The 49334-nt window shown below is 62.1% G+C and carries 45 protein-coding genes (1 of these 45 cut by a window edge); 17 read left to right on the top strand and 28 right to left on the bottom strand.

Features of this window, described 5'->3' with window-relative positions:
* The first annotated feature begins 468 nt into the window (after positions 1–468).
* The gene (locus E0E00_RS02810) at positions 469–837 is read left to right on the top strand and encodes a VOC family protein (protein WP_130811654.1); all 369 of its coding nucleotides are present in this window, start codon (positions 469–471) and stop codon (positions 835–837) included.
* Between the two features lie 26 nt (positions 838–863).
* On the opposite strand, the gene E0E00_RS02805 is transcribed toward E0E00_RS02810, so the two are convergent.
* Positions 864–1457: a hypothetical protein gene (locus tag E0E00_RS02805; RefSeq protein ID WP_130811076.1), complete on the bottom strand. Its 594-nt coding sequence runs from the start codon at positions 1455–1457 to the stop codon at positions 864–866.
* 420 nt (positions 1458–1877) lie between these two features.
* Here E0E00_RS02805 and E0E00_RS02800 point away from each other — a divergent pair, with 420 nt between their 5' ends.
* A complete protein-coding gene (locus tag E0E00_RS02800; RefSeq protein ID WP_130811075.1) occupies positions 1878–3086 on the top strand; it encodes an MFS transporter in 1209 nt (402 codons plus the stop codon).
* A 129-nt stretch (positions 3087–3215) separates the two neighbouring features.
* On the opposite strand, the gene E0E00_RS02795 is transcribed toward E0E00_RS02800, so the two are convergent.
* On the bottom strand, positions 3216–4082 hold the full coding sequence (locus E0E00_RS02795; protein WP_130811074.1) for a DeoR/GlpR family DNA-binding transcription regulator: 867 nt from the start codon (positions 4080–4082) through the stop codon (positions 3216–3218).
* 282 nt (positions 4083–4364) lie between these two features.
* Between E0E00_RS02795 and E0E00_RS02790 the strand changes: the two genes are divergently transcribed.
* The 4 genes from E0E00_RS02790 to E0E00_RS02775 all read left to right on the top strand — a co-directional run bounded on the left by E0E00_RS02790 (position 4365) and on the right by E0E00_RS02775 (position 7330).
* Positions 4365–5069 carry a transaldolase gene (locus E0E00_RS02790; protein ID WP_130811073.1) on the top strand — a complete coding sequence of 235 codons (705 nt, stop codon included), beginning with the start codon at positions 4365–4367 and terminating at the stop codon, positions 5067–5069.
* A 9-nt stretch (positions 5070–5078) separates the two neighbouring features.
* Positions 5079–5534: a PTS sugar transporter subunit IIA gene (locus E0E00_RS02785; RefSeq protein ID WP_130811072.1), complete on the top strand. Its 456-nt coding sequence runs from the start codon at positions 5079–5081 to the stop codon at positions 5532–5534.
* Positions 5535–5607: 73 nt separating this feature from the next.
* Entirely contained in the window at positions 5608–5883 is a 276-nt protein-coding gene (locus E0E00_RS02780; protein WP_130811071.1) for a PTS sugar transporter subunit IIB, read from the top strand.
* A gap of 55 nt (positions 5884–5938) precedes the next feature.
* Entirely contained in the window at positions 5939–7330 is a 1392-nt protein-coding gene (locus E0E00_RS02775; RefSeq protein WP_130811070.1) for a PTS ascorbate transporter subunit IIC, read from the top strand.
* 139 nt (positions 7331–7469) lie between these two features.
* Here E0E00_RS02775 and E0E00_RS02770 read toward each other — a convergent pair whose 3' ends face one another.
* Positions 7470–8174: a DNA alkylation repair protein gene (locus E0E00_RS02770; RefSeq protein WP_130811069.1), complete on the bottom strand. Its 705-nt coding sequence runs from the start codon at positions 8172–8174 to the stop codon at positions 7470–7472.
* Between the two features lie 23 nt (positions 8175–8197).
* The gene (locus tag E0E00_RS02765; protein ID WP_130811068.1) at positions 8198–8443 is read right to left on the bottom strand and encodes a hypothetical protein; all 246 of its coding nucleotides are present in this window, start codon (positions 8441–8443) and stop codon (positions 8198–8200) included.
* A gap of 178 nt (positions 8444–8621) precedes the next feature.
* Here E0E00_RS02765 and E0E00_RS14890 point away from each other — a divergent pair, with 178 nt between their 5' ends.
* From E0E00_RS14890 to E0E00_RS02745, 4 genes are all read left to right on the top strand, one after another.
* Positions 8622–8762, top strand: coding sequence for a DUF6290 family protein (locus E0E00_RS14890; protein ID WP_242622105.1), 141 nt, complete (start codon positions 8622–8624; stop codon positions 8760–8762).
* A gap of 1186 nt (positions 8763–9948) precedes the next feature.
* A complete protein-coding gene (locus E0E00_RS02755; protein ID WP_130811067.1) occupies positions 9949–10179 on the top strand; it encodes a hypothetical protein in 231 nt (76 codons plus the stop codon).
* On the top strand, positions 10176–11024 hold the full coding sequence (locus E0E00_RS02750) for a hypothetical protein (protein WP_130811066.1): 849 nt from the start codon (positions 10176–10178) through the stop codon (positions 11022–11024). Before E0E00_RS02755 ends, E0E00_RS02750 begins: the two co-directional genes overlap by 4 nt.
* Before the next feature lie 281 nt (positions 11025–11305).
* The gene (locus E0E00_RS02745; protein ID WP_130811065.1) at positions 11306–12919 is read left to right on the top strand and encodes a peptide chain release factor 3; all 1614 of its coding nucleotides are present in this window, start codon (positions 11306–11308) and stop codon (positions 12917–12919) included.
* A gap of 94 nt (positions 12920–13013) precedes the next feature.
* On the opposite strand, the gene E0E00_RS02740 is transcribed toward E0E00_RS02745, so the two are convergent.
* From E0E00_RS02740 to E0E00_RS02710, 7 genes are all read right to left on the bottom strand, one after another.
* Positions 13014–13496, bottom strand: coding sequence for a hypothetical protein (locus E0E00_RS02740; protein ID WP_130811064.1), 483 nt, complete (start codon positions 13494–13496; stop codon positions 13014–13016).
* Positions 13497–13634: 138 nt separating this feature from the next.
* The gene (locus E0E00_RS02735; protein ID WP_207302622.1) at positions 13635–14528 is read right to left on the bottom strand and encodes a PTS system mannose/fructose/sorbose family transporter subunit IID; all 894 of its coding nucleotides are present in this window, start codon (positions 14526–14528) and stop codon (positions 13635–13637) included.
* A 2-nt stretch (positions 14529–14530) separates the two neighbouring features.
* A complete protein-coding gene (locus E0E00_RS02730) occupies positions 14531–15400 on the bottom strand; it encodes a PTS sugar transporter subunit IIC (protein ID WP_130811063.1) in 870 nt (289 codons plus the stop codon).
* A 32-nt stretch (positions 15401–15432) separates the two neighbouring features.
* Positions 15433–15930, bottom strand: a complete 498-nt coding sequence (locus E0E00_RS02725) for a PTS sugar transporter subunit IIB (RefSeq protein ID WP_130811062.1) — start codon at positions 15928–15930, stop codon at positions 15433–15435.
* Positions 15931–16014: 84 nt separating this feature from the next.
* Complete coding sequence (locus tag E0E00_RS02720; protein WP_130811061.1) at positions 16015–16443, bottom strand: PTS sugar transporter subunit IIA; 429 nt, start codon at positions 16441–16443, stop codon at positions 16015–16017.
* A gap of 221 nt (positions 16444–16664) precedes the next feature.
* Positions 16665–17297: a TetR/AcrR family transcriptional regulator gene (locus E0E00_RS02715; RefSeq protein ID WP_165443520.1), complete on the bottom strand. Its 633-nt coding sequence runs from the start codon at positions 17295–17297 to the stop codon at positions 16665–16667.
* Between the two features lie 155 nt (positions 17298–17452).
* The gene (locus E0E00_RS02710) at positions 17453–18229 is read right to left on the bottom strand and encodes a GntR family transcriptional regulator (RefSeq protein WP_130811059.1); all 777 of its coding nucleotides are present in this window, start codon (positions 18227–18229) and stop codon (positions 17453–17455) included.
* Between the two features lie 124 nt (positions 18230–18353).
* Between E0E00_RS02710 and E0E00_RS02705 the strand changes: the two genes are divergently transcribed.
* Positions 18354–19175: an HAD family hydrolase gene (locus E0E00_RS02705; RefSeq protein ID WP_165443519.1), complete on the top strand. Its 822-nt coding sequence runs from the start codon at positions 18354–18356 to the stop codon at positions 19173–19175.
* Positions 19176–19486: 311 nt separating this feature from the next.
* Here E0E00_RS02705 and E0E00_RS02700 read toward each other — a convergent pair whose 3' ends face one another.
* From E0E00_RS02700 to E0E00_RS02690, 3 genes are read right to left on the bottom strand one after another with little or no spacing between them, the layout of a single operon-like run.
* Positions 19487–20674: an ABC transporter permease gene (locus tag E0E00_RS02700; protein ID WP_130811057.1), complete on the bottom strand. Its 1188-nt coding sequence runs from the start codon at positions 20672–20674 to the stop codon at positions 19487–19489.
* The gene (locus E0E00_RS02695) at positions 20661–21830 is read right to left on the bottom strand and encodes an ABC transporter permease (protein ID WP_130811056.1); all 1170 of its coding nucleotides are present in this window, start codon (positions 21828–21830) and stop codon (positions 20661–20663) included. The genes E0E00_RS02700 and E0E00_RS02695 overlap by 14 nt, the downstream gene beginning before the upstream one ends.
* A gap of 9 nt (positions 21831–21839) precedes the next feature.
* On the bottom strand, positions 21840–22793 hold the full coding sequence (locus tag E0E00_RS02690; RefSeq protein ID WP_130811055.1) for an ABC transporter ATP-binding protein: 954 nt from the start codon (positions 22791–22793) through the stop codon (positions 21840–21842).
* An 88-nt stretch (positions 22794–22881) separates the two neighbouring features.
* Here E0E00_RS02690 and E0E00_RS02685 point away from each other — a divergent pair, with 88 nt between their 5' ends.
* Together E0E00_RS02685 and E0E00_RS02680 are read left to right on the top strand one after the other, a co-directional pair.
* Positions 22882–24036, top strand: a complete 1155-nt coding sequence (locus E0E00_RS02685) for a sensor histidine kinase (RefSeq protein WP_130811054.1) — start codon at positions 22882–22884, stop codon at positions 24034–24036.
* A 2-nt stretch (positions 24037–24038) separates the two neighbouring features.
* Positions 24039–24665, top strand: coding sequence for a response regulator transcription factor (locus tag E0E00_RS02680; RefSeq protein ID WP_130811053.1), 627 nt, complete (start codon positions 24039–24041; stop codon positions 24663–24665).
* A gap of 86 nt (positions 24666–24751) precedes the next feature.
* Here E0E00_RS02680 and E0E00_RS02675 read toward each other — a convergent pair whose 3' ends face one another.
* From E0E00_RS02675 to E0E00_RS02650, 6 genes are all read right to left on the bottom strand, one after another.
* Positions 24752–29389: an InlB B-repeat-containing protein gene (locus E0E00_RS02675; protein WP_242622104.1), complete on the bottom strand. Its 4638-nt coding sequence runs from the start codon at positions 29387–29389 to the stop codon at positions 24752–24754.
* 622 nt (positions 29390–30011) lie between these two features.
* On the bottom strand, positions 30012–30944 hold the full coding sequence (locus E0E00_RS02670) for a carbon-nitrogen hydrolase family protein (RefSeq protein WP_130811051.1): 933 nt from the start codon (positions 30942–30944) through the stop codon (positions 30012–30014).
* Positions 30945–31131: 187 nt separating this feature from the next.
* Positions 31132–31878, bottom strand: a complete 747-nt coding sequence (locus E0E00_RS02665) for an energy-coupling factor transporter transmembrane protein EcfT (RefSeq protein WP_130811050.1) — start codon at positions 31876–31878, stop codon at positions 31132–31134.
* Positions 31871–33694, bottom strand: a complete 1824-nt coding sequence (locus E0E00_RS02660) for an ABC transporter ATP-binding protein (protein WP_130811652.1) — start codon at positions 33692–33694, stop codon at positions 31871–31873. The genes E0E00_RS02665 and E0E00_RS02660 overlap by 8 nt, the downstream gene beginning before the upstream one ends.
* A 72-nt stretch (positions 33695–33766) precedes the next feature.
* A complete protein-coding gene (locus tag E0E00_RS02655) occupies positions 33767–34324 on the bottom strand; it encodes a tryptophan transporter (protein ID WP_130811049.1) in 558 nt (185 codons plus the stop codon).
* A 59-nt stretch (positions 34325–34383) separates the two neighbouring features.
* Positions 34384–34956 carry a hypothetical protein gene (locus E0E00_RS02650; RefSeq protein WP_130811048.1) on the bottom strand — a complete coding sequence of 191 codons (573 nt, stop codon included), beginning with the start codon at positions 34954–34956 and terminating at the stop codon, positions 34384–34386.
* A 992-nt stretch (positions 34957–35948) separates the two neighbouring features.
* Here E0E00_RS02650 and E0E00_RS02645 point away from each other — a divergent pair.
* From E0E00_RS02645 to E0E00_RS02635, 3 genes are all read left to right on the top strand, one after another.
* Positions 35949–36473, top strand: coding sequence for a nitroreductase (locus E0E00_RS02645; RefSeq protein WP_130811047.1), 525 nt, complete (start codon positions 35949–35951; stop codon positions 36471–36473).
* Between the two features lie 38 nt (positions 36474–36511).
* Positions 36512–37213 (top strand): MBL fold metallo-hydrolase, encoded by a 702-nt coding sequence (locus E0E00_RS02640; RefSeq protein WP_130811046.1) that lies wholly within the window; start codon positions 36512–36514, stop codon positions 37211–37213.
* Positions 37214–37353: 140 nt separating this feature from the next.
* Entirely contained in the window at positions 37354–38751 is a 1398-nt protein-coding gene (locus E0E00_RS02635; protein WP_130811045.1) for a DHA2 family efflux MFS transporter permease subunit, read from the top strand.
* 40 nt (positions 38752–38791) lie between these two features.
* Here the strand turns inward: E0E00_RS02635 and E0E00_RS02630 are convergent, their stop codons facing one another.
* The 8 genes from E0E00_RS02630 to ilvD form a co-directional block, all read right to left on the bottom strand.
* Positions 38792–39496 (bottom strand): alpha/beta hydrolase, encoded by a 705-nt coding sequence (locus E0E00_RS02630; RefSeq protein WP_130811044.1) that lies wholly within the window; start codon positions 39494–39496, stop codon positions 38792–38794.
* A gap of 23 nt (positions 39497–39519) precedes the next feature.
* Positions 39520–39843: an AzlD domain-containing protein gene (locus E0E00_RS02625; protein WP_130811043.1), complete on the bottom strand. Its 324-nt coding sequence runs from the start codon at positions 39841–39843 to the stop codon at positions 39520–39522.
* Positions 39840–40517: an AzlC family ABC transporter permease gene (locus tag E0E00_RS02620; protein WP_130811042.1), complete on the bottom strand. Its 678-nt coding sequence runs from the start codon at positions 40515–40517 to the stop codon at positions 39840–39842. The genes E0E00_RS02625 and E0E00_RS02620 overlap by 4 nt, the downstream gene beginning before the upstream one ends.
* Before the next feature lie 648 nt (positions 40518–41165).
* Positions 41166–41960, bottom strand: a complete 795-nt coding sequence (locus E0E00_RS02610) for an SDR family oxidoreductase (protein ID WP_130811040.1) — start codon at positions 41958–41960, stop codon at positions 41166–41168.
* Between the two features lie 101 nt (positions 41961–42061).
* The gene (gene ilvC, locus E0E00_RS02605; RefSeq protein WP_130811039.1) at positions 42062–43066 is read right to left on the bottom strand and encodes a ketol-acid reductoisomerase; all 1005 of its coding nucleotides are present in this window, start codon (positions 43064–43066) and stop codon (positions 42062–42064) included.
* Positions 43067–43155: 89 nt separating this feature from the next.
* Positions 43156–43641, bottom strand: a complete 486-nt coding sequence (ilvN, locus tag E0E00_RS02600) for an acetolactate synthase small subunit (protein WP_242622103.1) — start codon at positions 43639–43641, stop codon at positions 43156–43158.
* Complete coding sequence (ilvB, locus tag E0E00_RS02595) at positions 43638–45548, bottom strand: biosynthetic-type acetolactate synthase large subunit (protein ID WP_130811038.1); 1911 nt, start codon at positions 45546–45548, stop codon at positions 43638–43640. Before ilvB ends, ilvN begins: the two co-directional genes overlap by 4 nt.
* Complete coding sequence (gene ilvD, locus E0E00_RS02590; protein ID WP_130811037.1) at positions 45545–47209, bottom strand: dihydroxy-acid dehydratase; 1665 nt, start codon at positions 47207–47209, stop codon at positions 45545–45547. Before ilvD ends, ilvB begins: the two co-directional genes overlap by 4 nt.
* A 488-nt stretch (positions 47210–47697) precedes the next feature.
* Between ilvD and E0E00_RS02585 the strand changes: the two genes are divergently transcribed.
* On the top strand, positions 47698–49334 hold the 5' portion of the coding sequence (locus E0E00_RS02585) for a BMP family ABC transporter substrate-binding protein (protein ID WP_130811036.1). Its footprint extends 274 nt past the window's final position; 1637 of the gene's 1911 nt are visible here — the first part of the coding sequence; it begins with the start codon at positions 47698–47700; its stop codon lies beyond the right edge, outside the window.

The following is a 49334-nucleotide window of genomic DNA, read 5'->3' as shown; positions in this document are numbered from 1 at the left end:
GCGTGGGCGGGGTGCGTCGACTTCCCGGGCACCCCGCCCGTTCCTCATGGCCGCGCGCAGTCGGGATGCGAGGAATGGGCTCGCCGGCGCGAAGGGAGTGGGCGCCATGGTCTCGGATTCCAAAGTGCAGCACTTATTAGTGCGTCCTTACGGGGAGAGGCCCTCGGGCCTGTCCTGTCCCCGGCATTGGAACCCGGGCGCCGCCCGGGGCGTCAGATGGCTTTGCACTTGCCATCGACCTTGCTCATCGTGGCCTCAGCGGGACAGTGGAAGACCTGCCTACCCTGGGCATCTCGCTTCTTCGCCATGGTCTGTCTCCAGATGACATTCCGACATGGCCCAACACTTGGGATTTCTCGATAGATAGTACTGTATGGACAGGTAGTAGGTCTTAAGATTCAACTAGTAATGACATCCCTGCGCATAAGGAGCGCTCGGGCCATGTCAGACGCCAAGGGAGGAAAAAACATGCAGGCCAAGTTCATCCACCGATGCACGCACGTGCTGGACAGGGAGAAGACCATCGCATTCTACGAGAAGGCCCTAGGCTTTCACGTGGTGAGGGAGGCGGGCCCCGCGGACGGCTCCTGGACCAACACGTTCATGCAGAACGACGCGTCCCCCTTCCAGCTGGAGCTCACCTGGAACCGTGGGCGCACCGAGCCCTACGCCAACGGGGGCGATGACACCCACATAGCCTTCGAGGTGGACGACTACGACGCCTACCACCGCCTCCACGAGGAGATGGGCTGCATCGTGTTCGAGAACCACGCGATGGGCCTCTACTTCATCGCCGACCCCGAGGGCCAGTGGATTGAGGTTCTGCCGGCGAAGTAGTGCGGCTCGTCGAGAGGGCCAAGCGCCTAGTCCTGCGAGTTCGCCTCAGCGTACTCCGGAGTAAGGCCGGAGTGGGGTTCGTGCTCGAGCTCCACCCCGGCCGTACGGCCCTTCATGCCCACGCAGCTAAAGAGCCTCTCGAACGCAAGCCTGGATACGGGACCTGCCGCAAAGAGGTTCCAGAGAAGCGCCATGGGGAAGTTCTTGATGAGTGTTCCCACCCAGATGGCAGGCAGCTGCACCACGGGCATGCCGCCAAGGATCACGTTGAAGAGGATGGATGCAACAAGGCTCATCGTGGGGCACATGATGAGAACGGTGCAGCAGGAGCGAACGGCGCCCTGGACGAATGCGCTGTCACGTTGGGGGTCCACGAGCTTCTCGGCAAGCGCCGCTCCGCCACGCGTGCCCCATAGGTTCGAGAACAAAAAGACGAAGATCCACATGTAGGCTGCTTCGAACAGGGCGCCGAGGAACACGTCGTTCGTCATGTTGGAGAAGCCCCCGGGCATGGTTGGGATTCCCATCTTCCATGCCACGTTGTAGACCTCCATCCCGTAGGCCATGGTGACGGACATGAGAACCCCGAAGATGGCTCCCTGGATACGGTTCTTTGGCATTCCTGCTCCCCTCCGCTCAACCGCCTGTCGCGGTGCGGCATGCGGCAAAAAAGCGTGCGGCTGCCCGCGATGGGCAACCGCACGCTTTGCTGACTACACTTTCTCGCTGCTCCTGGTGGCGTTGCGTGGCATCTGGTCGCAGCAGCTTTGCGCTACACGCGAGAGGCACCTTAGCACCGCGTGGGGGATTGGGGACAAAATCAACACGGTTTGGGGCGGCTGGTTGCCGAGAGGATTGTCCGTGCGTTCACGCCCCCCGAGCGCATTTCTCGGCTATAATCCCTGCGTCAATGAGCTGCCCCACGGCGTAAGTCCAATTGATGGCTTCGCCGCCCAGCCATGACGCATCCCGCAATGACAATGACCCGCGGTGCCTTCCCTGCTGGACGGACGTCCCAACCTGTCTAGGAGGGATCTTTTTTGTCAGAGCAGAACAACGCGAGCGTCCAGGCTGGGGCCCAGCCCAAGCTCTGGACGCGGGACCGCGTGCTCATCATCCTGGTGAACCTGTGCGTGTTCACCAACCACATCATGAGCCTGTCCACCTTCCCGTTCTACATCCAGAGCCTTGGCGGCACCGAGGCCGTCGCGGGCATCTGCGCCGCGGTCTTCTCGTTTATCGCCGTGGTGATCCGCCACTTCGTGGGGTGGTGGCTTGACAACGGCGTACGCAAGGCCGCGCTGGTGCTGGGCCTTGTCCTCATGGGGCTCGCACCCCTTGGCTGCGTCATGGTGCCGACGCTCTCGGTGGCGATTGCCTTCCGTATGCTGCATGGCGTGGGCCTGTCGTTCTCCAACTCGACCACGGCGACCGTGGCCTCCGACGTCATCTGCCGGCTGCGCTTCGCCGAGGGCATGGGCTACTTTGGCATGGCCACGGCGCTTGCCTCGGCCATCGCGCCGGCGCTGGGCCTCTCGCTCATGGAGGGTCTTGGCTACAACGTGCTCTATGGCGTGGCGGTAGCCATTGCCGGCCTGGGCCTCGTGCTCTTCGCCTTTATCCGCGCGCCGAAGGTCGACGTGTCCAAGAAGAGGCTCGATCTGCGCACCATCATCAACCGGGACTCGCTGCCCGCCACGGTGACCATGCTCGCCTTCATGTTCGCGTTCGGCGCGCTCGAGAACTTCGTGGCGATCTTCGCTGCGGAGAACTCCCTGCCCTCGGGCTCGATCTACTTCCTCGTGATGTCGGCGATGCTCCTCCTCGTGCGCATTACGCTGGGCAAGCTCGTGGACGAGAGGGGCGAAGCCGCCTTCGTCTACACGTGCAACGCGGCCATGCTCGTGGCATTCCCGCTCCTGGCGTTTGTGCCCAGCACCGCGGCCTACATCCTCTCGGCGGCGCTCGCCGGCTACGCGTTCGGCGGCCTCGAGCCGTCGCTGCAGTCGATGGCCGTCCACACGTCAACCGACGAGACGTGCGGCTCGGCCAACTCCACGTTCCTCTGCGGCTACGACATCGGCTACGGCCTGGGTGGCGGCATTGCCGGGTCCCTCATCACGGGGATGGGCTACCCGGCCATGTGGGCCGTCGTCTCCCTGGCGTGCGTGGCGAGCGTGCTCGTTTACGTCCTGTGGGCGCGCCATTCCGACACGTCGTTCACAAAGATGCTGGCCAGCCGAAAGTAGGCGCGTGACAGACTTGGCCGGCGTGTTGGTGTCCTAGGCACAGGCGTGCCGAAATGTAGAGGAAGGCATGCAGGCCAAGTCCGTCCGCCGTTGCACGCACGCGCTGGACAGGGAGAGGGCCATCGCGTTCTACGAGAAGACCCCGGTGGGGTTCCATATGGTGTGGGAGGTGGTCCCGCGGACGGCTCCTGGGCCGTCAGACGCCGCCTTGCTTGCGATGACGAGCTGCGGGGCGTGTGCCGATTTCTTCAGTGCGCCCGAGAGGTACCCCTCTTCGTCGGAATCTGTGACGACGACGTCGTAGTCGTCCAGCGCCGAGAAGCGATAGAAGCTTGTGCGACCAAACTTGCTGGAGTCGAGCATCATGACGCTTTGGCGTGAGTTCGCGATGTACGTCTGCTTGATCGTCATGCTGAAGTCGTGCTCGACGGTGAAGCCGTGGTCCCTGTGGAAGCCGTCACAACTCAGGAAGGCCCTGTCGGCGTAGAGCTTTGACATCGAGTCCAGCGTCATGGCACCGGCAAGGTAGAGGTGCTCCTTGCGCACCTTCCCGCCCAAAAGCATGACTTCGGCGTTGGGGAGGTTGAAGCTCGCGAAATGGGCGATCGAGAGGTCGCCCGTGATTATCGTGATGCCCTTCTTGCCGACAAGGTGGCGTACGAACTGGTAGGCGGTGGTGCCGATGTCGGCAATTATCACATCGCCGTCTTCGACAAGCCCTGCCGCAGAACGCGCGATGCAATCCTTGGCTTCGACATTGAAGTTGATGCGCTCCTCTGGATAGCTCATGAGCATCGTGCGAGCCAGAGAGACGGCCCCGCCGCGGACCCTTCTGACCCTTCCGGCAGATTCCAGCGCGATGAGGTCGTGCCGGACGGTGACGTCAGAAACGCCAAACCTATTTCGAATGTCGCTTACGGCTATGCTTGGGTTTGAGTCAAGCCATTCGAGAATGAACGACTGCCTTTCCGCAGGGGAGGATTCCTCAGGGGGCACCTGTCATCAGTCCTTCCGTTTGCCGATGAATTGGCCCGAGGTCTCTCAGGTCAAACTCATCATATAGTTTCGATATCGAAAGTAGTGGGTTATCGCACCTCAAAGCATAGATAATACCGTTCGCGACGTATAACAAACCGTATACAGATTATATCACGTTGAATCAATCACATTCTTTTCATCTGTGTAGACTACACCCTTGTAATTGAAGTTCAGAACATAAACGAATAGATTACAAACAAAAGTCTGAACTTCATGCAGCTCGGGATGAGAGGCGGAAGCATGAGCATCAAGGTCTTTGCGGATGGAGCAGACATCAAGGGTATGCTCGAGATGTATCGAGAGGGCAACGTCCAGGGCTTCACGACGAATCCTTCTCTCATGAAGAAGGGTGGAGTGTCGGACTACCGCGCCTTTGCCAAGGAAGTGCTCGCCCAGATTACCGACCTTCCCGTCTCCTTCGAGGTCTTTGCCGATGACCCCGAAGGCATGGAGGCGGAAGCCCGCGAAATCGCAACGTGGGCGGACAACGTCTATGTGAAGATCCCCGCCCTCAACACCAAGGGTGAGTCCACCAAGGAGCTGGTGCGCAAGCTGTCGAATGACGGCATCAAGATCAACGTCACCACCCTCTTTACAAGCGAGCAGATCGCCGACTTCATCGATGCGGTGTCATCCGATGTTCCGTCGATCATCTCGATATTCGCCGGTAGGATTGCTGACACTGGCGTTGACCCCATGCCGACGGTCGCCGATGCCGTGAAGCTTGCCGCGCCCAAGCCCCTGTGCGAGATTCTGTGGGCCAGTACGCGTGAGCTGCTCAACATCTTCCAGGCAGAGTCCGTGGGGTGCCAGGTCATCACCGTGCAGAATTCCATCCTCGCAAAGCGCAGGGACGTGGGGAAGGACCTCTTCGAGTACTCGCTCGACACCGTGCGTGGCTTCAGCAAGGACGCCCAGTCTCTGGGCTTCCGCATCCTTCCGTAGGTGATTGGGATGTTGAAGGACCTACTCACCCCTGAGGTGATTCGCTGTCATGCCCACGCGGCTGACTGGCGAGACGCGGTGCTGCAGACCGGGGCCCTGCTCGAGGCGGCGGGAAAGTGCGATCGCAGCTACACGGAGTCGATGGTCTCCTCAATCGAAAGGCTCGGCCCGTACGTGGTGCTTGAGGAAGGCGTGGCAATGCCCCATGCCCAGTCCAACGGGAATGTCTCCGACCGGGGCATTTGCATCCTCACGCTCGATGAGCCCGTTCGGTTTGGGCACGAGGATTACGACCCGGTGAGCGTCCTCATTGGAATCTGCGCCCCAAACCCACGCGAGCATCTCGACTGCCTTGCCGAGCTTGCAAAGATCTTCGATGACGAGGAGGCCATTCCCAAGCTTGCGGCGTGCGAGACGCCAGGCGACGTGATTTCCACGTTGGAGCCCTTTTTCAGGGAGAGCTGAGGGACGGTTTGGGGAGAGCCGAGAGATGGACACGCGGCCCGTGCGAAAGTGGGCCCGAGGGAAAGGAAGAAGCATGCACATCATTACGGTCTGCGGTAACGGTATTGGCTCGAGCCTGATGCTCGCCGGCAAGGTACAGGAGATCTGCGATGAGGAGGGTATCTCGGCCGACGTTGAGTCGATGGATTTGAACGGTGCCACCTCGGCGAACCCCGACCTTTTCATCACCGTGAAGGAGCTTGCCCCCGAGCTGCACGGCAACATCGTGATTGTCCGCAGCTACGTGAACAAGAAGAAGATCCGCGAAGATGCCCTCGAGGCAATCAAGGAGGCTGTGGCCAAGGCCTAGTCGGGAAAGGCCCTCGGGACTTTGCGATTGTAAGTGACGGTCAAAGGAGATGCAGATGGACGCAGTTCTTGTCGTGTTGAAGTTCTTTGAGTCAATCCTCACCAAGCCCGCATGGATCATGGGCCTGTTCTCGCTCGTTGGCCTTTTGGCCCTCAAGCGTCCCGCTCACAAGGTCATGACGGGCACCATGAAACCGATTCTCGGCTACCTCATGCTTTCTGCCGGTGCCGGTCTCATCCAGACCAACCTTGCCCCACTCGGGACATTCATTGAGACGGGCTTCCATATCCAGGGCGTCGTCCCCAACAACGAAGTCATCGTCTCGATGGCGCAGACGGTCCTTGGCGTCCAGACGATGATGATTCTCATCCTAGGCTACGTGGTCAACATCATCGTCGCGCGCTTCACCAAGTTCAAGTACATCTTCCTTACCGGCCACCACAGCCTGTTCATGGCCTGCCTGCTCTCCGCCGTCCTTCAGGCATCCGGCTTCGCGGATGTGCCCCTTATCGTTACCGGCGGCCTGTTCCTCGGCCTTGTGAGCGCCATGCTTCCTGCCGTTGGCCAGCGCTTCACCGAGAGGGTCACCGATGGCGACGACATCGCCATGGGCCACTTCGGCTCTCTTGCGTACTACATCTCGGCCGCCGTGGGCAGCATCTTCAAGAGGGATGCCGAGGAGACCAGCACCGAGAAGATCGAGGTTCCCGAGAGCCTTGCCTTCCTGCGTGACACCACCATCTCAACTGCTCTGACCATGGCATTTTTCTACCTGCTTACCGCCATTGTCGCATGGGTTGCCAATCCCTCTGTGGTTGACGGGCTGGCTGCAGGCGACAACTTCGTTGTCTACGCCCTTAACTGCGCGCTCTCCTTCGCTGTCGGTGTCGCCATTGTCTACAATGGCGTCCGCATGATCCTTGCCGACCTCGTGCCTGCCTTCCAGGGCATCTCCAACAAGCTCATCCCCGGTGCCATCCCGGCGGTCGACTGCGCCGTGTTCTTCCCCTATGCCCCCACTGCCGTCATCCTGGGCTTTGTTGCCTCCTTCATCGGCGGCGTGGTTGGTATGTTCATCGTCGGCGCAACCATGGGCGTCTTCATCATCCCCGGCATGGTTCCCCACTTCTTCTGCGGCGCTACCGCCGGCATCTTTGGCAACGCGACCGGCGGTCGCAGGGGTGCTGCCCTTGGCGCGTTCGTCAACGGTCTTCTCATCACCTTCGCGCCAGCCCTTCTGCTCCCGGTTCTGAGTGTCTTCGGCTTCCAGAACACCACCTTTGGTGACTTCGACTTTGGCGTGATTGGCATCACCCTTGGCCGCGCCGCCGCAGCCTTTGGGCCCACCGGCGTCTATGCCATTCTCGCTGTGCTGGTCGTCGTGGCACTCATCCCCAACTTCATCAAGACCAAGAGCCCCGTCATCAACCACACTCCAGAGGAGTAGGCAAACGACCTGATGCATCGCCTTTGCATGGGGCGTGGGTCCACGAAACTGGATTCGCGCCCCCTTCTCTGTGCAGGACGCATTGCTGACACGTCGTTCACAAAGATGCTCCCAGCCTGCGGGTGACGTTGCTCCGCGCCTACCCACGCAGTTGGCGCAGCGTGCCCTTGGCCTTTTCGGGCACACGCAGGCTCTCGATGCCCTTGCGTATGGCCATGCGCCTGAGCTGCGGGCCTACCCCGGGCATGGCGATTGCCGTCAGGGCTTCGGCTTCGTGCGAGACGAGCGCTTCGGCCAGGTACCAGGCAATCATCATGCGCACGTAGTATTCGCCGTTGTCGGCGGCAATCGCCATGCGCAGTTGTGCGGGGTCAAAGCCCTCGCCCAGAAGGTCTCGCATGAGAACCGAGATGCCAAAGCGCCTGGTGTAGGTGTGCTCTGAGACCATCCAGTGCTGGGCGAGAGGGATGAGCGCGGCCGCGGGTTGGCTGGCCAAGGCCTTCTCATCATGGAGCGCTCGAGGGTTGAGCGCATCGCACACGCACCAGTTGTCTACATGGGGGAGAAGTGCGCCCAGGAGGCGTGTGGCCTGCGCAAGGCCGCGCGTCTCGTTGAGCACGAAGGCGTGGACCAGGTACTCCTCGTACCAGCGGTGGGGCAGCTCAGCGAGAAACGCGTCGCGGTCTTGCGAGTGCGAGACCTCGCGGGCAAGCCGGCGGAGCCTGGGAACGCGTACGCCGAGCATGGTGGCAGGGTCGGCGGTGGCTACGACCCGCGCGTTGAACGTGCGATACTTGCCATCCTTGTCGGCAAGCTCGCACAGTCTGCCCTCGATCCATTGCATATGCGTCCCTCCCGCTGGCTGCGCTACATTACGCAGCTGCCGCCGCGTTCTCCCCGGTCCGCATCGCCAAGTACGTAGGTCGTGCTCGCGCGGACCATGTTGAGTTCGGCCAGCTCGAGCTCGCCGTCGATGTAGGGCTGGTAGAACTTGTCGATACCGCAGGCGTCGAGCGAGCAATCTCCGCAGTCGTCGCCCCAGGCCAGTGCCTCGGACACGATCTGGATGCGCTCCTCGCGCGTGGTGTCTGCGATTCTCGTGCTTCTCGCCATGGGTTCCTCCTCTGTCTTTTGTCCCAGTATGGCACGCTGCACGAGGCTGGAGGCGAAGAAGGACGGCACGGATGAGCTTGTAGTTCACACAATCTTTTAAGCCAAGGCTAGCGAGGGAGTGGCGGACGGGTGCAAACGTATTACCTTGAATTACGATTTGTGGGAGGGGTGAATACGAATGGCGATGGAGGTCACCACGGTTCGCTTCGAGCTGGAAGAGAAGGCGTGGGTTCAGGGGTATGCCGATTCTGTCGGGGAAACGTTTTCCGATGTTGTTAGGGAGGCGGTGCTCGAGATGGTCGAGGCCGCAGCCGATTGACAAGCTTATGAGGACGCGCTCAATAACGACAACGGCGTTCTCTACTCCACGAATGAGGTCAAGCGCATGGCATTGGATGCAGAGTGAGTTACTGCAGGACGAACCTATTATCGATGCTGTTTGTGTCAGTCATAAATAGGGTGTCTATAAGAAACTTCCGAAGAGCCTGTGAGAGGAGTGATTCGGACTGCGGACGTCCCTATTCAACGGGCGCAGAGCCTGCCGTAGCCTGGCCTCTTATTGCCTTTCCTCAATAGGCACTCAGAGGGTCGAGGCCCTTGATGGTATCGCTTGCCCACCCTAGCCTGCATGAAAACGCGATATCGCACGGGTTTTTGGCGAACGTTGCATAAAATCGGGCTATCGTAAGGTCCCTCTGGCGTCCTGATATCAAAGTCGAAACTATATATGCATGAAATTAAATATTTCGATGAGAATATCCATATCCATGCAATTATAGTTTCATTTTTTATATCGTTGTGTCAAAATGGCCCTACGATAAGCCAATTTCATGCAGCGAAGTTCTAAAAACCGTGCGATATCGCATTTTCATGCAGGAGATTACCACTGAGAGGGTGCTGAGGAAGTTAGGCCGTCTCCGCTGACACTTAGTTAGCTCCAGCCGAAAAGTTTGGCGAGCACGGAAATCCAACTTGACCACCGCACTTCATGGGCCGCACGGTGGGCATCAGCCGACCCGCTGATTGTCGAATTGCGCACGTCTGTTTCCAAGGACCTCCTTCGCGTTGAAGAAGTAAATCCGCTGGTCATTGCCGGGGTCGCCGCCAAAAGAGAGGCGCGTGCGCGCTCGAAAGACGCGCGGATGCGCTCGCAAATCGAATCGCCTCCACTGAAGAGAAGGCTCGGCTCCATCGAGGTGTCGAATACAAACTCGCCGGCTTCGCTGCAGGCCTCGACTACGGCACCCTTCTCCACGATGATTATGTACTGCCTTTCGTTTACGGCGATGATGGAGCCTTCGAGATGATGCTGTCCTCGCCGCGGGTGTTAGACGACCGCCCCTGCGACGATGCCCTCTTGCGTCCCTTGGCAACAAGGGTGTTTGTATCAAGCGGGCCACGGCAGAGGTAGTCCCGCCAGCTATCGGCGAGAACATCGCCGATAGCGCCTATGCCAGCCCCCAAAAGCTCTATCGCTTACCCCTCTGCCATGAGGTGCGCATGTTATGATGCACGTGAGCATGCCCTATCACGACTCCATCACGTTTAGGGTGGACGACTACCAGATCGAGGAGCGCAACTCGGTGGGATTCCACGAGGCGGAGCGCTTGGCGGGAAAGGTCGGGGAGGCGCTCACACAGGTAGGGAAGGAGTGCGAGAAGGTCGTGGGCACTGCGAGTACTGCGGCGGCGCACTGGGCGCATAGGCACAAGGGAGAAGGGAAGTGGTGTGGATGAAGTCCATGAGGAAGTGGGTTGCGGCACTAAGCGCAATGTTTGCACTGTGCTTGGTGCTTTCGGGATGCAGTCTGGGTGGCGTATTGGGCGGCGGTGACCCTGCCAAGAACTTCATTGGGGATTGGAAGCTCGTTGGCATGGAAGATAGCGAACAGGTTTTGAGCAAGGATGACATCAAGTCCATGGAGGATCTTGGCCTCGGCGTTGGGCTTACGTTCAAGGAGGACAAGAGCTTTACGCTTAACATGTTCGGGGAGGAGACGTCCGGCACGTGGGAGGTGAAGAGCCCGACCGAGGCCTTGCTCACCGTTGAGGGGCAGACGGCAAGCGCCAAGCTTGATGGGAGCGAGCTCACGCTTGAGCAGGACGATACCAAGCTGATCTTTGAGATGGGCACGGCTGTAGTGTCCGCACCGGGCAGCGGTGATAGTGGCACGGGCAAGTCTGATACCAGCACCAGCCCCACGTCTACCTCAGGTGGTGACAGCGGAAAGACCGAGGTTGCGGTTGGTACCACGCTTGCAGATGACAGCATCTGCACCATCGAGATTGTGAACAAGACGACCGACTTCGCTGACGACCCCGGCTACACGCTCAAGATTACGAACAAGACGGACAAGGCTATCACAGTGAGCGGGAAGTACGGGACGTTCTCGGTTGACGGCAAGATGGTCGACCCGTTGCTTTACGAGACCATCCAGCCTGGAAAGTACGCCGAGACCTTCCTATGGTTCAGTACGAGTGACGTCGCGAACTTGGACGCACTGGTGAACGTCGAGGGTACCATTCAGATCTATGACAGCAAGACATACGACACCCTCGCGGAGTACCCGTTTGCGATGTAAGTTTCGTTAGATGGTGTGCCATGGCGGCGTCGGAAGGCTTCCACTCCCGGCGCCGCGTTTTTAGGCGCGGCGTCGTGCCCTTCTCCTGGGGCTGTCGGGCGATTTCCGACACGTAATAGTGTCTGCGACGAGAAAAAGTATTTGAAGACGTCTCTACAATGAGAGGCGAGTGCCGTACCCCCTTCTCTCATCATTTTGTGCAATAGGCCGCGCATGCCCCTCCGTTAGCTACAATACGCGAGGCCAGTTGCATAGTTGCATAGAAACAAGATGGGAAGCACATGCCTAGCATTGCGGAACAGGTGGCCTCGCGGCGCACCTTTGCCATAATCTCGCATCCGGACGCCGGCAAGACAACGCTTACCGAGAAACTCCTGCTCTACACCGGCAGCATCCAGACGGCCGGCTCGGTCAAGGGCAAGGCCAGCGCGCGTCACGCAGTCTCGGACTGGATGGACATCGAGAAGGAGCGCGGCATCTCCGTTACCTCCTCCGTCCTGCAGTTCACCTATGACGGTACCTGCGTGAACATCCTCGACACCCCCGGGCACCAGGACTTCTCCGAAGACACCTACCGCACGCTCATAGCTGCCGACGCCGCTGTCATGGTCATTGACGGTGCGAAGGGCGTCGAGGCTCAGACCATTAAGCTCTTCAAGGTCTGCACGCTGCGCCACATCCCCATCTTCACCTTCGTGAACAAGCTCGACCACGACACGCGCGACCCCTTCGGCCTCATGGAGGAGATCGAGGACGTCTTGGGCATTGGCACCTACCCCATGACCTGGCCCATCGGCTCCGGTCGCACCTTCAAGGGCGTCTTCGACCGCAGCTCTCGCCGCGTCATCGCCTTCGAGGGCGATGGCCACGCGAACGCCACCAAGAAGGTGGGCGAGATTGAGGCAGAGCTGGGCGACCCCGCACTCGACTCTCTTATCGGCGAGGAGAACCACAAGAACCTGATGGGCGACATCGAGCTTCTCGACGGTGCCGACAACGAGTTTGACCTCGATGCCGTGCGGCACGGTCGCCTGACGCCGGTGTTCTTTGGGTCGGCCCTCACCAACTTTGGCGTGGAGCCGTTCCTCAAGGACTTCCTGCGCCTGACCCCGCCCCCGCTTGCCTATACCGACACGCTGGGCGAGCAGCCCGTGGACCCCTCGCGCGACGAGTTCTCAGGCTTTGTCTTCAAGATTCAGGCCAACATGGACCGCAGGCACCGCGACCGCATCGCGTTCGTGCGCATCTGCTCGGGCAGGTTCGAGCGCGGCATGGACGCCTGCCACGTGCAGGGCGGCCGCACCATCAAGCTTGCAACCGGCACGGCGATGATGGCCGATGACCGCGCCACCGTGGACGAGGCGTACGCCGGCGACATCGTGGGCCTCTTCGACCCGGGCCTCTTCTCGATTGGCGACACCATCTGCGCACCGGGCATGCGCGTGCAGTACCCGCCCATCCCCACCTTTGCGCCCGAGCACTTCGCCCGGATCACTCAGGTGGACACCCTCAAGCGCAAGCAGTTCGTGAAGGGCATGGAGGAACTGGCGCAGGAGGGCGCAATCCAGGTCTTCCGCGAGCTGGGCACGGGCCTCGAGAGCGTGATTGTGGGTGCCGTTGGCGTGCTGCAGTTCGAGGTGCTTGAGCAGCGGCTTCAGAGCGAGTACCACGTTGGGGTGAGCAGGACCCCTCTGCCCTACTCGATCATCCGCTGGATTCAGAACACACCGGACGAGTTGGACGTGCGCACGCTCAAGCTCACGCGCGAGACCTGCCGCGTGGAGGATATGCGCGGCGGCTGCCTGCTGCTGTTTACGAGCGATTGGAATCTCGACTGGGCCATCGAGCACAACCCCAATCTGCGCCTCTCGGAGTTTGGCAACGTCACGTTCTAGCGCTCTGGCCCGCACAATCTCCTTGAGCCGCACAAACGATTATGCGGTCCGTATGGCTGCACGAGACCGTCTCGCGCTTGTCCGCAATACGCTTCTACTGCCGTTTCCGGCCATAGAGAATCTTGAAGATTTCCTTCGCCTGGGCGAGGTCTGCCATTGAGGGGGCGTGGCCTTTGGTCGAGTGGCCTTTGAGGGTACTGGCGCCGCCTGCGCCCTCTCCTGTATCGGTTGTGGCGGCAACGGGCTTGCCTGTTGCCTCGTCGATGGGTCTTCCGGTCTTGAGGTCAATGCCCGCTGCGCAAAGGATATGCTCTACGTTGCGCTTGGCGTTCCTAATTCCTACATAGAAGACAGCCGCTAGGGCACCTGCCGCCACGGCGAGCGCGATTCCCACGCCGCCGGCCCACGCAGGACCGCTGTAGGTGAAGCGCCACAAACCAAGTATCACCCCAAGGGCGAGAAGGCCGTAGTCCGCCCGAGCCCAGACCTCAAGTCGCTGGATGGCGTCCGTTTGTGCCCGAGCCTCGGAAATGAGGGTGGCACGTCTCTCGGGGGAGCACCCTTTGAAGCAATCCATGCGCTCCATACCCCCTGCCTCTCAGGTGCGGAGAACCTCGCGTGGCAACGTCAAAGGAGACTGTGGCAAACGAGGGATCGACCAAAAATGGGCAGCGCGGACGCCCTAGGGGAATCCGCGCCGCCGCCATGCGACGTTCTAGTAGGACAGACCAGGGTTGAAGAACCCAATCAGCACACCAACGAAGGCAATGATCACCATGATGAGCATGACCATGGTCGCAGAAACCTTCTTCTTGGTCATCAGCCACCAGCACAGGTACACGAACACGAAGTTGAGGAGTTTGGGATAGATGCCTGAACCAAAGACATTAAGTGTCACAGAGCCGCCTTGCAGCGCCTCTGCCGTCACGGTCTGGCTGCTGGACCAGAGCACCTGGGACAGAGGGCCAAGGCCAGGCAGGACCAGTGCGGTGTCGATGGAGATCCAGGTGGCTGCCACGGCGCCAATGACAATGGTACCCACCATCACGATGGAGTTGCGAAGCGCCTCGGACTGTGGCCCGACGAGCGCCTCGACCGCAGACCCGCCGAGCTCGTAGCCGCGCTTGTAGGCATACTTCATGCCGAAGTACATGAGTGCGTTCCAAGCAACGATGTAGAAGACGGGCCCAAGGGCCGATCCTCCCTGCGCCAGGCCGAGCGCGATGCCCAGAAGGATGGGGATGAAGGTCCCCACGACGATGGAGTCGCCAAGACCGGCGAGCGGCCCCATGAGACCGGCACGGATGCCGTTGATGGTCTCGTCGTCAACGGGCTCGCCGTTGGCACGTGCCTCCTCGAGGCCAGCGGTGAGGCCGACGACCATGGTGCCAATCTGGGGCTCGGTGTTGAAGAACGTGGTGTAGGTACGAAGTGCCTTGACCTTCTCGTCATCTGTGTCATAGAGCTCGTCCACGACGGGCAGCATGGAGAACAGGTAGCCAAAGGTCTGCATGTGCTCTTGGGAGAAGCAGGTGAGGTTGCCGTAGATCCAGTTGCGGAAAGACCTCCTAAGGGTCTTCTCGGAAATCTTCTTAGTCATCTCGGCCATGGTTAGATGTCCTCCTCTTCCTCGTCATCGTCGTCACCGGAGGCAAGGGCGACATGGCCGCTCTTGAGCTGGGTGCGAAGCTGCTGAATCTCGAAGTTGATCATCGCGAAGAACACCGCGATGATTGCGGATGCGATGAGGTTGCAGTGCAGGACGGCGGCAAGGGTGAAGCCAAAGGCAAAGGTGAGCCAGTCAAGCGGCTTGTTGATGACCTGCTTGCACAGGATGCCAATGCCCACCGCGGGAAGCAGCGAACCAACCGTGAACAGCGTCTTCATCGCAATGCCATCCATGGGCAGGTAGTCCTTCATGACCTGCACCATGTCCGCGCCGGCCATGCAGATGATAAACGTGGGGAGGAAGGAGAACAGGATGTGAGACACCCAGGGGTAGGCGCAGTCAACAAGCGGGATGGTGCGCCTGATCTTGCCCCAGTCGTTGGACTCCATTGCCTTCCAACCAATGCCCTGCCACACGAGGTTGAGCGTTGCGGTGCCATAGAACAGGACGGTACCGAGGGTGCCGACCATAGCGCCAAATGCTGCGGCAAGCGACGCTGCCTCGGCGCTGGCGGGGTCAAGCCCTTGTGCACGAATGGCGAGAATGGAAAGGGGAATTCCGATATAGGTGACTGCGCGTACGTCTGCCGAGACCGTTCCGCCAGGGGTGACCAGTGCGATGTAGACGACCTGGATGGCAGCACCCACGATGATGCCGGTCGTGATGTCGCCCAGAATCAAACCCACGACGAGTCCGCCCACGAGCGGCCGTCCGAGGGTGTAGTTGCCTATCGTCGTTCCGCCCATGCCCGGCAGTGACGCGAGGCATGCGAAGATGCCGAGAAGCGCCGCTTGAAACGCGTTGATTGCCATGACGATTCCTTTCTCCTGTTCAGGCCGCTGCCTTACTTGAGGTCAAACTGGTCACGGAACTTGGACCAAGGGCCGATGGAGTTGTCCTTCAGGAGGGCGAAGACGACGTCATAGCCCTTTTTCGAGATGTCCTCGAGGGCCTGGGCCTCCTCAGGGGTGATGGACTGGTTGTTGCCGAGCTTCACCGCGTTGGGACGGTCGTTGCAGGGGCCAACGATGACCGTTTTCACGTTTGAGGGGACAAACCCGAGGTCACAGAGGAGCCATTTCATATCGAGCGGATTCTTGGTGATGAGGAAGTATCGGCTCTCGCTTGCGAGTACGGTGTCGGCCTTCTCCTGGAAGTGCTCCTTTGTCCAGATGAAGACCTTCTTGTCTGGGGCCGCCCCCTTGTAGGCTGCCTTGAGTACCTTGTTCGACGCCGCGGCGTCGTTGACGGCGATGATGCCGTCGCAGGGATATTCGAGTGCCCACCGGGTTACCGTCTGGCCGTGAATCATCCTGTCATCGATGCGAACAAACGAAATCATGCCTTCTCCTCTCGCGCGTTTTGACCGATTGCTGGTGCAAGCAGGCTGCGCGGCCTGCCTCGTGCCATCAGAAGGGCGAGGAGCCTAGAGGTCTTCCTCGTCGTCATCGGACCCAAGGTCAAGCTCCAGCTCCCGGATGCTTGCCTGGCCCTCATCGACGACCTGCTTCAGAAGCTCGTCTGTGGGGACGTCGTCTCCCATGACGGCGGTGATGGCCATGGGGAGGTTCATCCCTCCAAACGCGTGGGTGATGGGGAGAAGCCCCTTCTCGGTTATCACGTTCATGGTGTTGGTGAGAGGGGAACCCCCAATCACGTCGCCGAACACGACGAGCTCGTCTTTGGTGGTAACGGGCGCTAGCACACCCTTGAGGCCTGCCACGAACGCGTCGGCGCCCATGCCATCCGGCATGTTGCACACAAGGACGTTGTCGTGGTGGCCAACCAGCATGTCGAGCACACTGCTGATACCGGGGGCGAGCGTTCCGTGACTCACGAGCAGTAAGTACCTCATCAGGATCCCCTTCCCGCGTGGAGTATGTCCTTCGTGCGACACGATGCAACGCACGAAGTAGCTTCGTTATATCAAACGGTTACAGTACAATGTACTGTAACCGTTTTGGAGCGCGTGAAAGGCATGTTTTCATCCGCGAGTGGCATCCCAATCGCATGTCCCATGGCTATGACGCCATACGGTGAGAATGAGTGAGAAAGGCTGCCAACGGGATGGCACCACTAGTACTTTATCCCATGCTCTCGGCACATCCGCTCGAAGGCATCACGATGCTCATCGGCTATGGCAGGCAGGAGGATCCCACAGAGCGCATCTGCCATCTTTACCGGACGGGCGTTCTTCGTGTGGTCGGCGCGTGCGTCGAGCACCCAGCTTGACTCCACCGTCGTGATGGTCGAGGCCATGACGCCGAGGCTCCAGTCGGAGAGCTTGGGGCTGATGTAGCCATCCTTGCGGAGGCGCTGGAGTCCCCAGGTGAAGAACCCCAAGAGGTCTTTTGACAGGTCGCTTCCCGTTAGGCTCTCCGACGCCTTGCGCCCAACCCTTACGGATACGCCAGGCTTGAAGAAGAAGGAATAGGCCTCGGCCATGCGTTCTCCTTCGACGAAGAGGACGACAAAGCGCTCAAGTAGCTCGTCGCCCTTAAGTGAAGTGTCGAGGAGCGCCCAGTATTCCTCCAAGGGTGCGGAGATGATGCTCTCCAGAAGGTCACGCTTTCTGGGAAAGTGATAGGTGAGGTTGCCAATCGTGGTGCCTGCGGCGGAGGCTATCTCCCTGAGCGAGACATTTTCATACCCCCTGCTGTTAAAGAGGGAGATGGCGGCCTTCTCGATTTTCCCCTTTGTGCCCTCCATGCCGCTCCAGCGTCTCCTCGGCCATCCTCGCGTTTTATGGATGAAGGATACCCCAAGTCGGACGATGCACGAAGCGTCCATCGAATGGTTTCCTCTGTACGGCGTCGAGTCCAAACGAGCGGCGCGCAAGAAAAGTGCCGAGATGGCCCGCTCTTTTAGCAGAGCGCCTTGCGGAAGCTCGCCGATGTCCCGTCGTAGTGCACCACCAGCTTGTAGCGATCTGCTCTCGAAGTGATGTAGGCAAGCTCATAAGGGACACCTGCCGAGGTGTAGTTCACCCGCACGAGCCTCAGGGCAGGGGCACCACTGCGCGTCTTGAGAAGGCGTGCCTCTGTGGCGTCCAGCTGAATTGCCTCGTAGGCACCATCCATCGAGGCTGGGGTCAGCCCGCTCTTCTCGGCAAGCGCCCTTTGTATGGATGCTTCCGCGTCTGAGGATGACAGGCTAGGGCATAGCCCGCAGGGGATGAAAACGCGATGGTAGGTCATAGGCTGGCCATCTGCCAGGCGGAGACGACGAACTTCCCAAAGGTCCGTGCCAACCTCAACGTTGAGGGCGGCGGACTGATTGGGGTTGGCGGGCGTGCAGGCAAACCTTAGGACGCGTGACGAGGGCTCCCGCCCCGCCGCGCGCATCTCGGCAGTGAAGCTGTAGCCATAGCCGCTCGATTCGGCGGCATCCAAAACAACGGTTCCTCGCCCGCGCGTTCGAGAGACGAGGCCGTCCTTCTCGAGTGAGGCGAGGGCCAGGCGCACGGTGGAGCGAGAGATCTTCAGGGACTCGACGAGCGTGCGCTCCGAGGGGAGACGGTCTCCGGGGAGTAGGGCTCCTGCGGCAATGAGCTGGCGGATGCCCTGACCGAGCTGTTCCCAGAGCGGTTTGGGAAGGCGCGGGTCGACCCTCGTGTGCACGAGAAGGTCAAGAGAATTCATAAGGGCCCCCTGGTTCGTATATTGGTTTTATTGGTATGGTACTAACATACCTTTTTTGCTTGCAAGGCGAGATTGGCCCCCGAGCTCCGCTAGCATGCTGGGTGAAGAGAAGGGGAGGCCCAGCATGTTACACATGAAGTTCGATGCGCTGTTCACGGATATCGACGGCACCATCCTCAAGGGCGATCACTCAATGAGCCCGGCTGTGCGTGATGCGCTCAATGCGTGCGCGGCAGATGGCATGACCGTCGTGCTTGCCTCGTCGAGAAGCCCGCAGGGCATAGAGCCCATAGTTTGCGAGAACGACCTTGTGCGCGGCTGCATTGCGGCCTTTGGCGGCGCACTTCTTTTGGACGAGCAGGGAGAGGTGCTTGCCGAGCATGGCTTTGGCAGGGAGGTGGCGTGCGAGGCTGCCGACTTCGTGAAGGACTCGTTTGGATCTGCGGTGACCTGCTGCGTGTTCACGGCGCGTCACTGGTTTGTGGACTCGAGGGAAGACCCCAGGATCGTGCGCGAGGAGGGCATCGTGAAGACGTGCTCCGAAGAGGGAGGGGCACGTGCAGTTGGACAGAACGAAGCCGTGGACAAGCTGCTCTTCATTTGCGACCCTGCGGTGACGCCTGCCGTGCGCGACGCGCTTTCGCAGAGGCTCCCTTCGATGCACGTGTCGACGTCCTCGGACATTCTCGTCGAGCTGAATGCGGGTGGCATCACAAAGGCGATGTCCATCCACGACCTCTGTGAGCTGCGGGGCATCGATCCCTCTCGCACGATTGCCTTTGGTGACGCCGCAAACGACGTGCCCATGCTTGAGGCGGCAGGCTTGGGCGTGGCGATGGGGAACGGTACGGCTGAGGCATGGGCGTGTGCCGGGCTTGTGTGCGAGACAAACGAGGAGGACGGTGTTGCTCGCACTATTGGGCGTCTGAGGGCAGGGGAGCTGTAGGGGATGGCGGTATGCCTGGCAACAAATGGCCATCGTGCGTACGCACGAAGCGGACTTGCTGCCAGGCGGGAGGCTTGGAGCGGCCGATTGGGCAGAAGATAGCCGTCGTGCGTACGCTCGATTGCGGTTTTCTGACAGCGGTTTCACGTTTGGCCAGTTGGCTGAGAAAGGCCTGTCAACAGGTGGGCTTCGTGCGTACGCACAACTCCCACCTGTTGCCACCCAAGGTCCCAAGAAGGGCCAAACTGGCAGCAAGTCACCCACGTGCGTACGCACACGTGCGTTGTGGCACCGCCGGCAACCTCGCCCCTCTACGCGGCCTGCGTACGGCCCCGGCTGCGTCCCACGGCCATCCCCACGAGAAGAACCGCAACCCCAAACAGTGCGCAGATCCCAATGTCTCCCAGCAGGGTCGTTACGCTCTCAAGCGAGACGGACCCCATGGCCGCCGCCCCCTCGAGCGCTCGCTCCGTCCAGTACGAGGGAACAAAGTGCGCTATGGCAATGATGGAGTCTGGAAGAATCGCCAGTCCCGTCCACGCACCGCCGAGAAATGACAGCAGCATGCCAAAAATGTTCGCAATCGCGTTGGAGGCGTTCTCGCTGCACCCCAGCTGGCCTACGAGAAAGCCTGCCGCCGCCGAGACCAGCGAGTAGACGAGCAGGGCAAAACCCATCAGCGCCATCTGCACAGGAGAGCTCTGAACCGCGTCTGCCCCCAGCACAACGATCTGCAGCCCAAAGTTCCACGCCCAGGCGACAAGGGCCACGGTCACGCATGCCGCAAGCAGGGAGAGGCTGCGATTGCGTGCGTGCTCCGGGGAGGCGAGCCGGCGTCGCAGCACGGGCTCCTGGTTGATTGACGCCATGAGAACGGCAATGCACACAGTCACGCTGGCAAAGAGGGGATAGGAGGCGAACTCGGCGGCAACGTGCAAGGACTCGGGCAGTGGAGTTGTGGCCTGCTGGACAATGCTTGTCTCGGCGGACTCTTCCCAAGCGGCATCGGTTGCGTCCACAATCTCTACAGCATTGCCGCCAAGTGTGGCCGCATTGCCGTAGAGCGCATTGGCGTAGCTTGTCACCTCGAGGTCGAGAAGCCTGCCACGGCCGGACTGGTAGGAGATGTACGTCTCGAGAGAGGGGGCGTCGGTGCCCCCGGCTGCCGCATCCAAGAGCCCATCTCCCCATCCCTGTGGAATAACAAGCAGGTAGGAGACTGTATCGCGAGCAACTGCGTCCTGGATGGCGCGCCTCTCGTCGGCAACCTCTACGACGTTGTTGCCGTTTGCCACACGTACCGCCAGCGCCTGCGAGAGCTCGGTGTTGTCGCGGTCAATCACGGCGACGCTTACGGATGTGGGACGAAACTCCTCTGCGGTAGACGTGCCGCTCATAAGGCCAATGACAACGCCCAAGGCAGACATCATGACCAGGTAGATAGCGATATAGGCCTTGTGCGCAGACAGGATCTTGAGATAGGTCTTAAAGGTGCTCATGGGAAAGCCTCCTCATGCCCAGGGATGCCAGGGCGAGAAAGACCGCCGCCATGGCTACGAGCGTCACGCAGCTTGTGGCAAAGGCGTCAAGCGTGTCGTAGTAGAGGAGCGAGTAGAAGCAGTTCGTCATCTGCCAGAGTGGGTTTGCGTGCGCAAGCGCGGGCGCCGTGGCCTCAATCTGGTCGGCAATCCTCTGGGATGCCGTTCCGTACAGCCCCGTGAAGAGCGAGAGCAGGCACGTGATGCCAGAGGCCATGCCGGTCTCCATGCGAGGAATGGTGCCGAGAAGCGCCCCGGCCGCACAGCCCGTAAGCGTCGAGACGAAGATGGCAAGCACTACCAGCGCGCCATTGCCCCCAAAGTCAACCTTGGCCACAAAGCGCATGAACGCAAGCGCGGCGAGCATGCACGCAAACTGGCAGAGCCACGTGCCGAGGAGCGTGCCTACGAGCATGCGCCAGCGCGGTGTGGCCGCAAGGGACTGACGCGCACCAAGCGCCCCTGCCGTGGGCAGAAGCCCCCTTACGGAGACCATCGCTGCCGTTGCGCCCAGGCCCGCGGCCATCGCGAGAAGTGCGTAGTAGTAGCGCGCATCTGGGTTGGGCGTGGTCTTGGTTGCCTGCAGGTGCACGGTGCTCACGGCACCCTTGCCAAACGCTGCCTGGGCGGCACCCGAGAGCACGAGGTCTGGCCTCTGGGCAGCCACGTTTTCGATAGACGCACGTATCCTCATGTACGAGTCGAGCACCTCGGTGAGGACGGAGGCCGGCAGGGTGCCGTTCTCGGCGATGCTCTCCGGGCTTACGTGCAGCTGGGGTGTGCCGTCCGCGTCCACGGCGAGATAGGCGTCGATATCGCCTGCGTTGGCGGCGTCCTCTGCCTTCCCGGCGCTGTCGTAGTACACAAGGTCCACGATGTGGTCTTCCGAGCTTGCATCCGAGATGGCGCCAAGCGTCTCGTCGAGTCCCGTTGCGGCCTGGTAGTTGGCGTCGCGCATTACGCCGAGCGTAGAGCCCACCATGGAGTATGCATCGTTAAGTCCCGAGAACATTCCCATGAAGATGCAGGTCAAGATGATGGGAAACGCGAGCGCCCATACGAGCAGCGCCCGGTCGCGCACAAGGGAGATGACACAGGTCCTAAAGCTTGTGAGCATGGTTGCCCCCTATGCCTCGTCGCGGAGCTGGCGTCCCGTTATCTCGAGGAACACGTCGTTCAAGGTGGGCGGTTCCGAGAGCACGCGCCCAAAGGAAACGCCTGCGGAGCCGAGCACGCCCAGGATGTCCGCAAGGTTGTGGGCGCCCGTGGAGCACTGTGCGTGCAGCATGCCATCCGCAAGCTCCACCGAGCGCACGTGGGGAAGGGCGCGCACGCGCTCGAGCGTGGGCTCGTCCAGGGCACCCACCTCGATGGAGACCTTCTCGCCTGTGCCCACCATGCCCTTGAGTTCGTCGGTGGTACCGCTTGCCATGCTGCGCCCGTGGTCCATAATCGTGATGCGGCTGCACAGCCGCTCGACTTCCTCCATGTAGTGCGAGGTATAGATTACCGTGGCCCCCTCGGCGTTCAGGCGCTCGATGCCGTCGAGAATGGCGTTTCTGCTCTGCGGGTCCACGGCGACGGTCGGCTCGTCCATGATGATGAGCTTGGGCTGGTGGGCTATGCCGCAGGCGATGTTCAAGCGGCGAAGGAGCCCGCCCGAGAGCTTCTTGGGGCGAAAGCCCTCGAACTTCTCGAGCCCCACAAACGCAATGGCACGGTCGACCAGCTTGCGACGGCGCGTGCGGTCGGGCACATAGAGCGCGCAGAAGCTGTCCACGTTCTCGCGCACCGTGAGCTCGTCGAAGACGGCAACCTCCTGCGGCACAGTGCCAATGAGGCGCTTGAGCTCGTAGCTTGTGGGTCGCATGGGCTGGCCAAAGAGCTCTATCTCACCGTGGTCATGGGTGAGGAGCTGCAGGATGCAGTTGATGGTGGTGGTCTTGCCCGAGCCATTGGGGCCCAGGAGGCCAAACACCTCGCCCTGGGCGATGTCCAGCGAGAGATGGTCCACGGCAACGAGGTCGCCGTAGCGCTTGACCAGGTTAGTAATGCGAACGACAGGGACTTGGGGTTCCATGGCCGGTCTCCTTTCCTGTGCTGCATCAAGTCTCGCGTTTTGGCGCGCGTGGCGGAAGTGACCGGTGTCACCTGTTTTCGAGACACCCATGACGTTTGTCATGGGTTGGCGCGCGGCGTTCACGCTTGTCCACCCTTATACTTGCCTCATGGAGAGACTCGCCGACAAGTGCCTTGTGTTTCTCGCCTGCCTGGCGTTGGTTGTGCTGGCCGGCGAGGCGTCTGCCGCGATTGTGGTCGCGGTGGCCGTGGCGGTATGCGCAAGTGCGGCATTCGAGCTTTCGTACACGTGTGCTTCGGCCGTTGCGGCCGGGCTCTGCTGCGCTGCGTGCGTGGCCGCAGCGCTCGTCCCCGGCGCTTGGGTGACGTTGCCGCTTGTGGCCTATGACCTGCCCCGCATTCGCTGGCGTTGGACGTGGGTGGTTGGGCTGTGCGTTGCCGCATGCCCGTGGGTGGCGGGTGCGCTTCCGGTATCGCGCGCTACCGTCCTTCTCGCCTTTGTGGGGTGCTCCATGGCGCTGTCGTGGCGCTGCGGGCGCGAGGTGGGGCTCTCCCAAGGGCTGCACCGGCTTGAGGATGACCTCTCTGACAAGGTGCTTTCCCTGAGCAAGAAGAACCGCGAGCTTGAGGACGCGCGCGAGCACGAGACACACGCAGCGGCGCTTGCCGAGCGCACGCGCATCGCACGAGAGATCCACGACTCCGTGGGGCACCTGCTCACGCGGCTGGTGCTCGAGGTCGAGGCGCTCAAGGTGGTGCACCGCGACGATTCGCAGGCTACCGAGGAACTTGGCGAGCTTGCCTCGGGCCTGGGGGAGGCCATGAGCTCCATGCGGCAGAGCATGCACGCGCTGGACGACTCGTCTGTCGACCTTGGGGTGGAACTCAACCGACTTGCCCGGGAAAGCGGCATTGCAGACGTTACGGTGAGTTGCGATACCGATGCGCTGCCGCCCGCCGAGGTGAGCCGATGCCTTGTTGCCGTCACGCGCGAGGCGCTCACAAACGCCGCTCGCCATGCGCATGCCACCCATGCCTCGGTCAAGGCGACCGGCATGCCGGGCATCTGGCAGCTCAAGGTGGTGAACGACGGCAGCGTGCCGAGGGAAGCCTCTGGGCTCGAGGAATGCGGCATGGGCATTCGCGGCATGCGCGAGCGAGTTGAGGGACGGGGTGGTACGCTGACGGTCGCGACGGACGGGCAGCGCTTCTCGGTGTTTGCGTCCATCCCCAGGGGGAGGTAACCGTGAGGATCATCGTGGTGGATGATGACAAGTTTGTGGTGAGGTCTCTCGCGACGATTCTTGGTGCCGAGAAGGACATCGACGTGGTGGGCTGCGGCACCAACGGGGATGAGGCGGTCTCGCTCTTCTCGGCATGCTCGCCCGACGTGGTGCTCATGGACATTCAGATGCCTGGCGGAGACGGCCTGGGTGCCGCCGAGAAGATTCTGGTTGCGGACCCTGCTGCGCGCGTGGTCTTTCTCACCACGTTCTCCGATGATGACTACATCGTGCGTGCCCTGCGCCTTGGGGCGCGAGGCTATCTCATCAAGCAGGACGTGGCGACTATCGCACCCGCACTGCGCTCGGTTATGGCCGGGCAGAGCGTGCTTGAGGGCGAGGTGCTGGCCCGTGCGGCAGCGCTCTCGGCCGATGGTACGGGGCCACGGCGAAAAGAGCGCGACATGCACGGTCTCACCGAGCGTGAGCGCGAGGTAGTCCGCGCAATTGCAGACGGGATGAGCAACGCCGAGGTTGCCTCGACGCTCTACATGAGCGAGGGCACCGTGCGCAACCACATCTCGGCGATTCTCGCCAAGCTTGGCTTGCACAATCGCACGCAGATTGCCGTGTACTACTACCGCGGGTAGGGGTGTGACAGCGGGGCGATAAAGAGAAACTCCCAGGGCAACCAACGTGTCCTGGGAGTTGTGGTTTGGTGCTCTGTGCCCGTGCGTTATTCGGACTTGCGCCTAGCGCGTGCGCCAACGGCAATGGCTACGGCACCTAGGCCTGCAACCACCAGGATGGCAAAGGTGGAAAGTGAGGCATCACCCGTGTTGGGGACCCTCGCCGGCGTGACGGCGGGGCCGCCGCCGGGTGCGGAGGGCGTGGCGGGCCCGGGCGTGTCGGGACCGGGTGTGGAGGGCCCGGGCGTGTCGGGACCGGGTGCGGAGGGCCCGGTCGCCCCGGCGGGCCGCACCGTCAGCTGGATGGTCTCGTCGTCAGTTGCCACCGCGTCCCTGCCATCGGGCCATTGCGTCGCGTTCCAGACGAAGGAGAACGCCTTGTGCGTGCCAGCCGCAGATTCGGCGGTGGCGCTGAAGGAGCCCCTGACCGTGCCGACGATGGTGAGGTTCGAGCCTACCGTTGCGTCACTATCAATCTTGATGCCGGGAACCGTGAGCCTCATCCAGCCGTCGGTTGTGCCGGCACCGTCCACGACCCTCTCGAGGTCCGTGTAGGTCCTGATGGAGTCGGGGTCGCTTAGGGCAAAGGTGACGGTTACGGTCCTGCCGCTTACCTGCACGTCGCTCACCTTGAAGCCATCTCCAAAGTCTGTGGCCGTGACCTTACTCGCATCGAGGTCGGCCGGCAGCGTCATGTCATCGGGGACGGTGAACGTGGCTACGAACGAGAACTTCAGGTTATCGAGCGCGATGTCATCGTGGCCTGTGTTGGGATACGCGGCCTCGATCTTGTTCATCTGGTCCTGGATGGAAGCAGCAAGGATGGCGCCCGTGAGGTCGAACGTGGAGCCCTGGGGGAGCTCAATGACCGCGTCGTGCTCGGTGTTGGCACCCACCAGCATGTCACCCGGAAGGTTGGACTCCATGGGCGAGACCGCCGCAACCGTGAACAGGATGCCGTCATCCACGGAGTTGGCCGTGGCGTCCATGCCATCGGGCTTCTGCACGCCCTCCCACGTGAAGGAGAAGGCCTTCGTAGTGCCCGTCGCGGTCTTCGTTGCATGGGCCTTGAAGTTGCCATTCACGGTACCGGAGACGGTGGCCGTATCCCCTGCGGGGAAGTCGTCGTTGATCTTCACGCCGGGAAGGGTGACCTTCATCGTGTCGCCCAGGTTGTCGATGACGGCCTCCTGAAGATCTTTGTACGTCTCGATGCCATCCTTGAGCGTCATCTTGACGGTGACGGCCTTTCCACTGACAGAAAGGTCAGTCACGGAGAAGGTGTCGGAGAACCCTTCGAGCCTGACGGAATCCTTGGTCAGGTTCTCGGGGAGGGTCATGCCATTGGGGATGGTGAACGTGGCCGTAAAGGAGGAGGACATGTCCGTGAGCTTGATGTCGGCATAGTCCGTCGTTCCAGGGAACTGCGATTCGATGCCCCTCATCTGAGCCTTCACCACAGACGCCTCGATGGCGCCTGTGAAATCGATCGTCTGTCCCGGAAGAACCGGATAGACGGCGTCGTGCTCGGTGTCGTTTCCAACCAGGATGTCAGCGGGAAGTGTCTGGTCTGCGGGCTTCACGACAAGTAGAGTCTGACGGATGTCCGTGCCGCGCGGATCTGCATTGGCGGCAATCTGCTCGCCATTCCAGGTGAAGTCGAACTTCTTGACCTTGCCCGTCACGGTGTTCTCCGCAAAGGAGGAGAACGTGCCGCTCACGACGCCCGTGGCCGTGAGCTCCTGGCCATTGGTTACACTGCTGGCGTCGAGCGTGAGGCCGTCGACGGTGACCGTGATGGGCTTGGGGAGCGCGGCGGTGGGCGCGTCATCCCCGCCGGTGGAGACCACGGCATCCTTGAGCTGCCTGTAGTTCTCGTACGTGCCCTTCAGGCCGAACGTCACGGTAACCTTCTGGCCATCGACGGTCGCACCCTTCAGCTCAAAGCAACTGCCAAGTCCTGTTGCCGTGACCGTGGGGCTGGACGGCACGACGACGCCGTCAGGCAGCGTGATGGTCGCCGTGAAGGTGGAGGAGGCGTCAGAGAGCGTGATCTTGGTGAGGTCGTCCAGGCCACCGGCGATGGAGCTTTCGAGCGCATCCATCTGGCTGACGATGCCCGACGCATCGACGGCGCCCGTCATGCTGAAGGTCTCACCCGTGGTGACCTCCCTGATGGACGTGGTGTCGCTCTGGGAGCCGCTCCACATGTCGCTTGGAATCTGGCTCGTGGCCTCGACTATCTCGACGTTGGGGTCAACAGCCCACTTGAGGTAGTACGTCACGTCCTGGGTCAGTGTGCCGCTGCCATCGATGGTCGCCTTGTCGGTGCCAGCGGCGTCGTTGAACCAGTAGTAATAGCTATAGGTCCCCAAGGGGAATCCCCAGAGAGTGTCTTCAACGGCCTCATTTCCAAGCACGTGATACCTATAGGTCGCAATGCCCGTGTAGGCGGTATCAGAGTTGGTCTTGACCGGGCTGGCGATGCCCTTGGTGGAAGCGGAGACAGATCCATCACCCAAAGACTTGAGCAGCGCATCGAGCGTCATCTTGTCAGAGAGCTTGGGCTGCTTCTTGACAACGGCGACCTCGCCGCCGTTCTCGTCGGTCTGGATATCGAACACGTCGGGGTTCTGCTTGAACACGCTGTCAGACGAGAAGGTACCGCCGTTTGCGGAGAACTTCACCGTTACGGTCTGGTCCTCCCATTCGGCGTACAGGTCAACGACGGCGGTACCGGCAGGGATGGTGAGGGTGCTGCCTACGGCAACCTTGTCGCCAGCGCCATTGGGCTGTGTGGTCCAGCCCTTGAAGGTCTTGCCCTCGCGGGCGAATGACGGGTTGGCCTTCATGATGTCGTCGGCCGAAAGTACGGTGATCGTACGATCAGGGTTGCTGGACGTGGAGAGGTACGTCACGTCGGTGTCGGCCTCGTTATGGTACTTGACGGCGTACGACGTCGCGTCGCTTTCCCACTTCGCGTAAACCGTCATATCGGCAGTGATCGTATTGTCTCCGGAGAACTGCTGCTCGGCACCTGTCGCATCCTTGTAGAACCAGCCGAGGAACTTGTAGCCTGCGGCAAGGGGGTCATCGGGAAGCGCAGTGGAGCCGCCCGCCACGGACTTGGCATCCTCAAGCGCATAGCCGCGCATGGCAAGCGACGTCTGGTCGGCAGTCGAGCCATCCGCATAGGATGCGGAAACCTGCTCCGTCGCGTCATCGGCGTTGAGCTTGAACGTCACCTTGGCAGCGGGCACCCAGACGTGCTTCTCGCCGTCGCTCGATGCCTTGGAAACGGAGTAGTCGTATGCCTGACCGTTCTTGTTGAGAGGGCTCAACGACGTGGCCGAGGAATCGGCCAGCGTGAACAGGGAAAGCTGCTCATCGCCGTTAGCAGCGCCGTTGGTGGGGATGGTGCTGCCAAGGCTGCTATTGTAGTTGGGTGCGTACTTCACGAGGTAGGAGCCGCCCGTCACGATGAAGTTCTTCTTCGTCTGGCCGGCGCCATTGTCGGCATTGCCTGCCGCAGGGGTTTCGACCAGGCAGTCTTCCCTGAACTCGATAGAGCCGTTGGTCTGTGCGCCAAAGAGGGCGCCGCTGTTCCTTCCATCACCCTTGATGGTGGAGTTGGTGAGGATGACCTTGCCCGTGTTCACGTTGAGGCCACCTGTGCCGCCGTTGGTGAACTCGAGCGTGGAGTCGGTGACGTTGATCGTTCCGCCCGCCGCACCAATCGAGATGCCGGCGGTGGAACCGGCGTTTGCCGTGATGTGAGAGTTCACGATGTTCGCGGACGACTGAATCGTCATGCCTGTCGCGCCGTACCACGACGGATTGATTGTGAGGTCGGAGCCTTCCATGTTCAGGTTGTTCACGTAGAACGTCTGCCCGAAGCCCTTGACGGTCAGCGATGCGTTCTTGAGGGTGACATCGTGCCCGTCAAACCAAGTGCGGGTCTGGGAGGCCACGTTGACCGTGCAGTTCTCGAACGTCATGCCCGAGGCGTAGAAGTTGGTGTTGCACTTGTCGTCTGCCGTGATGGTGAGCTTGTCCCTGCCGGAGGAGCCCCTCACGGTGCCGGCGAGGAAGATGCCCCTGGTGCCGTTCGAGCCTGCGTTGTCCTTGAACACGTAGGTGCCGTCGGTGATGGTCGAGCCGCTCTGGGAGGTGAGAGCCGTCTTGAAGCCCGTCATTGTGAGCGTGCCTGCTCCCGTGAGGGTGGATCCGCTCTTGAGCACGATGCCATCGATGCTGTTGCCGCTACCGCTGATCGTCGCGCCATCAGATGCGATGGAAAGCGTCACGCCCGAGGGGATGCTCGCCGTCGCGGAAAGGGCGACATTGCCCCTCACGTAAATGGTGGTGACCGACGCGTTGGCCGCCTGGATCTCAAGCGCCTTCGCAAGCGTCTTGACAGCGCCGCCGTCGAACGACGAGCCGTCATTGGCATCGTTGCCGTTGGTGCCGTCAACATAGACGGCGGTCAGCGCCGCGGGCGCGCGACGAGGGGACGGCTGAGAAGTGCTGTCCTGCGGCGTTGCTGCTGCGCCGGCACTTGTGGGGGCAACGGTTGCAGGCTCTGCCTGGTCAGGGTTGGTGCTATCTGCAGCGTTGTTGGTGTCATCGCTTGGGGCATCCGAGCTTGGGACAGACTCCTCCTGTGGGGCAGTCTGTGCTTCCACGGAACCCTCCTCCTGCATATCCGCTGCGAACGCGGCCGTTGAGGGAAGGGGCGACATGGACATGACGAGCGCAGCTGTGAGAAAGACTCTCACCGTACGGGCACCGAGGCCAAAGCCCCGGCGTCGCTCTTCCGATCTCCTCCTCATGTAGGCTCCTCTCACACTTTAAAAGATGAGACAAATTACTGATAAATAACTTTATGACTTTTATTATCTACCGGCATTATAAAATGCACAACGCAGGCATGCGTGGCCACGTGAGACAAAGGGACAGTCCCTTGTCTCACAAACCTGAAGAAAATTCACGGCCGCCATCACTGTTAGCTATGGCCATGTTTTTTGGCGGATGGGGCCTCTTAGGGCGGTCCGCTGGCGAGAAACCCAAGTCGTGCGTACGCACAAACCCCGCCTGCTGCCAGGCCCTTCTCGCCCAACTGGGCAAATGCTGCAATCATGTCAGAAATCCAGCGTTGTGGGTACGCACGACTACGCGTTTTTGCCAAGGCAGGGCTCCAAGGGGCGCCGGGTGGCAGAGAACTATGTTCGTGGGTACGCACGACGGGGCTTTTCTGCCAGCGAGCCCAGTGGGTACGGCATCCTAGGCTCGCTGGGTGGCCGCCCGCTAGATGTCGTTCACCTCAAGGCGCACCGCATCGGACCGGGCATAGTGGCCAATGGGATCAAACTCCCACTTGGAGGCCGGTACCTGTTGCATGTCGAGCGTGGCGTAGAGGATGCCGTCGGTGTTCCACAGCGGCTCGGCACCGGATACCGGATGGCCAAACGGGTCGACCACGCTCGATCCGCCACGATATATCACCTCGGGAAGGCGTGCGACCTCGTCTGTGGCGAGAAGGTCTTCTGGGTAGTCATCGCGCAGCAGGTAGGGAGCGCAGTTCACCACAAAGCAGCGACCCTCGATAGCGATGTGCTCGACCGTTGCCTGCCACTCGGAGTTGCCGTTGGTGTTGGGCGCAAGGTAGATGGCCACGCCCTTCTCGTACAGGGCAGCACGCGCCAGCGGCATGTAGTTCTCCCAGCAGATGAGCGTGCCCATGGGGCCCCACGGAGTCTGGCTCACGGGGAAGAAGCGGTCCTGCGCGTCACCCCACACCAGGCGTTCGGCACCGGTGGGCTTGAGCTTGCGATGCCAGGCGTCAAGGTGACCGTCGGGAGCATAGACCAGGTTGGTGTTGTAGAGGGTGCCGGATGTGGCATCGCGCTCGGAGACGCCCACGCTCACCCAAGTGCCCGTCTCGCGCGCTGCTGCAGCAATGGCCTCGGTCTCGGGGCCACCCACCACAACCGAGCCGTCGTAATAGCGCTTCCAGAGCTCCTTGCTGCCGGCCTTGCGCGCGCCAACCACAAAGCCAAAGGTCAGGCCATGTGGATAGCCGGGGATGAGAAGCTCCGGTAAGGCCACGAGGTCGCTCGGCCGCTCCTCGGCTACGCGACGTATTGCGTCAATGGCCCCTGCCAGGCACGCGTCTCGGTCGAAGGGTCGCGGGCGCGACTGCACCACGGCAATCTTGCACGTATCTCGGATGTCTCGCATCGGTGTCTCCATTACGGGGGAGGGGTATCTTCCAAGCAGTATTGTAGTGCCGCTTGACCGGGCGTGCAGGGGAGGGCATGGCGACTGCCATGATGGCACTCCGCGAGGAACAGGTGCCAAGGGGATGCGGAGACCGACCTTCTGCCGAGGGGCCCGAGGCGCCGAGAAGGCCCGCCGACCTGTGCCCTTACAGCAGCGCACCCGCCACCACGAGCGCCACGCATGCTGCAAGTACGGCTATGTCGCGGCCAACCATGGGATAGCGCTTGAAGCTGCTCTCGCGTGTGCGCAGGTAGAAGCCGCGCTGCTCGGCGGCAAGTGCGGTGGCGTCGGTCTTTCCCACCGAGCTCACCAGCAGTGGCACGCACAGTGGCAGCATGAGCTGCAGCTTGCGGATGGGATTCTTGGTGTCGTACTCAACGCCGCGCGCCGTCTGCGCCTCCATGATCGCGTTCATCTCCTGGCTAAAGACAGGCACGAAGCGTAGCGCGGTCGTGAACGTGAACGCGTAGCGATAGGGGATATGCAGCACTTCTACGCAGGCGTTTGCGAGGTCGTTGAGCTTGGTTACGCTCAGCACGAGGATGAGCGGCAGCGCCACGCCCAGAAGGCGCAGGCATGCCTTGCTGCCGGTGACCAGGCCGTCTGCGGTCATCCAGGCAAACACGGGACTGCCGCCGCGCACGAAGGCGGTCTGCAGCAAAAGCATGACCACGGCCAGCGGCACCAGCAGCTTCAAGAGCGAGACCAGCTTGGATGTGGTGTGCGCGTAGGCACCCAGCGCAAAGGTGAGGGCGAGAAGCCCCAAGAGCATGGGGTAGGCATCTGCCAAAAAGATTGCAATGATGATTGCTGCGGCGATGCCCAGCTTGGTCACGGGGTTCAACCGATGCAGCAGGGTGTCGCCCGGCACGTAGTCGATCACGTTAACCACGGCGGACCATCTCCTCGGTGAGGTCGACGATGCCAGAGACCTGGCTGATTCCGGCAAACTCGGGCGAAAGCTGGCGTGCAAGCAGCTCCGACAGCTCGATGACCTGCGGTGCCCTCACACTTGCCTCACGCATGAGCCTCTCGTTGGAGAACATCTCGAGCGTGCCCCCGCGACCAAGGATCCTGCCGTTTGCCATGACCACGATTCTCTCGGCAAAGTCCGAGACGACCTCCATGTCGTGGCAGACCATGACCACGGCGCTCCCGCGCTCTGCCATGTCGCTTACGGTGTCCATCACGGTCATGCACTCGCGGTAGTCAAGGCCGCTTGTGGGTTCGTCGAGAAGCACGACCTCCGGCTCCATCACCACCACGGAGGCGAGGGCCACCATCTGCCGCTGGCCGCGCGAAAGCGAGAAGGGCGCCTCGTCTGCGGGCAGGCCAAAGTGCTCGATCACCGCTCCGGCACGCCTGTGCGCGTCATTCTCGCCTATGCCCTGCAGCAGGAGGCCAAAGGACACCTCGTCGAGTACGGTGTCCTTGCAGAGCTGATAGTCCGGGTTTTGGAAGAGCGTGGCGCAGTGCGCTGCAATGGCGCTGGTGGGAACCTCGTGCGTGTCGAGTCCGGCCAGCCGCACGGTGCCGGACGCCGGGCGCAGAAGGCCGTTGAGGAGCTTGGTGAGCGTGGTCTTGCCGGCGCCGTTCTGGCCTACGATGCCCACGACCTCGCCTGGGAAGATTCGCATGTCGAGGTGGTCGACGGAGGCCGTGCCACCAGGGTAGGCAAAGCTCACGTCTTCGAGGCTCACCACGGGCTTGGCACCCTCGGCGTGCGGGCGTGGGGTCACCATGTGCTTGGAGCCGGCGTGGAAGCTCGCCTCGTGTGCGCTCTCCTCGGCGCTTGCCATATGGCAGCTTGCCTTAGACGTGGGCTGCACCAGGCCCGTGATGAGCCCCTCCGCCTCGCAAACCGTGAGGCACGGCGTGGTGCCCGCCACCAGGCCATCCTTTGCAAGGGAGTTGTACACGCGGACTACGCGAGGACTGTCGACGCCAATGCGCCGCAGCTCATCGCCGTGCGAGAAGACCTCGCGCGGTGTGCCGTCAAGTACGAGCGAGCCCTTGCTCATCACCAGGATGCGATCGCAGTACTCCGAGAGCAGCGCCACCTTCTGCTCGACGACCACAACGGTGACGCCCTCCTCGCGCACCTTGCGGAGCGTGTCAAAGACGAGGGTCGAAGAGGCGGGGTCAAGCGCGGCCGTGGGCTCGTCGAGTACCAGCACGCGCGGGCGCATGGCGAGGATGGCAGCGATGGCGACCTTCTGCTTCTGGCCGCCCGAGAGCGTGGCTATCTCGCGTTCACGCAGGTCGGAGATGCCCACGGTCTCGAGCGTCCGGGCAATGCGCCCCTCGATTCGGTCATGGGGTACACCGAAGTTCTCCAGGCCAAAGAGCATCTCGTCCTCGACCACCGAAGCCACCATCTGGGTGTCGATGTCCTGCAGGACGCTGCCCACCACCTGCGAGATATCCGTGAGCGTGACGTCGCAGGTGTCGCGGCCGTCCACGAGCGTGGCGCCGTAGAGGGTGCCGTGGTAGTGGTGGGGGATGGCACCCGACATCACAGACGCAAGCGTTGACTTGCCTGCGCCCGAGGGGCCGATGACTCCCACAAACTCTCCCTCGCCGATGCTGAGCGACACATCACGGAGCGCGGAGCCATCACTGTCCTCGGCGTCCCCATCGGCGCGGGCGCTATAGGAGAACGCGACGTGGGTCATCTTGATGATGGGCTTTGCTTCCTGCACTGTCATACCTTTCTGAGACAAGGGGACAGTCCCCTTGTCTCATGCGAGGGGACTGTCAGCTGTCTCATGGTAGCCGAACTACCTCTTGAGGACCTTCTTCAGGGGGAAGTAAAGCGCCTGCACCACGATGGCGTTGAAGATGGCGGTGCCCAGGACGATGGGAATCTTCACGACCATGGTGCCCAGCGCTGCGCCCATGACGAGCGTGCCAGCGACGGCGAAGAGCGCACCGGAAACGAGCGTGGTCGCAAAGGCGGCAACAAGCGGGGTAACGTTGCGTCCGCCAACCTCGAGGGGACGACGGATGAGCGCGGCCATCACCAGCGCGGCGATGAGCTCGGTTGCAAAGTTGAGGCCGGGGATGGAGGTGGTGAGCTGGATGACGGCAGCAGATACCAGGCCAAAGATGGCTGCCTGGCCAAATCTGGCGTTTGAGAGCAAGATTGCCAGTGCATAGGAGGCAATGATGAACTGCGGCTTGATGCCTACAATGGCAAGGGCGTTGCCGACGGTCATGTTGAGGATGAAGCCGGCGGCGAGAAGGACGGCAAGGAGGACGAGGGAAGAGACATCGGCCTTGCCGGAGCGCTCGGCGGTGTTAACGGTGCGTGCCTGGGATGCGTTCTGTTCGGACATGGCGGGGCTCCTTTCGGTAGGTGGCTGCTGGCAGGGGTTAGCGGTGTGGTCACGAGCTGTTAGTTGTTGACCTTGAGGGCCTTGCACACGGGGACGTAGAGCGCCTGGACGAGAATGGCATTAAAGACGCCGGTCGCAAGGACCACAGGGAGCATGGCAGCGGCGAGCTCCTGTGCGGCGCCGACCATTGCGATGCGGATAATCATGAAGATGACGCCGGAGACCACGGTGGTCACGAAGGTGCCGATTGCGGGGACGAACCTCTTGGCGTTGCCACGCATACCGGCGTTCACGATGACGGCCATGAGCATGGCTGCCACGCCCTCGGCGGCGAAGTCGACGAAAGGCGAGGTGGTGGTGATCTGGATCACGGCAGCGGAGATGAGGCCGATGACCAGAGCCTGCGGGACGTTGGGGCGCACGACCAGGATGGTGAGGCAGAAGGCCGAGATGATGAACTCGGGGCTGATCATGCCTCCGGAGATGCCGGAGATAGCCTTGCCCACCGTGAAGTTGAGGATGAATCCTGCCGCGAGAAGCACGGCGAGAAGGACAAGAGCGCGGACGTCGAGCTTGCCGTGGTCCTCGGAGGTGATGGTGCGGGCCTGCTGGGTGCTGGTGTTCTCGGACATGCTTGGTTCCCTTCTGATCGGTGGTGCTGTGACTGGCTTTGGATGGCTCATGGGATGTGCCTGCACAAGAAAGAGGGCTCCCGGTCAAACCGGGAGCCCTCCTAAGTCGCGAATATATGGCGCGAGAGACTCACGATCGACCGACCGCTTGCGAAGCGCGCCACCACCAGTTCATGGACATGCGTACGTTGACTGTGGCGATGCGGTTCATCTCTGGCGCTCCTCTCAGATGCCCTGTCGCACTGCGACTTGTGCTTGTGTTGTGGAGGACTATACGCCCTCGCGTGCCAGATGTGCAACCCACATTGTGTAAACGCTTCGTTACGCGAGAGGCTGCGATGGGGTGCAGGGTTTTGGTGCCCGAGCAACTTGCCGTGCCACCTGCTTGCCGGGGAACGAGGCCCCTCCGGCTTTGCGTGACTCGCGCCTTCTCTTCTTGCTCGACAGGTGGTTTCGTGGGATGTCTCCGTCGACCCCGCTGGTACGATTTGACGGTTGGTGGCAGTTTGTGGCAAATTCTTGATATGAAGTTACAAAAGTGGCAAATCGCTGACCTGCGATTCATCAAGTATCGAATCTCTTGATACTTGGGCCATCTCCGAAAAACTGCCACCAACCGTCAAAACATGCCATCCGGCGGTCCCATGCATGGCAGAGTCCCTCATTTGGCGCGCCAGAGCGCCGCAGTGCCCCATCGAATGGCACAGATTTACGGTTGGTGGCAGTTTTGGGTGGCGCTCCCAAGTAGCAATCCCTTTAAGATTTGATGATTCGCAGGTCAGCGAATTGATATCGGGTTAACCTCATATCAAGAATTTTTTACAAACTGCCACTAACCGTCATTTTGTGTTTGGGGGCCTTGCGAGATGGCGCTGTGCCCCCCGGCAGGCTGTCCTGATTCCTAAAACGTTGGTTTGGGAAGAAAATGGGGAGCAAGGCCCACGCGTCACGCGCGTGGACCTTGCAACTGAGCCGTCGGCATTGGAGGAGCCATGAACGAAGTCGAGAAGTGCATCCGCGAACGTCGAAGCACGCCAAAGTTCAAGCAGGTTCCGGTGGCACGCGAGCTTGTCGAGCGCGTCATCGAGGCGGGGCTTTGGGCTCCTTCTGGCATGGGCAAGCAGTCGCCAATCATCGTGGCCGTGACCAACCGCGCCCTTCGTGACGAGCTTGCCGAGGAGAACCGTCGCATCATGGGTGCGCGCGAGGGCATGGACCCCTTCTACGGCGCACCTGTCGTCCTTGTGGTTCTCGCCGAGGCCTCGGTGCCCACGCGCGTGTACGACGGCTCGGCTACCATCGAGAACATGCTGCTCACAGCACAGTCGCTTGGGTTGGGTGGCCATTGGATCCACCGTGCCAAGGAGGAGTTTGAGGAGCCGCGCTACAAGGAGCTGCTCGCGCGCCTTGGCGTGGAGGGTGACTATGAGGGAATTGGCCATGTGGTGATTGGCTACCCCGACGCCGAGAAGGCCCAGCCCGCGCGCAAGGGTGGCCGCGTCTTCTGGGCCGAGTAGCTACACCGCTTCGGCGCATACGCATCGAAAGGGGAACCATGCGCGTCACGCACATCTACCACAGCGGCTTTGCCGTCGAGCTTTCTGCCTGCACGCTACTTTTTGACTGGTATACGGGCGAGCTTCCGGGCATCCCGCGCGACAAGCCGCTCGTTGTGTTTGTCTCGCACGAGCACTCTGACCACTACGGGCGCTGCATCTGGCCGCTGCGCGAGCAGTTTCCCGACGTGCGCTACGTGCTGGACAAGGACGTGGCGACAGATGCTCCGGTAGATGCCAACGTGACCACCGTCGAGCCGCACGAGGCCTACGACCTGCCGCTGGCCGGCATCGCCCCCGCGCTGCTGTCCGTCGAGACCCTCGAGTCCAACGACGAGGGCGTGGCGTTTCTCGTCCACGCGTGTGGTATCTCGATTTACTTCTCCGGCGACCTCAACTCGTGGCAGTGGGAACGCCCAGGCGAGCAGAACGAGGCGTCGGACCAGTTCTTCCGCGGCGAGCTTGCGCGCATTGCACCGGGTCCCGTTGACCTTGCGTTTGTCCCGCTAGACCCGCGCCTCAAGGACCCCGCTGCAGGTGTTGAGGACTTTATGGAAGCTGTGGGCACCCGCGCGCTCTTCCCCATGCACTACGGGGATAGGGGTGCCGAGGCTCGCTCCTTCATGTCGGACTCGCGACTTGCGCCCTATGCAGGCATCACGCACTTTGAGGACGTCTGTGAGCTGCCAGACCCGGCTTGAGGAAGCCAAGGTTGCTCCTCGCCACAAGTCCGTGCCGTCTGAAACTGAAAGCGCTCTCCACCTGATTTGGCTATAGTGCCTCTGTCCCGCACGGAACCAGAGACATCTCCGTCGGGACCAGCCAATCCAGGGAGTTGCTCATGAACGGAAGCACTGCCAGCCAAGGCTTCGAGCACGTGCTCGATGCCCGTCTCGTCATGTCTGTTGTCGCCGCAGGCATCATGTCTTTTTCCGGCGTCACCGTTGAGACCGCCATGAACGTCACGTTCCCCTCGCTCATGTCCGAGTTCAACATCACCACCTCGACAGTCCAGTGGATGACCACGTCCTACCTCCTGGTCCTTGCCACCGTCGTGCCAACGTCGTCCTATCTCAACAAGCGCTTCCGAACCAAGAGCGTCTTTATTGCGGCGATGGCCTTCTACATCGCGGGCATCATGTGCGGATTTACCGCCCGGTCATTTCCCATGCTCTTGTGCGGGCGCACCCTCGAGGGCGTGGGCACAGGCATCGCGCTGCCACTCATGTTCAATGTCATCACCGAGCAGGCCCCCAAGAAGAACATGGGCGTCATGATGGGTATCGGCACGCTGGTCACGGCCATGGCGCCGGCGGTCGGCCCCTCCGTGGGTGGCTGGCTTGCCGAGAATTTCGGCTGGCGCATGATTTTTGCAGCGCTCCTTCCCGTGCTGGGCGTGTTCTCCATACGCCAGAGCCACGAGGTTTCGCGTGACCCCTTTGATATCCCGGGTTGGCTTGCCATCGCCGCAGCCTTCGCCTCGCTCGTCTTTGCCGTTGACTTGGGGTCGAGCATGGGCTGGACAAACCCTGCAGAGCTGTGCCTGCTTGTGGCCTTCACGGTGCTTCTCGTCGTCTTTGTGCGGCGAGAAGGGCGAGCAGGGCACCCGCTCATCTCGCTCGCGGTCTTCTCGCATAGGCGCTTTGTGATGGGCGTGGTTGCGCTGGTGTGCCTGCAGTTTGTGGTGCTGGGACTATCGTTTCTCATCCCCAACTACTCGCAGCTCGTGATGGGTACCGGCGAGACCGAGGCCGGTTCGATCCTGCTTCCCGGTTGCGTGGTGGGTGCCTGCATGGCACCGCTCTCGGGCCAGATTCTCGACCGCTTTGGGCCGAGAAGGCCCATCCTTGTGGGCGCCTCCTGCGCACTTCTCGGCACGGCGCTCTTCGCCGCGCTTTCCGAGAGCCTGGCAACGGCGGTTGCCATCGCCATCTACGTGTGCTTTGCCTTTGGACAGAGCCTCATGGTGGGCAACACCATGACCGAGTCGCTCTCGTTTTTGCCGGCGGCCATCAAGGCCGATGGCAATGCCGTGATCAATACGCTACAGCAGCTGGCTGGTGCCATTGGTACCAGCGTGGTGACGGCGGTGGTCAATGCGGTGCAGGTAGGGGCCACAGACATGGCTTGGGCGACCATGGTTGGCACGCGCGAGGCGTATCTGCTTCTGGCTTGCGTGGCTGTGGTGCCCCTGGTGTCGATGGCGTGGGTCACGTCGCGTCCGACCCAGGCGGCCTAGGGCCTCTCGCCAGTGGGGACGGCGGCGGCAGGGCCGCCCCCTAGCAGCAACGGATGCCCCGCGCCGTGCGCAGGTCTTCGTCCACAAAGTGATTGCCGGGGTTGAGCTCAAAGCATGTGTCTACACCGGCTTGCTCGAACTTCTCCACGACCTGTTGGGTGTTCTCAAGGACGGTCTTCATTACGGGATTTCTCGTATGGGACTCCTTGTCCCCCAGCGAGAAGTATGCACGCCTTACGGATGGGTGTATGTGACCTGCGACGTATTTGGAGAAGCCCGGATACCAAAGCGAGCCGGACACGCTAGCCACGCGCTCGAAGGCCGCACTTCGTGTAGCTACCCACACCGAGAAGAGCCCGGCTAGCGAGTAGCCGACAAGCGCCGAGAAGGACGGCGCTACGCCGTGCTGCGTGAGAAGTGCCTGGGTTTGGGGCACAATCTGGGATTCGAGAAGGTGCAGCTGCACAAGCGCAAGTCCCTCATAGGGGCGATTGCCACGAAAGACGGGAGGGCATGGCCACGGCGTGAGGTCGTTGTTCCAACTCCTGGGCGCTATCGCAGCAAGGGCTATCCGAGACTGGTCCCCCTCTTCCTCCAGGCGCTGCCACACACCAGTGCCATCGCCCTCAAATACATGCAGGTAGACCATGGGGATGAGGGCTGGTGAGCCGCTCGCGCGATCAGGCAGATCGGCAATGTGAACAGTGACCTTCTCGCCCTCGGCCCCAAAGGTGTGCTTGGCCATGTCCGTCTCCGCTGTCCTCGGCGTTATATAAGGGAGAGCAGCACGTAGGCCAGGACTCCCGACACGCAGCACCATAGCATCGAGCGGGTTCGCCATGCCACGAAGACCACAATGCCTGCCGCCAAGATGGGCATAATGCCCGTCCATAGGCCAGCGTCGAACATGGTGGGGGAGAGCAAGTCGTTTGCGACGAGCGCGGCAAAGGCGGCCGGCGGGATGTAGCCAAGCGCTTCCACCACGCGTGGCGAGAGGGGACGTCCGCGCAACGCTACCACGGGGACCACGCGACAGGCGAGAATGAACGCGAACGAGGACAGCCACAGCACAAGGAACTGAGCGGTGCTCACCGTGTGTCACCCCTGGCGTTTGTAGAGCTTGGTGCCGGCCTTTGCCGCGGCAGGAGCCCTGATGTCATTCCCGCGGCGACACCAACGAGGGCAGCCAACGGAACGGCGACGCCGCTCAGTCCGTTCCACTTGCAGAGCGCGACCGTTGTCGTGGCCCCTAGCACCGCGCAGGCAGTGCCGCGGGTGTGGGGTTGCGCGTAGAGAAGGTAGAGGAAAAGCGAGGTCATCGCAAAGCCAGCGATGGCGGTGGGGATGTCGATTGCGGAGCCCAGGGCGGCCCCAGCCGCGCAGGATATGGCCCATGTGAGCTGCACGCATACGTTAAGGCTCAGCGCGTGTCTCGCCGTCCATGCGTTACCCGAGGTCAGGCGAGAAAGCGTGATGCCGTAAGCCTCTTCGGTATAGGTGCAGGCGATGGTGAGCGACTGTTTGTGGTCGAATCGCGTAAGGTACGGGGCAAGAGAGGCCGAGTAGAGCGCAAAGCGCGTAGAGATGGCAGCTACAGAGGCTATGATCGAGACCATGGGTGTCCCTGCCAGCCAGAGGTTGCTCATCATGAACTGCCCGCCGCCGGAGAGGTACGTGAGGGCGAGAACAAAATTCATGAGCGGCGTCATACCCGCCTTGGCGGCAAGCACACCGCAGGGAAGCCCGACTGCCACGTACGAGAGCATGACTGGCCAAGCAACCAATAAAACCCCTCGGGCTGTATCTCTCGCTGTCTGTGGCGCCTTTTGCACGGTGTCTCCTGGGCTGTAATTGGTGCAGGCGATTGCACCGCACTGAGACAAAGGGACGGTCCCTTTGTCTCAGCCCCTCTCCGCAGGCTTCAGGTTCGTTGGAGCGTTGGGACAGGTGTGTGATGGTCGTTTGCGATGGTGATTGGGGCGAGGGGGACGGGTATTCTCTCGCTCAACGGCACGGCAGTTGTACCTCAATGTGGGACGGACACGGTAGTCCAGCTGCATGCCGCTTGGAGGTGAGCTCGATGATCCTCTTTCTGGTTGTGGTCGTCTTACTGGTCGCGCTTGTAGCAAGGCTGTTCCGGGGGATTCTTTTTGGCGGACTTGGTTGGGGCCGTCCCATGTGGGGAGGCTGGTTTGGAGGCCCTGCCATGTGGGATGGTTGGGGACGCGGCTGGGGAGGCCCACGCTACGGCGGCGATATGGGGCCGGGCTCTGGCGGGGCCGGGAGACATGGCCGCCCTGGTCATCGTGGCGGCCCCGGCGGCAGCCCGCACTAGGAAGGGGCCCCTCCGGTGCCGAAATAGCGCTGCAGTGCGCGTTTGCGCAGCAAGTGCGTACGAGCATGCCCTTTGGGCGTCACATCCGGCGAACGCCCTCCCAGATCCACATGATGAGCGGTGCGGGGATGATCTTGTCGGCAATCCTCATAAGTAGGCCGGTGACGCAACAGGTGGCAATGGGGTAGTTCACGGAATTGACGAGCATGGACCATCTCACCACCCGACGCGCCCCCAGCACCGGGAAGGGATGGCGCACCGTCTGCCCGTTGGCCGTCTGCCTTGCGACACCGATGAACTCGGTCTTCACCCACAGCGGGCACACGGCGGTCACAAAGATGCCGCGACCGCGCAACTCAAAGCGAAGCGCCCGCGAGTAGCTGCGGACAAACGCCTTGCTCGCCGCATACACGTTGAGTCCCGGCAGCGGCTGGAACGACGCACTGGACGCGATCTGGATGATGCGTCCACCACGCCCCATGTACCCCAGCGCCACCTGTGTCACATCGACGAGCGCGCGGCAGTTGAGGTCGACCATCGTGTCGACCTCATCGCAGGTCATGTCTGCATACGTGCCAAACTTCCCCAGGCCGGCCGCATTGACGAGAAGGCCCACGCCAAACTTCTCGCCATGCGCCCCGCTCTGCGATGCCTCCTGGTCGAGAAGCCCCTTGAGCTGCGAAATCGATGCCTTCTCGGTGAGGTCGAGAGCGACTGCCCGCACGGGGGTCGCAAGCTCCTCCGCAAGCTCCTCCAGGCGCTCGCGCCTTCTGGCCACAGCCCAGATTTGGTCGTATGCGCCCTCCTCGCTTGCCCAGCGCGCATACTCGCGCCCCAAGCCGCTTGACGCACCAGTGATCAACGCTATGCGCATGGCTAAGCCTTTCCATCGAAGAGGCGGCCCCGCCGGAAGCGTGTCCGGCAGGGCTGCGAGGCAACCAACCGCAGGAAGCGAGAATCGATCGGCCTACTCGATTAGTCCTCGTCCTTCGAGAGCCAGGAGAACATGGAGCGCACGCGCTCGCCAGTGGTCTCGATGGGGTGGGTGTTGATCTTCTCGCGCTCCTCGAGCAGCTTCTTGTGGCCGTTGTTGCAGTCGTCAACGAACTCCTGGGCGAACGAGCCGTCCTGGATGCGCTTGAGGATGTGCTTCATCGCCTCGCGTGACTTGTCGTTGATGACCAGCGGGCCGGCGTAGTACTCGCCGTACTCGGCGGTGTTGGAGATGGAGTAGTTCATGAAGTGGATGCCCTTCTCGTACATAAGGTCCACGATCATCTTCATCTCGTGATAGCACTCGAAGTAGGCAAGCTCCTCGGGGTAGCCTGCCTCGGTGAGGGTCTCGAAGCCAGCCTTGACCAGCTCGACCAGGCCACCGCAGAGAACGGCCTGCTCGCCAAAGAGGTCCTCCTCGGTCTCCTCGGCGAAGGTCGCCTTGATGAGGCCGGAGCGAGCGCCGCCCAGCGCCCACGCATAGGACATGGCCAGCGCCCACGCGTCGCCGGTGGCGTCGGTCTCAACGCAGACCAGGTCAGGCACGCCGGAGCCCTCGGTGTACTGACGGCGCACGATGTGGCCCGGGCCCTTGGGGGCAACCATGATCACGTTGACGCCCTCGGGGGCCTTGATGTAGCCGTAGTGGATGTTGAAGCCGTGGGCGAAGGCCAGGGTGTTGCCCGGCTCGAGGTTAGGCTCGACGAATTCCTTGTAGACCGCCGGCTGGGTCTCGTCGGGGGTCAGGATCATCACGACGTCGGCTTCCTTGGCGGCAGTCGCCATGTCTGTCACCTTGAGGCCGTGCTCGCGGGCCTTCTCGGCGGACTTGGAGCCCTCACGCAGACCAACGCGCACGTCGACGCCGGAGTCCATGAGGTTCAGCGCATGGGCGTGGCCCTGGGAGCCATAGCCGATGATGGCGACCTTCTTGCCCTGGATGATCGAGGGGTCACAGTCCTTCTCGTAGTAGATGGTGACGGCCATGTCGTACTTCCTTTCGTTTGTGCCGTTTCCTGCTATGTTCATCCGCCAGCTGGCGGTTTGAACCGCGTGGTGTCCGGATTGCCGTTGGGCTACTGGTCATGCCCGCGCGAGATCGCGATCTTGCCGGTGCGCGTGAGCTGACGAATGCCGTACGAGCGGAAGAGGTCCTCAAGCGCGTCGAGCTTGCTCTCGGTGCCGGTGGCCTCCACCGTGAGCGTGTTCTTGCCCACGTCCACGATGTTGGCGCGGAAGACGCCTGCGATCTCGATGATCTCGTGGCGGCGCTCCGGCGTGCACTGCACCTTGAAGAGCACCAGCTCGCGCTCGATGGCGTCATCCTCGGTGAGGTCGGAGATCTTGAAGACCGAGACGAGCTTGTGCAGCTGCTTGGTGATCTGCTCGAAGCCCACGTCGTCGGCCTCGACGATGATGGTCATGCGCGAGAGGCTCTCGTCCTCGGTGGGCGCCACGGTCAACGAGCCAATGTTGAAGCCGCGGCGGCTGATCATGCCGGTGACGCGCGAGAGCACGCCAGGCTTGTTCTCGACCAGCACCGAGAGGATGTGCTTCATCATTCGTCACCGTCCTTCTCGCCATCCGTGATGGCGGGGTGTCCGTCCTTGCCAAAGCCCTTGCCGCTTATGCGCACGCCACCCAGCGTCACGTCCAGGGCGCCAATGATGTCGTCGATGGGCGCACCGGGAGCAACCATGGGGTAGACCGTCTGGTCCGTAGGGATCAAGACGTCGAGAAGGTAGGGTCCCTTGGATGCGAGCATCTCGTCCAGTGCGCCCTCGACCTCTTCCGGGCGAGAGATCTGCCTGCCGTGCCAGCCGTAGGCCTCCGCCAGCTTCACGAAGTCGGGGACGGGCGGTAGCTGGGTAAACGAGTAGCGCTTGTGGTAGAAGAGCTTCTGCCACTGGTAGACCATACCGAGGGCGCGGTTGTCGATGACCAGTACCTTGATCGGTGCACCCTCCTGGATGGCTGTGGCCATCTCCTGCACGTTCATCTGGAGCGAGCCGTCACCGGCGACGCACACAACCTCGTCGTCGGGGCAGCCGATCTTGGCGCCAATGGCCGCAGGGAGGCCAAAGCCCATGGTGCCGGCGCCGCCGGACGAGATGAACGTGCGTGCGTGCTCGCGGTGGATGTTCTGGTGCGCCCACATCTGGTGCTGGCCCACTTCGGTGGTAACGATGGATGCCTCGGGGTCGAGTTTGTCCGAGAGCATGGAGAGCACGACCTCGGGCGCGATCTTGTCGGGGTAGTCCACAGTGCTGGCGAAGTCCTCGGTGTAGAACGGCCAGCGCTCGCGCCACGAGCAGACCTCGGCAAACCAGCCGTCGTCCACGGGCTTGGCGCCCTCCTTGTGCAGGCGCTCGTTGAGCGAGGCGAGAACCACCTTGGCGTCTCCCACGATGGGCACCGTGGGGTTCACGATCTTGCCGATCTCGGCCGGGTCGATATCGATGTGGATGACCTTGGCGTGCGGGGCGAACTCGGAGACCTTGCCGGTCACGCGGTCGGAGAAGCGCGCACCCACGGCGATGAGCAGGTCGCACTCCATGACGGCCATGTTGGCGTACTTCGAGCCGTGCATGCCCACGGGGCCCAGGTTGTGCGTGTTCGAGCAGGGCATGGCACCCTTGCCCATGAGCGAGGTCACCACGGGGATGTCCATGGTCTCGGAAAGGTCGACCAGCTCTTGGCAGGCGTGGCTGGTCACGATGCCGCCGCCGGCGTAGATGAGCGGGCGCTTGGCCCTCATGATGAGTTGGGCTGCCTGCTTGACCTGCCGCGCGTTGCCACGGTAGGTGGGCTTGTAGGAGGCAATGCTCATGGAGTCGGGGTAGCGGAAGACCATCTGCGTGCCGGAGAGGTCGCTGGGGACATCGATGAGGACGGGTCCCGGGCGGCCGGTGGAGGCGATGTAGAACGCCTCGCGGAAGGTGCGCGTGAGATCGTCGGTCGACTGCAGCAGGAACGAGTGCTTCACGATGGGCATGGTGATGCCCACGATGTCGGATTCCTGGAACGAGTCGGTGCCAATGACGCCGCGCGTGACCTGGCCGGTGATGACCACCATGGGCACGGAGTCCATGTAGGCGGTCATGATGCCGGTCACGGTGTTGGTGGCACCAGGGCCAGAGGTGACGAGAACAACGCCAACCTTGCCCGTGGCGCGGGCATAGCCATCGGCCATGTGTGCGGCACCCTGCTCGTGCCTGGCCAGCACGTGGTGGATGCGCTTGGAATCATAGAGTGCGTCATAGATCTTGATCGCCTGTCCGCCGGGGTAGCCAAAGATTGTGTCGACCCCCTCGCACTCCAGGCTTGCGATGATCGCCTGGGCGCCGGTCATGGTCTTGCCCTCGTACTCGGAGTGCGAGCCCATGCCAAAGGGCTTGCCTTCGATGGCGGTCTGCTTGCGTGCGAGCTTCTCGGCAACGGACGCCGCGTGGTTGTCGGTGTTCGTCATGACAGGTATGCCCCCTTGTCTGCGCTGGTGACGAGCTTGGCGTAGCGGGAGAGGACGCCCGTGGCATACTTGGGTGCGGGCGGCGCCCAGGCGGCGCGGCGATGCGCGAGCTCGTCCTCCTCGACGAGCAGGTCGAGCGTGCCGGCCTCGATGTCGATGGCGATCTGGTCGCCCTCGTGCACAAGGGCGATGGGGCCGCCGGCCGCGGCCTCGGGGCTCACGTGGCCAACGCAGGGGCCCTTGCTCGCGCCGGAGAAGCGGCCGTCCGTGATGAGCGCGACGGACTTGGCAAGCCCCATGCCGCAGATGGCCGAGGTGGGCGTGAGCATCTCGCGCATGCCGGGGCCGCCGGCGGGGCCCTCGTAGCGAATCACCACGACGTCGCCGGGATTGATCTTGCCGCCAAAGATTGCCCCGCAGGCGGTCTCTTCGGAGTCGAAGACGCGCGCCGGGCCGGTGTGCCTGTACATGCTGGGGTCGACGGCGCTCTTCTTGACCACGCCGCAGTCCGGCGCGAGGGAGCCGTGCATGACCTTGAGGCCGCCGTCGGGGGAGTAGGGGTTGTCAATGTGGCGGACCACCGTGCCGTCGACGGGCGGGCACTGCTCGACCCACTCGCCCATGGTGCCGTGGCAGGTGTTGGCCGTGAGGTCGAGAAGGCCGGCGCGACCCAGCTCGCCGACGATTGCCGGGACGCCGCCCACGTCGTTCAGGTCTTGGATGTGGAGCGGGCCGGCAGGCGCCAGGCGCACGATGTTGGGCGTTGCCGAGCAGGCCCTGTCCCAGTCGTCCATGGTCACGGGGCAGCCGGCTGCGTGTGCGATGGCCGTGAGGTGAAGCATGGTGTTGGTCGAGCCGCCAAAGGCCTGGTCAAGTGCCATGCCATTGCGAATGGCACGCTCATCGATGATCTGGCGAGCGGTGATGCCCTTCTCGAGGAGCTCCATGGCCTTCATGCCGGCGTGCTTGGCAAGGCGGATGCGCTCGGAGTAGACGGCGGGGATGGTGCCGTTGCCGGGAAGCGCAATGCCCAGGGCCTCGGAGAGGCAGCAGATGGAGTTGGCGGTGAACATGCCCGAGCAGCTGCCGCAGGTGGGGCAGGCGGTGTTCTCGAGCCAGTGCATCTCCTCCTCGGTCATGGTGCCGGCGGTGACTTGGCCTGCGGCATCAAAGAGGGTGTTGAGGTCGGTCTGCTCGCCGTGGCGACCGCGACCGGCAAGCATGGGGCCGCCGGAGACCAGCACGGTGGGGATGTCCAGGCGGCAGGCGGCGATGAGCATGCCGGGAACGACCTTGTCGCAGCTGGGGATCAGGACCATGGCGTCGAACTGGTGGCCCTGGATGACGCACTCGACGGAGTCGGCAATCACTTCTCGGCTGGTAAGCGAGAAGCGCATGCCTTCGTGGTTCATGGCGATGCCGTCGCACACGCCAATGGTGTTGACCTGCAGTGGGGTGCCACCCGCCATGCGGATGCCGGCCTTGACGGCGTCGGCGATCTTGTCCAGGTGGATGTGGCCGGGGATGACCTCGTTCTGAGACGAGACGACCGCCACAAGCGGCCGGTCGAGCTCCTCGTCCGTGAGGCCGTCGGCCTTGAGCAGGCTCCTGTGTGGAGCACGGGCCAAGCCCCGTTTTATGGCATCGCTTCGAAGTCCCATGGTCACCTCTCGCTTCCTGTGCAACCTGCTGCGTGCGAGAAATGCGACTTCAGGCGAGAGTGGTGCGTTCTCCCGATGCCCGTTACGGTGGACTCCGGCCCGAGGTAGTTGCGAATCGCCTGGTGGGGGGTGGCCCAGAGGCGGCGTGCGTTCGCCCGAGCAGCTCGAGGGAATGTTCCTTGCCACCCACCGCGGGTTCTCAGCGGTCCCGCTTGCTGTGGGATGGCGTGGCAAGTACTCGCCCTGTCATCACATTTGCTCTGAAACTGTGTGGACGATTCTACGCCATCGGTTGGGTGCGTACGGTAACGAGGAGGTAAATTCCACACCTTGCGCGGGGGCAGCTTTTCCGGCGAGAATGCACGAGAGGCCGCGCCCCACGTGTTGTCCCTCTCGGCTGCACCCGGCCACGGTATACTTGCCTAGACAAGTGGTTCCCGGCTGGTCCGGTCCCGTGCCACCGTCCCCGAAAGGAGGCGTTAGCCATCATGGGCGAGGAGTACAGAAAGGCCCTCCGTCGCGGCGAGCGTGACCTGCGGCATGACGCGTCGGCTGGCGTCTATCCCTACCTTCCCGCGCTCGACTCCGTCCTTGCGCCGGGGGACACGGTTGGCGAGGTTCGCCTGGGCACGATGGAGATTCCGCTCGAGATGGTCGTCGGCACCCGTACCGAGGGCCGCCAGCGCACCTTCTCGCGCACCTTCATGCCTGTGCTCGCACCAACCACGGAGTTCGCCTTCAAGTGGTCGCGTCTCTACGACATCCAGACCTCCGAGGGCTTCCGCGACCCCGTCAAGGTCTACGAGTACATGCACCGCTTCTACGTCCAAGAGGGGAACAAGCGCGTCTCGGTGATGAGCTACGTGGGGGCCTACTCCATCGAGGCCGAGGTCACGCGCCTTCTCCCGCGTCAGTGGGACGCTCCCGAGCGCCGCCTTTACGGAGAGTTCCTCGAGTTCTGGCGTGCTGTGCCCACCTATGAGATCGAGTTCTCCCGCGAGGGGTCCTACCGGCGCCTTGCCACCCTTATGGGCCGTGACCTCGACAAGCCCTGGCCCGATGACGCCGTCTGCGGTCTCACCTCGACATACGAGTACTTCCGCTCCCTCTGCCAGCGTGCTGGCGGCTCACACCTTGATATCACCTGTGGTGACGCTCTCCTTGCGTACCTGAGCTACTTCCCGGACGAGCGGCTGCTCGACACGCCGCCCTCCATCGTGGTGGAGCGCATCGGCCGCCTGTGGTCAGAGCTCGCGCTGGCGGGCCCGCGTGAGGACGTGGTGCTCGTGAGCGAGCCAAGCGCGGAGCCGTCCTCGCACGGTGCCCTCTCGCGTCTCTCGTTCCGTACGCCCTATTCGCAGGCAAACCCGCTGCGCCTTGCCTTTCTCTACGAGAAGCCCCTTACAACCTCCAGTTGGGCCCGCGCCCACGACGCCGGTCGCCTCGGGGTCGAGAGGCGCTTCAATGGCCTGGTCCAAACCACAGCCTTTGACGCCTGCGCCTCCCCGGGCGACTTCTCGGCCGTGGTCGACGTGGCCGTCGAGCATGGCGCGCAGGCGATCTTCTCCTGTTCGCCCACGCTCATGACGAGCACAGCCAAGGCGGCCATCGCCCACCCAGAGGTGCGCTTTCTCAACTGCTCGTGCAACCTGCCGCACAGCCGCGTGCGCTCCTACTATGGGCGCATGTACGAGGCCAAGTTTGTGACCGGCGCCCTGGCTGCGAGCTTCTCGACCAACCATCGCGTGGGCTACCAGGCAAACGTCCCTATGTTTGGGTCGGTTGCCGAGATAAATGCCTTTGCCATAGGAGCGGCGCTTGTGGACCCCGAGGTCAAGGTTCGCCTGGTCTGGTCCACGCGTGGCGGCGACTCCCTCTATCACAGGATGGCAGACGAGGGCGTCACCGTGATGTCGGGCTCTGATGTCACGGCGCCGTGGGACGATTCCTGCGCGCTGGGCCTCTACCAGATGGTGAACGGCCGCGTGCACAACCTCGCGCTGCCGGTGTGGAACTGGGGCCGCTACTACGAGCTTATCGTCCAGGGGCTGCTCAACGGCTCGTGGCAGGACACCGATGGAGAGGGGCGTCCGTGGGCGGTAAGCTACTGGTACGGCATGTCGGC

The sequence above is a fragment of the Olsenella sp. Marseille-P4559 genome (genome assembly GCF_900605015.1).
Lineage (GTDB): Bacteria > Actinomycetota > Coriobacteriia > Coriobacteriales > Atopobiaceae > Tractidigestivibacter.
This window is presented reverse-complemented; position numbering and strand designations above follow the sequence as displayed.

Excerpts from the sequence above, each read along its gene's own strand:
- E0E00_RS02725 (WP_130811062.1), bottom strand. The coding sequence starts at position 15,930 with ATGATTTCGTTTGTTCGCATCGATGACAGGATGATTCACGGCCAGACG.
- E0E00_RS14890 (WP_242622105.1), top strand. The coding sequence starts at position 8,622 with ATGGCGATGGAGGTCACCACGGTTCGCTTCGAGCTGGAAGAGAAGGCG.
- E0E00_RS02660 (WP_130811652.1), bottom strand. The coding sequence starts at position 33,694 with ATGACAGTGCAGGAAGCAAAGCCCATCATCAAGATGACCCACGTCGCG.
- E0E00_RS02705 (WP_165443519.1), top strand. The coding sequence starts at position 18,354 with ATGTTACACATGAAGTTCGATGCGCTGTTCACGGATATCGACGGCACC.
- E0E00_RS02730 (WP_130811063.1), bottom strand. The coding sequence starts at position 15,400 with ATGGCAATCAACGCGTTTCAAGCGGCGCTTCTCGGCATCTTCGCATGC.
- E0E00_RS02770 (WP_130811069.1), bottom strand. The coding sequence starts at position 8,174 with ATGCAATGGATCGAGGGCAGACTGTGCGAGCTTGCCGACAAGGATGGC.
- E0E00_RS02735 (WP_207302622.1), bottom strand. The coding sequence starts at position 14,528 with ATGGCCGAGATGACTAAGAAGATTTCCGAGAAGACCCTTAGGAGGTCT.
- E0E00_RS02710 (WP_130811059.1), bottom strand. The coding sequence starts at position 18,229 with ATGAATTCTCTTGACCTTCTCGTGCACACGAGGGTCGACCCGCGCCTT.
- ilvC (WP_130811039.1), bottom strand. The coding sequence starts at position 43,066 with ATGGCCGTCACCATCTACTACGAGAAGGACTGTGACCCCTCGATCATC.
- E0E00_RS02715 (WP_165443520.1), bottom strand. The coding sequence starts at position 17,297 with ATGGAGGGCACAAAGGGGAAAATCGAGAAGGCCGCCATCTCCCTCTTT.
- E0E00_RS02630 (WP_130811044.1), bottom strand. The coding sequence starts at position 39,496 with ATGGCCAAGCACACCTTTGGGGCCGAGGGCGAGAAGGTCACTGTTCAC.
- E0E00_RS02695 (WP_130811056.1), bottom strand. The coding sequence starts at position 21,830 with ATGCTCACAAGCTTTAGGACCTGTGTCATCTCCCTTGTGCGCGACCGG.
- E0E00_RS02810 (WP_130811654.1), top strand. The coding sequence starts at position 469 with ATGCAGGCCAAGTTCATCCACCGATGCACGCACGTGCTGGACAGGGAG.
- E0E00_RS02765 (WP_130811068.1), bottom strand. The coding sequence starts at position 8,443 with ATGGCGAGAAGCACGAGAATCGCAGACACCACGCGCGAGGAGCGCATC.
- ilvB (WP_130811038.1), bottom strand. The coding sequence starts at position 45,548 with ATGACGAACACCGACAACCACGCGGCGTCCGTTGCCGAGAAGCTCGCA.
- E0E00_RS02805 (WP_130811076.1), bottom strand. The coding sequence starts at position 1,457 with ATGCCAAAGAACCGTATCCAGGGAGCCATCTTCGGGGTTCTCATGTCC.
- E0E00_RS02750 (WP_130811066.1), top strand. The coding sequence starts at position 10,176 with ATGAAGTCCATGAGGAAGTGGGTTGCGGCACTAAGCGCAATGTTTGCA.
- E0E00_RS02745 (WP_130811065.1), top strand. The coding sequence starts at position 11,306 with ATGCCTAGCATTGCGGAACAGGTGGCCTCGCGGCGCACCTTTGCCATA.
- E0E00_RS02755 (WP_130811067.1), top strand. The coding sequence starts at position 9,949 with ATGATGCACGTGAGCATGCCCTATCACGACTCCATCACGTTTAGGGTG.
- E0E00_RS02700 (WP_130811057.1), bottom strand. The coding sequence starts at position 20,674 with ATGAGCACCTTTAAGACCTATCTCAAGATCCTGTCTGCGCACAAGGCC.
- E0E00_RS02720 (WP_130811061.1), bottom strand. The coding sequence starts at position 16,443 with ATGAGGTACTTACTGCTCGTGAGTCACGGAACGCTCGCCCCCGGTATC.
- E0E00_RS02790 (WP_130811073.1), top strand. The coding sequence starts at position 4,365 with ATGAGCATCAAGGTCTTTGCGGATGGAGCAGACATCAAGGGTATGCTC.
- E0E00_RS02650 (WP_130811048.1), bottom strand. The coding sequence starts at position 34,956 with ATGTCCGAGAACACCAGCACCCAGCAGGCCCGCACCATCACCTCCGAG.
- E0E00_RS02690 (WP_130811055.1), bottom strand. The coding sequence starts at position 22,793 with ATGGAACCCCAAGTCCCTGTCGTTCGCATTACTAACCTGGTCAAGCGC.
- E0E00_RS02740 (WP_130811064.1), bottom strand. The coding sequence starts at position 13,496 with ATGGATTGCTTCAAAGGGTGCTCCCCCGAGAGACGTGCCACCCTCATT.
- E0E00_RS02645 (WP_130811047.1), top strand. The coding sequence starts at position 35,949 with ATGAACGAAGTCGAGAAGTGCATCCGCGAACGTCGAAGCACGCCAAAG.
- E0E00_RS02780 (WP_130811071.1), top strand. The coding sequence starts at position 5,608 with ATGCACATCATTACGGTCTGCGGTAACGGTATTGGCTCGAGCCTGATG.
- E0E00_RS02775 (WP_130811070.1), top strand. The coding sequence starts at position 5,939 with ATGGACGCAGTTCTTGTCGTGTTGAAGTTCTTTGAGTCAATCCTCACC.
- ilvN (WP_242622103.1), bottom strand. The coding sequence starts at position 43,641 with ATGATGAAGCACATCCTCTCGGTGCTGGTCGAGAACAAGCCTGGCGTG.
- E0E00_RS02685 (WP_130811054.1), top strand. The coding sequence starts at position 22,882 with ATGACGTTTGTCATGGGTTGGCGCGCGGCGTTCACGCTTGTCCACCCT.
- ilvD (WP_130811037.1), bottom strand. The coding sequence starts at position 47,209 with ATGGGACTTCGAAGCGATGCCATAAAACGGGGCTTGGCCCGTGCTCCA.
- E0E00_RS02635 (WP_130811045.1), top strand. The coding sequence starts at position 37,354 with ATGAACGGAAGCACTGCCAGCCAAGGCTTCGAGCACGTGCTCGATGCC.
- E0E00_RS02640 (WP_130811046.1), top strand. The coding sequence starts at position 36,512 with ATGCGCGTCACGCACATCTACCACAGCGGCTTTGCCGTCGAGCTTTCT.
- E0E00_RS02785 (WP_130811072.1), top strand. The coding sequence starts at position 5,079 with ATGTTGAAGGACCTACTCACCCCTGAGGTGATTCGCTGTCATGCCCAC.
- E0E00_RS02620 (WP_130811042.1), bottom strand. The coding sequence starts at position 40,517 with ATGCTCTCGTACGTGGCAGTCGGGCTTCCCTGCGGTGTGCTTGCCGCC.
- E0E00_RS02610 (WP_130811040.1), bottom strand. The coding sequence starts at position 41,960 with ATGCGCATAGCGTTGATCACTGGTGCGTCAAGCGGCTTGGGGCGCGAG.
- E0E00_RS02655 (WP_130811049.1), bottom strand. The coding sequence starts at position 34,324 with ATGTCCGAACAGAACGCATCCCAGGCACGCACCGTTAACACCGCCGAG.
- E0E00_RS02670 (WP_130811051.1), bottom strand. The coding sequence starts at position 30,944 with ATGCGAGACATCCGAGATACGTGCAAGATTGCCGTGGTGCAGTCGCGC.